Source organism: Atopobium fossor DSM 15642 (assembly GCF_000483125.1).
Taxonomy (GTDB): domain Bacteria; phylum Actinomycetota; class Coriobacteriia; order Coriobacteriales; family Atopobiaceae; genus Atopobium; species Atopobium fossor.
Genome location: NZ_AXXR01000004.1, coordinates 57,672 through 115,342, shown reverse-complemented (window position 1 = coordinate 115,342; position 57,671 = coordinate 57,672). Strand labels below are relative to the sequence as shown.

The following is a 57,671-nucleotide window of genomic DNA, read 5'->3' as shown; positions in this document are numbered from 1 at the left end:
ACGGCATCCTGACCATCCACCATAAGCGTACCTGCCTCAGATGCAGGACGACGGAGTGCTGTATGAAGTACGGCGCGATCCTCAGTAGTATTAATATGCTTGCCAGCAAACATATCATCACGACGCTCCTCCAGACCCACCTCACGGCCTAGCTGGCACAACAGCTCTATTGTTTTGGGAGTAAGTAAGTTTTTGGACAAGTCAAAGTACAAATCATATACGGTAAAACTGAGTTTTTCCACACGCTTGGGGTCATGGGCAAACCAGGTTTTAAGCAAATCAGGCTGCATAAAGTCAGTAGCAAAATGCTCTTGCAGAGAAGCCCAAGCGGCTGTTTGCGTTGCATCTACAGGTTTTTTGATTGATGCGGTGGTATCTGACATATGATTACCTTTCTCATAAAGGGTTCTTGCGTTCAAAACGCTTTACATTAAAACGGTTCTCCCAAAGCGGGAAGCTGTTTAAGAGCATGCCACATCTTGAGCTTTGATGTTTTATCCAACAGTGCAGCTTCAAAACCTCCTAGGTTAAGAACACGCATGCCAAGCAGCATGGTCACAACTCCCCTATCCAACATTGCATGCGAAATATCTGGAAGAGCTGCAAGTTCATCTGCATACGCTTCACGTAAAACTTGGGCCGCCGCCTCATCACATGCAATGATAGTATCTGGATCAAACGCACAAAGAGCTTCTCGTAAAAGTTTAGGGCAAAGAGGAGTACCTTCTACCGTGCAGCTTGCAAGACCACCCCATGCTTGAGGTGCATACCCCAACTGTTCAAGTGCGGCACGTAAGGCCGCCCCATCGGGACCAGAAAGCAATAAGGTTGTATCTGCAGCCGTAAGTTCTCCTTTGAGTAGTACAACGGATGCCGCAGCATTTCCCGACATGTATACGCCACGCTGAGCAAGGCTTACAAACTGGGTCTGTGCGTTTAAGACATAGGCTGCTCTACGAGCTTCTCGGCCACTTGCCATAAGAACCATCACATTCCAATCATAAATTGACTACAACAAATTGTACCGCGCGTCATAATTCTTGCGAGCTGGGTACAAAAACCTCAGTTAAGTAATTTACGGGCAGTCCCGCCCGTATCGAATGGGAGGAACCATGGCTTCTGAGAAAGTAACCAGCGCTACCTTTGACTCTTTGGTAGCTCATAGTGATAAACCCGTACTCGTAGACTTCTGGGCAACTTGGTGTGGTCCTTGTCGCGCTTTGGGTCCCATTGTTGAGGAAGTCTCTGACGAGATGGCAGACAAAATTAACGTTTTGAAGTGCAATGTTGATGACGAGGCCGATCTTGCAACCAAGTTCCACATTGTTTCTATTCCAACTTTGATTCTTTTTAAAGATGGCCAGCCTGTTCATACTATGGTAGGCAACATGCCCAAGGCTGCCCTTATCAAGGAGATTAGCGAGAATATCTAAGTCTTGTAGGTAATTACCTACCTTTTATTGACATGGCTTGAATGCAAACGGTCCCCTGCTAAGGCAGGAGGCCGTTTTTCTTATGCACGTAATTTAATCGAGAAGAACTATCTCTGCAGAAATAATTTTTCCATCTGCAACAACAATCTTTCCACAGGTGGGACCCATCATAGTGCGAGGATATGTAGGACTTCCGGGATTCATTACCAGCACGCCGGGTTTCTCGTCCTCCACAAAAGGCTTGTGCGTATGGCCGCAAATAGCAATATCACAGGTTGTAAGATCCAACATCTCGCGATAATGACAAACTTGCCAACGCAAACCACCCAGTACAAATCGAGTAACTTTCCCGACATTTGGACCGTACAAGTAACTTCCATCGTTGTTGCCCAGACAGGCATAGAGAGGTGCTGTGTTACGTAGGATATCAAAGTTACTGGTAGAGCAAATATCTCCTGCGTGGACAAGATAATCATTTGTGGCAAGTTCTGCCATAAGTGAATCGGACAGCATGCCATGAGTGTCGCTAACAATACCTACAGAAATCTCATTTTTTACCATGGTATGCCTCTGATGGTGTGCCTTTAGGAAATACTACTACCTGTTTATATGCCTAGCGTACGCTTAAGCTGAACCACACGACGGCGGGAAACAGAAATCTTTTTATCGGTAATACCACTAAGACCCAACTGCAAATTACCGCTGGAAACACCAGCTACATCTTCAATATATTCCAAGTTAACTATATAGCCGCGATGCACGCGGAAAAAGCCATGTGAAGATAGCTTATTCTCCAGCTGGGCTAAAGAAGTTGTAGACAAATACCTGTCAGTATCTGTATAGATACAGGAGTAATCATCCTTAGCTTCAATATAGCGAATAGTATCTACGGGCACCAGTACCTTACGGCCAGCTTTTTCAACCGGAATACGCTCGATGGCAGTATGTCCTTCGGGTGCAGGAGCCAAGCGTTTTTGTACCTTATTAAGAGCCTGCAACAAACGATCATTTTCTACCGGCTTCATTAGGTAGTCCACTGCATCCACGTTAAAAGCATTGAGCGCATACTCACTGTGAGCAGTTACAAACACAATTGCAGGAGGATTTTTGATTTTTTGCATTGCCTCTGCAAGCTGCATACCTGTAGTTTTTGGCATAGAAATATCCATAAAGAGAACGTCTACGCGTCCCTCCATGAGCTTCTCTACAGCCTGACGAGCATTAGAGGCCTCCACGATGTGATCTACACGGCCTGTTTCTTTAAGAAGGTAATTGAGCTCAGAACGTGCTGGGGCTTCATCGTCAATTATCATCGCAGAAAGCATGTACTCACTCCATCCTAGCGATCTCAGTTAAGAGACTATCTATTGCTTAACTGGCGCAATTATTAATAATAGCAAAACTCATAAAACCTATAGTTTGCTAGCCTGTGCATTGGCAAGGCGAATAGAGATACTTGTTCCTTCGTTGGGACGTGACATTATCTCTATACCCGAATCTGCACCAAAAATATGCTCAATACGTTCCTGCACGTTGCGCATGGCAATTCCTGTACCCTTCTCGCTTGTAGCGTCTGGGCCAATAGGCTCACCTGCCAATCGAGCAGCAGCTTCTTCATTCATACCTAAACCGTCATCGGTCACAGAAATCAAAATGTCATCGCCTTCGGTAGCAATATGAATGTCTATGTGCAGAGGTCCATCATCGCGCATGCCATGACGCACTGCATTTTCTACAATTGGTTGGATGATAAAAGCGGGAACCTGAATTTGCTCACAACCGGGCTCGACATATTCATGCTCTATAATGCGATCTTCACCAAAGCGCGCATGCTCAAAGCCCAAATAACGACGTGTCTGTTCGAGTTCCTTCTCGATAGAAATAAGTGCCTCAGAGTTTTCCAATGTTTGGCGATAAAACGTTGCAAACTCACGCAGCAAGGTACGTGCGCGCATAGGATCAGTGCGCGTAAGTGCGGCCATTGTGTTAAGGGTATTAAAAAGAAAATGGGGATTAATCTGAGCTTGGAGCGCCTTGACCTCTGCCTTAGCTGTAAGTTCTGCTTGGCGTTCTAGCTCTCCTGCGGATAACTGAATGGAAAGTAGATTTGATAAGCCTTTAACCAGCGCAAACTGCGTACGATTTGCTTTACGAGCGTTGTGATAATAAAACTTTACAACGCCTATGACCTCATCCCTTACCTTGAGCGGGCCCACAATTCCTGCAGGAATAATATGAGTTCCCGAAGCTCCTGTCGTGGAGATTTGCCTAAATAGTGTGGTAATGCCTGTTTGTAAAACCTCTTTAGTGGCAGAAGTATGGATGGGTGTGCCGAGCGGATACTCGGAAGCCATGTAGCCTTCATATCCCAAAACAGTATCCGTATTGGTAATAGCAACGGCATCCGCATCGGCATATTTGAGCAAAATCTTGCAAACAGCATTTGCATTATTGTAATTAAGTCCATCCTGCAACACTTCAGATAGATGATACGCAGCATGCAATACTTGACGAGTGGTGTTGGTTCTAATTTCTTGCGGATAGAATATCCCACCTAGCACCAAAATAAGAATTGAACTGACAGCAATAGGCACAATAAGAGCCAGTTCAAGAGCCATATCCTGGACGAGTGCGTACGACAAAAACAAAATGGTAATAGCACCTAAAGTGCTTCCAATTATAAAAAGAATTTGGTACCCGTGCTCGTCAACTCGACGCATTTACTCTTCTTCCGTCATCTTTTTGATAAAAGAAGTCTTTTTCAGAGCTGCTGCTAAAGGAAGACCTAACATATACAACACCACAGCTTCACCTATGCCCGTAGTAATAAAGCCAAAGGCATACATGAACATATAAGTACCCTCAAGAGAAATAGAGGTAAAGGGAATAGTATAAAAACCTAAGCCACTCAAAATAATGGGCAAATATGCCGAAACAATAAGGGCGTTTGCAAAGACTGGCCCAAGCAACGCCACCTTAGGATTCTCGCGAAAACGCCAAGTAACCCAAGCTCCTAACAGAGTAGCCAAAGAACCAAAAACCACATCAAAGAGTCCTAAGGCACCCGAACCGCTCAATACAACGTTAACCACATTTGCAATAACACAACCAAGTGCAAGACCAGGAACAGCATCTACCGTAAAAAGCGCAAGTACAACAAGCGCCTCAGAAACCCTAAACTGTATGGGGCCCCATGCTAGACCACCTAGAAACAACAGAGTAATAATGGTCGCGGCTGCATAGGCTGCGGCAATCATGCCAATCCGTGCAATACGCGTAGTCTTATTTACGCTTGACAAGTTAAACTCCTTTAATAGGCAACTCGTTCAGTTTAACGCATCAAGCAGCTTTTTCCTAAACAAATACCCGCATATAATGCCCTGACCTACATTAATGGGTGCGCTTCTTTTTTCGTTCTTTTTCCAAAAGAGTTTGGTAGCTACCCACAAATTTATGTGCCATACCTGTGTCATAGCCATCTGCAGCCACAATACCGTGTTCATCTGAACATAAAAATACCTGGTCAAATGCTATTTGTTTATGACTGAGCTTCTCTACTAAATCTGAGTCATATACCATAGGAATACCCAAGGTGCGTGCAAGATCTGCAACAAGACTAGCAACGCCAGACATAAAGGTTCCCTGTTCTACGCTCGCATAAAGTACATCGTTTTTAACAATCCATAGGGTTTCTGGAGCCACACAGGTTTTATGCGCTTCAATCCCAGAAATACTTGCTCGATCGATAAGAGCGGCAAGACTTGTGGACTGAAGAGGCTCATAGGGTCCAACAGTCATTACAGCTTGACCGTTCTTATCAATAACTACCATGAGAGTACCTTCTGGATAGTCAGATGAGCCACTGCGTAAAGTCCACTCAAGATGCTGCTTTGCCCAGGCAAGTAGTTTGCGAGATACCGGTACGCCATCTATCTGACGCTTACCCAATGCACGAAGGAGCCTATTTTCCAGAGGAAGCATAGACTCGCACAAACGCCAGCGACAGACAATGGCTGGCGTACCCAGCTCAAAAGCTTGTACATTTGTCTGCTCCATAGTTCTCCTTTAACAAAACTTAAATACTTGTTGTATATGTGCATGAGTGCAATACCCGTATTGTAACCAGCAAGCACAGAAAAATATCTAACAACGCTCAGCGGTTTTTTCTAACAAAAAACCGAGCCAGAAACATGAGGTCTCTGACTCGGTTTAACGTGCATTAGCCTTAAAAGCGTTATAAGAAGTTAGTCAGATTGACTTAGTTCTTCTCATTCTTCTTCTTGAGATAGTAAGCACCGGCTACAGCTGCAGCTGCGCCAACCAGTACAAAGGGTACTGCTGCAGTTGCATAATCACCAGTCCTGGGGAGGAGCTTACCAGAAGGCTTGGAAGCACCAGGCTTCTTGTTGTTGCTACCAGGCTTATTGGAATCGGTATTAGGCTTGTTGGTATCGTCGTTGGAGGCATTAGAATCTGCTGCCTTTACAACATTAAACCTGCCGCTTACCTGACCATCGTTAGAAACAATAGTGATGGTGTGCATGCCCAGAGCAAGCGTCTTGGTAAAGTCACCACTCAGAGTAATCTCGGTGGAACCCTCGGCGGCAGTGTAGAACTTAGGATCTACAACGGCATTATCTACCTGTACTTCCTTAAACTTGTTAAAGGGAGCATCGGAAGCAAACAACGCGGTGTCGCCCTGCTTGACCTCGGGGGTCTCCTTAATCAACGTATAGCTGGGGCAGGTTCCCTCAACTACAAAGTCCTCACCCAAAAGCTTGGAATATACAGCAGCGGTTAAATAACGATAATCGTCCTGCTGATGTGCTTTGTTTACCAAAGTGTTAGCAAAGACGGCAATGTTAAGGCCATCCTTCTGGTAATCAATAGCCTGAATAGAACCCTTATACTGCGCAATGGCAGACTTGGTCATAAAGGCCTCAAGAGGCTCATCCTGGGTGGTCTTGATAAGAGTCTTAGCACCATCCGGAACACTGGTGATATAGCCACCACCATAGCCATACATCTTGAAGTCACCTTCATTTTTGTACGTAGCTGTGATGATGTCATCCTCGGGGAACTCTACCATGCTCAAAGCATCATAGCCCCACCAGTCATTGTCAGGAACACCTGCAAAGCCTGGCATAAGATTCTGTGCCTTAAGGAAGCCCATAGCGTCCGCGGTATACGCAACGTAAGGGGTGCCGGCCTTAATCTTAGCTGCTACTTCATCTTCGTTGATAGGATACTGAGAACCAACAATAACGTTAGCTTCATCTAAATTGGTGGTAATCTCAAAGCCCATTTGGGTTTGAAGAGCAAAGATATCCCAACCGCGATCGGTATTAAGGCGATTCTTGTAACCCTTCATACCAACCTCGTGGCCATCGGCATCAGCTACGTAGTCAGAATTTCCAAGAGGAATGTATACCTTGATACCATTGTTGAGCTTCTTGGCCTTAGGAGCATCCTCGACGTTTACCACGTCCAAAGTCCACTTATCCTGAACCGTATTAAGATCAGAGGCGGCTACAACATAGCTACCAGCATGCTCACCTTCGGTGATAAGACCAACGCTCTTGCCATCTTTAAGTAGAGCATTTACTGCATTAATTGCATCAAGACCATTGTTCTTAACAATGGAAATACAACCCTGACCCTCATAAACGGTAGCGGTCTTGGGAGCCTCGGTAATCTGGTCCATTGCATCTGCGGCAAAGACGCCGACCTTGCGAATGGTATCCATATCAAAGCCACGGAAATCAGCAAAGTTGGTTACAGGCTCAGAATAAAGCGTGTACTGTGCCCAATCAGAAATTACCAGGTTAGGATACAGAACACAGTTAGCCATGTTGCGCTTTGCTTGATGCATATCAACGATAACGGTACCAGCAGCATAGGTCTTATCGCCAACCGTAACATCCTTATTGAGCTGGTTAATCTTTACACCATTGTGAAGAAGTAAAGCAACGGTCTTGCTTGCTGCAGCACGATCCTGCTGATTTTGAGCGTCCATTGGAATGACATAGTACTCAGGGAAGAAGTTATGGTTCTCATTGTTCTGAGGACGGAAGATGTCAGCTTCAGCACCAGCAACGTCATTCTGGTTTACATAGTAAGGACGAATGGTGTCTGCATCGATATTCTCGATACCACGACGGAAGCGCTCAAGCTGGTTGATGAACATACGGTCTTTGTTGGCAGCAATAAAGTCTGCATTGCCAATAAAACCGTACTCCAAAGCATATAGGGCATCGACATTTGCAGAAGGAGCCTCAACCGTATAGGCATTGGTGCCGTGCATCATGGCGTACTGAGGAGTGTAGCTCGTTGACATGTCGTCAAAGGGCTCTGCCCAATACTTGGAGCCATCGTCTTGTATCTTGAGGTAGTCACGCATGGGCATCTGAACCGAGTTAATGGTCTCATTGTTAGAGATAGAAGCGCCCATGAAGGCTTCACCCTGTGCAAGAGCAGTGTCGATGAACAGGTCATACTCGTTGTTGGGGTCATGCGTAGGCGAGCAAGGCTCTACCTGATACTGCTCGTAATAACCGTGAAGCTCATGCAAAGACAGGGGATCCCACTCTGTAATGAAACCAGACATAGCCTGAGTCTCGGGCTGAGTTTGATAGGTATTGTCACGGTTAAGGTCAAACGCGTTGGCGTTAGTACGAACATTTACCTCACGAGCATCTGCATTCTCGGAAGGGATAAGAATGAAGAACATATCATCGAGCAGCTTGGAAGGATCAAAGGTCCTTGTCTCCCTGTTGTAGTACAGGTCAAGCTGGTCTTCAGTAAGGTCTGCTGCAGCAACGCTACCGCCGCCACCATCACCACGAAGATAGCCAATACCCGTTACCTGATCCTTGATGAGATCAGACCAAACCTTTTTGTCTGCTGTCATCTCGGTAGCAAGCTCCTGCTTACCAGCCTCAGTCAAACCTGTTACGGTCTTGTACTCAAGGGGCTTGCCAGTGGACAAGTCGCGCATGAATTCCATAATTGCGTCTACAGCTACAATCTCATCTGCGTGGACGTTGCTGTATACAACGGGGACCTTATATTTAAGAGAGCCCGACCTAACTTCCTCCTGAACCTTTGCAGGCTCAGACTCCATGCGCTGCTTAAGAGCCTGATAGTTGTCCAGGTCTGCCTTGGACTTAGCTACAAAGACGGCCTGAATAGGACGACCCTGTACGGTCTTGCCTATCTCGCGAATCTCTGCATACATTCCATTAGCATTGGCCTGTGCTACCAACTCAGGAAGCTCCTGATAAATCTCTTCCTGGGTGCGGTACTCGTCATAGGGACGAACATCAACATCAGTGGAGTAAGCCTCAGTGCCATCGATTGAGCAAGCAAGCTTAAAGGTGCCTGTGTAGTCATACATGGCAGAACGCACCGTAGCGCGGGCGCGTACGTCAATACCATCAAGACCAAAAAGCAGCTTGTTGTTAAAGGTAAGAACGATGCTGGGCGTACCATCAACATCCTCTGCCCTCATGGTAATGTCGCTAAACATGGGCTGAGAAGGAATCTTGGGGCTTCCGCTCACCTTAACAGCAACGGTCTTCCACTCATCCAGCTTGCCACCCATATACTGCTTGGGATAGATTTCTGGATCCATGATGCCTTTATCGCGGGACAGAGTCCACGTAACCTTACCGGCATCAATTTGCTGCTGGAGCTCCTCTACACTAGCAGCCTTTGTAGGTACGGTTGCTTTATAGGAACGCTCCTCCGTCATGGAGATGCCTACCTTTTGTCCAGCAACTGCCTTTGCGTCAGTACGTTCAAACTTCCCGACTGTCTCGGCCTGAGCAACCGTTGCAAGCAAAGCACGCTGATTCACAAAGTTTGCCAGCGGGGGAGCTGCTACAGTTCCAAGACCCAAACTAAGAACGAGAGCTGCAATAACAGCCTTCTTCCTGTTTTGTTGGGATGCCATGTACTCACCTTCTTTCTTCGCTTCCTTTACGAAAAAACTAAAACGCATACGTATAAAATCTACCGTAACTGAAAGAAAAATACAGTATCCAAGGCATGTTGTTCGACAGGCGATAAGTTATATCGGGCGAGTGGTTAGTGTCTTGAATTTGCAGCATTTTGCTGTTAAACGCACAAAAAATGAGCCCAACAAGCTGCCGCTGGGCTCATGAGCAGTGTAGGTTATAGAAACCTATAACAACTATGCATATGCAATTTGCTTAAAATTAAAACTTACTGGAAGTCCTTCTCGTAAAGCACTTGACCATTGTGAACAGTAAGCTCTACTTCTGTAGTGAGATACTCCGCCGGTTCCACATCAAACAAGTTCTTGGAGAGAACAATTACATCTGCAAATTTTTAGTTGTAAGAATCCACACCATAAGTGATGTGGCACAGGCAATAACCGCTGCCAGCATAATTACGAGCGTATAGACAAACCATGCTATGTCCACAACAACCCCCATACTACAATGGATTTAAAAACGTTCTTACAACTCTTTACGCACTTCTATGCGCACAACCTATACCTGCAAAGGAGTAATCATGGGTGAAAAGACCAAAGACCTCAACATTACCTACCGCCTTTTTACAGAAAATGACTTCACAGACGTTGCCACCCTATACACTCACATCTGGACCAACAATGTGGAGCTTCCCGACGATAAGCTCCTGTGTGGTTCTCTTAGCCTAGCAGGGTCTCTACTCCGCTCTCCCCTTGCTTATGTTGCCGAGAAAGACGGCGTAGTTGTAGGTGTTTGCCTTGGTGGCTTGAGCCCCCATGGTAAGCAAACCCTGGTAGAAAGCTGGCGTCCACGTTTGGATAAACTCATTGAACGTGGTAACAAGCGTGTAGAAGAGACGGGTAATCGCACTCTTGAAGGCGCATTATTTGGCGATTTGCGCGAACATAAAACAGCCGATGATTTTATCGCTAACAACCCCAATAACCCCTATGCACAAGCGGAACTTAACTTGATTATGCTTGAGCCTGCTTTACATGGTAAAGGCATTGGTGGCAAGTTGGTAGACGGTATGATTAAGCTTTTTAAAGAAGCTGGCGCTCCTGGCTTTTTCCTTACCACAGACAGTGCCTCTAACTGGCGTTTTTATGAACACCGCGGCATGCAACGTATTCAAGAAAACCCAGATCCTAACGACCCTAACTGGGCAAGCTACTTATACGGAGCTGTCTTAGTGTAGTCAGCAATACATCAAACATCAAACAGAGGTTCTTGCAAAAAGGGTCCAACGCTTATGTGCGAAGGACCCTTGCCATTGCTCGTTGTGCCAGCCGTGCTGAATGCTTGGCATACAGTTTAAGCGCTGGGCTCCTGCTGAGTAATGCAGTGGATGTTGCCACCACCATATACAACTTGCTCGGACTGTACGCCTACTACCTTGTACTCGCCCTCACCCCAGGTTTCGTCATAAATCTTCTGGAGGGTCTCAATAGCAAGTGCATCATTCTCGTCACCATACTGAGGAGTAATAACACCCTTGTTTGTTACCAGGTAGTTCATGTAAGAGGCAATGAGAGGCTCATCGGGAACGCGAGGCTCTGCATTCTCGTCGATGTCAATAGAATCGCACGCTTCCTGAGTCATAAACAGTGGATTAACAGGCATGGGAAGCTTGTATACCTTGAGCTTGCGACCCTTTGCATCGGTTGCATTAGAAAGGGTCTCATAGGCTGCATGGCACTGACTATAAAAAGGATATTCAGGATCGTCAGTCCAGATAACTGCAACAACACCAGGAGCAACAAAGGTGGCAACGTCGTCAATGTGACCGTTGGTCTCTTCGGGATCAATGCCTTCCTTAACCCAAATGACCTTCTCAACACCCAAATACTCCTTAAGGTGCTCGGTCATGTATTCACGAAGTTCCTCGCTCCAAGGCTGATACTTAAGAGCAAAGGTAGGCCAAATACCTGCATCGGGCTCGTCCACACGTACTGCAGAAGCAGTGCGGCCAGGAGACAACAAGCACTGATCGGTAACAATAACGGTGCCCTCGCCGTCAACGGTAATGGAGCCACCCTCCAAAATCATGTCATCGGGACGATAACGACGTACACCAGAAAACTCAGCCATCTTCAAAGCGATTTGCTCGTCCTTATCCCAAGGGAAGTACAATCCATCAACCATACCGCCATAAGCGTTAAAGTGCCAGTGGTTAGCGCGCTTCTCGCCCTTGCCGTTGATGACATACGTTGCACCAGTGTCACGGAACCATGCGTCGTCGGTGGTCATCTCAAGAACGGTTACGTTCTCGTCATTCTCGAACACAGCCTTACAGTTTGCATAGTCAACCTGATTGACACACATAACAACAGGAGTGAACTCTGCAATTGCACGAGCTACATTTGCATACTGCTCCTGAGCAGGTTTAGCACCGTTTGCCCATGTATCGGTACGATGAGGCCAGCCCATCCAAACGCGATCTTGGGGAGCAAACTCTGCAGGCATGAAAAAGCCGTCGGCCTTAGGAGTGGACTCAGATTCGGTAATAGTACGCATGTGGAACCTCCTTGATAATTTGATTCCAAAACATGCCGGAAGCCCCTTGCTCCCGGCACTTTAATAAGCATTAACCAGCAATTTATGCCTGGAGCTCGTTGATCTTATCAAGAGCAGCGTGAAGCTCTGCCTTAGCGGAGTACTCAACATCCTCATCATTAAGAGGAGTACGTTTGCCAAGCGCAGCAAGCAGAGCACGAATGGAGTGCTTGCGATTCTCCGCCTCATCCCAGCACAAAGAGCGCTCAGGATTGTCCATAACCTCGTCGGTTACTTCCTCGTTACGAGTAGCGGGCAGGCAGTGCATGAACTTGGAGTTAGGACCAGCAAAGTTCATCATGTCCATGGTTACCTGGTATTTAGGATAGAAGACGTCCATGTAGTTCTCGCCGGACTCCTCCTCGTCATACAGGCCATACCATACATCGGTGTAAATAAAGTCTGCACCCTTGATGCACTCAATGTCATCAGAGATAACAATGGTACCGCCGGACTCTTTGCAGTTCTTCTCGCCAATCTCCATAAGCTGACGACCAAACTCTGCACGCTCTTCCTTGGTGCCTACATGCAAGCCACCATCGCATACCTGGTGACCCTTAGGTCCAAACTGTACAAAGTGCATACCAATTTTGGATGCAATAAACATCAGAGAAACGCAGACCTGAGTTGCATCGCCAATGAATGCCAAGGTGCAATCCTGGATGGACTTACCCTCGGGAAGGTTCTCGAGCATGGTAAGAAGGTCACCCATTTCCTGGGTGGGGTGATTGAACTCAGACATGCCATTGATTACGGGAACCGCAGAGCCCTCTGCCAAACCTACAACATCCTTATGACGATTTACACGAGCCATCATGATGTCGAGCAGAGAACCCATTACACGAGCGGTGTCGCCCAAAGACTCATGGCCACCAAGCTGAATGGTGCCAGGGCCATAGAACTGAGCATGTCCACCAAGGTCGGTCATAGCGGTCTCGAAGGAAAGGCGGGTGCGGGTAGATACCTGCTGGAAGATCATGCCAAGAGACTGGTTGCGAAGAAGGTGAGGATAGTAACCGTCAACCTTGATGGCCTTCTTCATTGCAATAGCAAGATCCTCAATAGCAAGAATCTGCTCCTTGGTAAAATCATTAGAATCGATGAAGTCCTTGGGCATAGCCATGAGACATTCTCCTTTACTTTGGCGCTTAACCAATTGACGACACGTACAAAGGTATGTGGGTGTCGCGCTCCTACACCTTCCACATTACCTACTTGCAACAAAAACGCGAGTTTATACTGGATGTTTAAATGTAGACGGCCTCTATACCTACCCTAAACCTTATAATCACCGCAGATAAATTGGGATAAATTACCCTAGCGCAGAAGAGGTCAGTGGCTCAAATCCCAGTAACGAGTAGCTATCTTCACTGCATACTTCACCGCATACTTGCTTACAACAACACTCTTTGCTTTTTTAAGATCTGTCTACCTATTAGCGTGACTTTTTTCTTTTTTAGAGCCGTCTATCCATTATTAAAATTAATAATGGATAGACAACGGTCAAACCATTAAATAGCACGGGAGCAAAAAGTACGGGGGCGAAATGGCGCAGAAGCGCTGAGGGGAAGTTACTTACTCCTCGGTATTCTCAGCAGGCTGGGCAGACTCTTCTGCAAGACGCTGAGCAGCAAGTTCGGCAGTAAGGCCCGTGTACTCGACCTCACGACCACGAGCGGACCATACGCGGACTACTTCGCCAAGCACGATGAATACCAGCGTACCAATGAGGAAGCTCCAGTCACCCTCAAGGCCAGGGAATACAACTGTTGCAATGATGCAGAGTACCAGTTCAATTGCCGGAACTGCTAAAGCAATCATTTGCATAGCGCCCTGGAAGGGGAACTTGAAAACACGCTTGCGGTTAGGATCAACCTTACGAAGCTTCAGGAATGCGGGGAACATAGGAATATAGCTAATGAGCAAGAACACTACGTTCATCGAGAAAAGCATCCAGAAGATGTTATTAGCAATGGTCTCGTTAGGAATGAGCTGCAGGCACAAAGCCAAGGAGGCTACAATACCGTCGACAATAGCCGCGCCATTGGGCATCTCGGTCTTAGCGCTCTCACGAGCAAAAATCTTGGGCATGTTGCCATGCTTTGCAGCATAATCAGCAACAAAGTTAACACCAAAGGACCAAGAAGCCATATTGGCAAACAGGGTTAGCAAAAATGCAATAGAAATAATGCCAAAGATGGGTGAGCTGCCAACCATGGTCTGAACCGCAACAATCATGCCAAAGTCCGGATCGATTGCATCGGCAGAAATAGCTGCGCCAATACCAAAGGAAGCAAACAGGTAAATGGCTGCAATAGCAAGACCGCCAAGAATAATTGCCTTGGGGATGTCTTTCTCGGGATGCTCCATGTCAGATGCAAAGGTGCAAACAACCTCAAAGCCCATGAAATTAAACAAGATGATGGACAAGTTGGTCAGAGCTGTGCCATCAAAACTTGGCAAGAACGTTTGAGCTGACATATCGGATGCAAAGCCATTTTGAGTTGCATACCAAATACCAAGTGCGCCAACTGCAACAGCAATTGCCACCTTAATAACTGCACCACCATTGAGAATCCACTCAGAGTCAGATACCTTAGAGAAGGACATGACTACAACAACCCACACAAAAGCCAGCTCAATAGCCATCTTGGCAACTAGAGAAAACTCAATGCCAAATACCATGCCCAAAATATCAGGGAATAGGGTTGCGCAGGATGCAATCCACAACGGGTAATTAATCCAGTAGTACCACGCTACGCGAGAGCCCCACTTGTCACCAAATGCCTCACGAATCCAGTCGTACAGACCACCATCGGAGTCGTAGGTAGTACCCAACTCAGCAACAACCATGCCATAAGGAAGCAAGAAGGTGATGATGAGGAAGATCCACCAGAAAAACTGTGCGTTGCCAATGGCTGCTGCGGGTGCTGCAGCTTCTGCTACAAACACGACGCAAATAACGGAAAGAATTACGCTCAGGAAGCTAAATTTTTTCTTCTCCATTGTGCAACCTCCTTTCAAAAGGCTCGAGCCCATATTTAGAATGCGCTTTCTATTGCACGCAATTTCACTTATAACAATGGGACTCGAGCAGCATTTGGTCTAGCTCATTTAAGTTTATGAACGTTCGCAGTTTTTAAACTTCGATAAACTATCAGTTCAGGCTGGGTATACCTAAGCTAGACATATTGATTACTTTAAGGGTTTATATTTTTAGAAATGAGAAGAGCAGTATGAGTTTATTCTTCTTCGTGTATACGATTGCGCTGCTTTTTATCTGTATTGCAACCGCAAGTATCTGCGGAGCTGCTTGGGCAGTATCCCATCGTAATCGTTATATTCCGCAAGCCTTGTTTTTTATCTTTTACTTTGCGGAACTTGCTAGCATCTTTGGCTCTGAGTGGATGGTACAAAATATCTCAAACATTAATCCATCCAATTACTACGATATTGACCTCCCGGCATTCCGTATTCTTATTGGTGCAGCAATTCTTTCTTGTTTTTGGTACGTTGTCCTCGATATTGTTGATGTACATCGCTTACGTGCTGTAGTTATTCCAGCAGTTATCTTTATTGTGGTTTGTACCGGCATCGTAGTAGTAATGCCATACGGTCCTTTTAGGCAATGGTTGTTTTACACCATGCGACAAATATCACTTATTTTCTGTCTTGTATATGCACGATATCGATACCAAAAGAGCGATGACGAGATTATGCATCAGCGCATTACTAAACGAACTCGCATGATGGTGATATTAAGCATTCTCATTGCCGGCATCCTCATTGAAGATACCCTTGTTATTCTCAACCTACCCATTCCTGGTCAAGACAGCATCTTTGCAGCACTATTCCTCTCATCTCGTAATTTTTCAGAGAACATCATGATGCTGTACCTCACCTATACCGTAGCGCGCCCCGCTCTTGAAATTCTGAGCCTGCACTTTAATGAACCTCCCGAAGCAAAGACTGATGAGGGCGAAGCTCATCGCCTAAACGAGCACATAGAAGATCGTCTTCCTGCCTATGCAGCCGCCCATGGTCTCTCCAAGCGCGAGCGTGAAATTTTGGGTCTTGCTATGCAAGGGAAAAACAACCGAGAAATTGCAAGTGAACTCATCTTGGCTGAGGGCACCATTAAGACACACCTGCATAACATCATGAAAAAATGCGAGCAAGCCAACCGAGAAGATCTCCGTAAGGATTTCTGGGCAAGCTAGTGGGGCGCCATAAGCTACGCAAGCAAAACGCTGGAACAAAAACTGTTCCAGCGTTTTTTACTTAAGAACGTACGCTTGCTAAGTGCAAGTAACGTTTAGTGACGGAAATGACGATTACCCGTAAAGACCATGGCAATGCCATATTCATTGCAAGCAGCAATAGACTCATCATCGCGCATGCTGCCACCTGGCTGAATAATAGCTGTGACACCATGTTTGGCCAACACATCCACGTTGTCGCGGAAGGGGAAGAAAGCATCGGATGCTGCAACCAACCCAGCTGCCTCTACGCCCATGCGTTCGCAAGCCTTTTCTGCACGCTCACACGCCAACAGTGCAGCATCCACGCGATTGGGCTGGCCGGGTCCCATGCCTAAACCAGCCTTGTCTTTAGCAACTAAAATTGCATTGGACTTAACCGTTTTGCAAACCTTCCACGCAAATAAAAGATCGTCCATCTCGGCCTGTGTAGGTTGACGCTTGGTGGGGACTGTAAAGCTTGTAACATCCTCGTCTACGTGATCAATATCCTGGACTAAAATGCCACCATCCACCGTTCGAATTTCATGACCAATGGTGCGGTCTACACCACCAGTTGCCAAAACGCGCATATTAGTACGTTTAGATAGACGCTCAAGTGCCTCAGCTGTATAACTCGGAGCAATCATAACCTCAACAAACTGCTTATGTACGTCTGCAAAATGCTCAACTAAAGAGAGGGGTACTTCACGATTGACTGCAATAATGCCACCAAAAGCAGAAACGGGATCGCAGGCAAAGGCGCGATCATATGCCTCGGTTACATTTTCTGCAGTGGCAGAACCACAGGGATTTTGATGCTTAAGAATGATTACTGCAGGTTCATCAAACTCACGAACAGCACTCCAAGCGGCATCGGTATCCAACAAATTGTTGTAGGATAAGGGCTTACCTTGGAGTTGTTGAGCACGAGCAAGTGAATGCTCTGGCGCATCAGGAGCTACGTAAAATGCTGCAGATTGACGGGGGTTCTCACCATACCGTAGGTCTTGTTCTTTAGTTGCACTAACAATCAGTTGCTCGGGAAAATTAGAAGTAGGCTGATTGACGGTAGCGTCACTACCTGCTGTAAGGTTAGATGCAAGCCACATGGAAATTGCCTTGTCATACGCAGCTGTAGTGGAGTACACCTTAAGCGCTAGCTTACGGCGGGTATCCAATGTAGTAGCACCACCATGAGCACGCATCTCGGACAAAATGGCCTTGTAGTCTGTTGGATCGCTTACCACCGTAACAGAATCGTTGTTCTTGGCTGCAGAGCGAAGCATTGATGGACCACCAATATCAATATGCTCAATAGCATCTGCAAACGTTACGTCTGGATTGGCCACCGTTTTCTCAAACTCGTATAGATTAACGCATACCAAATCAATCATGCCAATATCATGAGCAGCTGCGTCTGCCAGATGACCTTCGTCATCACGACGGCACAGCAAACCACCATGAACCTTAGGATGAAGCGTCTTAACACGACCGTCCATCATTTCGGGGAAGCCCGTATATTCCTCTATAGGAATCACGCGCACTCCAGCATCTGCCAACACACGTGCAGTACCACCGGTAGATATCACCTCAACACCAAATTCACTTTCCAGTGTCTTTACAAAATCAATGACGCCGGTTTTGTCGGTTACCGAAACAAGAGCGCGCTTAATGGGCTTCTCGGCCATATATACTCCTTGAACACGGTGCTGCCAGAATATGCAAATTGTACGATGAGCATATCATCGATTGCGATAGTAAAACACCGCAATTTGTTACAAAGATGCCGTAATATACATCTTCGATACCACAAAAAGAGCCTGCCAGAAAATTCTGACAGGCTCTTGCCATACATGATTGCGTTATACAAACACGACTTAGGCATGAATGCGGGTACCAGAAAGACCAGCCATGGCCTCGGCGGCCTTGTCCAAAGAACCAATGATGCAAGTACGGCCGGGACGGCTCTCTGCAAACTTAACAGCAGCGCGAACCTTAGGCTCCATGGAACCCTTACCAAACTGACCCTGCTCGAGGTACTGACGTGCCTCCTCAGTGGTGATGTCCTCAAGATCCTTCTGATCAGGCTTACCAAAGTTAATGGCAACATGATCAACAGCAGTGAGAAGAACTAGGGTGTCTGCAGCGCAGTCCTCAGCAAGAAGCTCGCCACCCATGTCCTTATCGATAACTGCAGCCTGACCCTTGTAAGCACCCTTATCAGAGTAGTCACGAACTACAGGGATGCCGCCACCGCCACAAGCAATAACGATAAACTCATTATCAAGAAGGTTGAGGATGGACTCGTTCTCAACAATCTTCTTGGGCTCAGGAGAAGCAACTACGCGGCGATAACCACGGCCGGAATCCTCTACAAAAATCATGTCGGGGTGTGCTGCCATCTCGGCGTCTGCCTGCTCCTTGGTAAGGAATGCACCAATGGGCTTGGTGGGATTTTGGAATGCAGGATCGTCGGGGTCTACCTCAATCTGAGTAACAACAGAAGCAACGTGCCAACGCTTGTAGGACTTGTGCATAGCTGCACCAATAGCCTGCTGCAAGTGATAGCCAATGTAGCCCTGGCTCATAGCACCACACTCAGGAAGATCCATGGTAGGGATGGACTCGTCGGTCTGGTTTGCGTAGGTAAATGCCTTCTGGATCATGCCAACCTGAGGGCCATTGCCGTGGGTGATGATGATCTCATTGCCCTGCTCAATAACCTTAAGCAGGATAGGAGCAGCGTTACGAACGCGCTCAATTTGCTCTTCGGGGGTGTTGCCAAGAGCGTTGCCACCAAGGGCGATGACGACGCGGCTTGCGCCAGACTTAGCCATTGTGTCTCCTCTAGATCGACGGGTTGTCCACTCGCACTGCGCGAATGGGCGCGAAACAAAACGCGCTATTAACGAAATCATAGCGCGTAGCTACTGTAAAACAATCCGGTATATTTTGCACGCCTGTGAGCGGTATTTTTTTCAAAAATATAGGGGGATACCTGCTTTTGTAAACCAGATACCCCCTTATGATATATCATGCATAAAATCGCAAAAATGACTTGATTTAAGACATATTTACCAAAGAGCTTGTCACGGGCAAACGGTGATGGATTCACTAAAAGTGCTTAAAATGCTCCGCCACCGCCTCCGCCGCCAAAGCCACCGCCTCCGCCGCCAGAAAATCCACTTCCTCCACCATCAAAGCCGCCAAAGTCTCCAGAACCAGAAGAATCAAAGGTGCTGGCAATAGTGCTTGCTGCATAACTAGTTGCAACGCTGTGATCCAAGCTTGTAAGAGGAGAATCCCTCCAACCATAGCTGTTAATCCACATATACGTAGGAATAGCATCTACATTATCCACGTACTGAGGAAGAGCAATTCTAATCTGCTCAAGTACCCTCTTAGAAACACCAAGAGCAACAGCAATGACCAGCAATTTATTCCACAAAATAACATCATTGGGTACTGCCTCGTTTAACCGCGTGAAATCTTTAAACCAACGCGTAAGCGCGTCGAGCTTGGCGCTGAGTTCAACACCATCAACAGAAAGTTTTTGCATCTTGGTGAGACGATTCCCAATCCACATCGCCGTAGCAATTTGCAAGATTAAATACACAGGCCAAAGAAATGCAACTGAACCATACAAGTTGCCAAAGTCTGACAAAATCGAAGGTAATGCTACTACCATAGGCGCAGCAGAAAGTAAAAACACTGCTACGCAAAGAACAACCATGAGCCAGACACGATTGTTATTTTTATCTTTAAAATAATGTTTCTTAAAAGCCGCAGATTCAGCAGATGTAATCCATGATTTCATCCACTCGCCATACTTTTCAGGTTGACTTTCTGCAACATCTTTAAGGTCACTCATAAGAATTGATTGATGTTCGGCATCCTGTATATAGCCAGTAGTTTTTTTAGCAACCTTTTGAAACAAGAATTTATGCGTTGCCTGATCGATAGGGTCTGTTAGTTCGCTGTAATACTTCAGCTCAGTTAGCCTCCAAGAGCTATCATCGTCCGAGATTTTATCAATATGAATAGCTTTGGTGGCACTCAACTGCATGATTGCAGCTGTTAAGAACTTACTCTTGGCATTGCCTCTATTCTTTAAAATGGAATACACCACGGGATTATCGCTCGAAGGGACATCACGAAAATAACTGCCCTTAAACTGAGGTTCGTGTAGACGACGATAACGACCATAATTCATTTCTGCAAACAACACCATGAGTGCACAAATAAGAGGCACGCTCACCACAAAGAAAGGCTTAGTTTGATTTGCAAAATTAATGGCATGTTCTTTTCTTAAGGCCTCATACTTTCGTGCGGCCGCACGTCTTTCATTTGCACTATTTGCCCAAGCAGTCTCTTCAGCAATAATGCTCTTAAGCCTCGCCTCTGAAGACGGAGTTACTCCACTCACCCAATCCTGAGGAAAGGTAATACGTGACTCAGCATAATCAGCAGAATCAACCTTATCCACCGAAAAAACTACGCCGTTTTTATCGTTAGATTGGGTAACGGTACCCGTCAAAGCGCCGTGACCCCATCCGCGAACGTTATCTCCGGGAGTTACAGTTTGACCTGCAGGAACTGGTAGATGAATGGTGCAAGTTACGTTATTGGAAGAAACATCCCAGCCATCAGAGACAAACTTCCAATAGAGCTCAGCACAATCCGACCAAACCGAAACTGCATTGTCTATGTGATAACTAATCAGATATGACTGTCCTTCATTGCTAGCGCGATGAAAGATTTTAATGCGCTTACTACCACCCTCATCAAGAATTTGGAAAGTATCGTTGTCCTCAGAATAGCTTTGCTCAAGTTGCTGAGTGGGAGTTAAGCTACCCTTATCGGCAAGGCCTGTTTGTATATCTGTGATGGTGAGTGTACGACCTTCGTATTCACCCTCGACAAGCTTCCAGTACACGCCATTAAATTTGCCAGAAAAATCAAAGTGGCGGTTTTCTATAACGTCCAATGAGCCATCTGGATTGACTGTTGCATCAATCGTTACTTGGTCGATTGAATAAGATTTTGCAAGCGCTTGGCTTGGTAGCCCAAACAAAGCTATTGCCATCACTAAAAAACAGCATATAGCTGTTGTGATTGACAAAAAATTAAACCCAAAACGCGTTTTCATACGGCCCCCGCTTCATAAAGCGAACGGTATTTTATTGATAATCTAACTTTATACGATGTTACTCGCGGTTTCATTGAGCTTTGCCGCTGCGCTACTATAACTATCATGCTGTCACAGACGTTTACATATCCTAAAAACAACACGGTGGTTGGCAGGTTTGCGCCCTCTCCCTCTGGACGCATGCATCTGGGAAACGTATTTTCCTTACTCCTGGCCTGGCTGGGCGCTAAAAGCGCTGGTGGCAGCATTATTCTGCGTATAGAAGATATTGACCCTCGTGCCGCAAACCACCAGTACGCACAGATTCTTATGGAGGACCTTAGATGGCTTGGGCTTGCTTGGGATGAAGGCCCTTACTTTCAAAGTAATCGTGTTGATTTGTATGACCAGGCCATAGCTCAGCTTACAGACGCAGGCTATACCTACCCATGCTTTTGCACACGTGCAGAGCTTCATACTGGATCTGCTCCACATGCAAGTGATGGAAGTTATATTTATCCAGGTACCTGCCGAAATCTTACTTCAGACCTTCGCCATGAAAAAGCTACCGAGAAGGTCCCATCTATTCGCTTGCGCGTTCCTCACAGCAATAATGCGTCAGCTCTCTATAGCGTTACCGACCTCCTACAAGGTACATATCGACAAAACCTCGCAAACGATTGTGGGGACTTCATTATTAGGCGCGGTGATGGTGTATACGCATATCAACTTGCTGTTGTTCTTGACGATGCACTTATGGGTGTTAACCAAATTGTTCGAGGTAAAGACTTGCTTAGCTCTGTCCCTCGACAGCTTTATTTACAAGATTTGCTTGGGGCGCCACACCCTTCTTACACTCATATACCTCTACTAATTGCTCCAGACGGTCATCGCCTTTCCAAACGCAATAAAGATCTTGACCTTGGCACTCTTAAAAAGCGCGGCGTTACATCGCAACAAATTATTGGTTTTTTGGCTCATATGATAGGGCTCGTACCAAAGCATGCCGCACTTACTCCACAAGAATTACTTCCCATCTTTAGCTGGGATAAGCTCTCGAACTTCCATCAAGACATAGTTATAACGTCTGAAATTTTTGATACAAACTTATAGTTGCTCTAACAAAAATTGGTATAGTAGGGTATTATTCGTATGCACCACTATTTGGAGAGTTGACCGAGAGGCTGAAGGTGCTCGCCTGCTAAGCGAGTATAGGACCAAATCCTATCTGGGGTTCGAATCCCCAACTCTCCGCCAGAACAGTATGAGCGTCTATCAGTATTTTTGCTGGTAGACGCTTTATTTTAGCTTGCTGAGAAATATCTAATCTGGCAGACCGTAACCATATTGATTGAAGTGGAGTAATCACCCTGAACAGAAGAGGTCTTAGGGTCATCAGCGGTGATAATTTATAAGTTTTGCAATGCGCGAAAGATAAAAATCTGGATTAAGCATCCCACCCGTTCTTACGGACATCAGCTCAGAAAGACTAATCGCAATATTCTGCAACTCATATCCTTTTTTCTCACCACTTAACTTATGAATTTCAGACAGATTGCATTCCCTGCAAAAGGCAATGATGTCTTTATCGAATATATCCTCATCACAACTCATTGGAACGCCATTTGGCATAATGCGAAAAGATGCATTTTCTTTTACAAACTCTTGCCACTGCTTTGCGCATGTTTTTTGTTCCAGCCTACAGCCTGCATCCATAAGTTCACTTAAAGGTGCGGTATTAACATGCGCATCATCAAGCCATAGTACTGATGGATTGATGCGCTCTATGCCTTTAATGCTCTGTATCCTTGTCTGTAAATCTACCAGTGAACTTATGTATAACAAGCCAAGTGATGCATGAGGATAGGGAAGCATCCAGATTCTTAGTGCTTTTGCCTGTGTAATGGTATTGAGAAAAGCTTTGTAGCGTTGCTCAAAGTCTTGATCAACGCTATACCCCCGTCGTACTAACTCTGACTTTCTATTTTTGGGTGTCATCGTAGTGATAGAGCCTATTGTTACATCATCTGGAAAAACTGCTGTTTCCTCTATGAAAAAACCTGCTTGCGCAGCAAGCTTAAGTATGCTCTCACTTGTGCTATCAAAAAAAACGTCTACGAGCATGTCTATCCTTCGTTAAAGAGAAACAACCCTAGACCCACTAGGAACTAATATACTCCCAGAAAATGCCTGTCCATGGGTAGAGCCTGTGCTCCTATCCTTGCATCTATAACTTCCTCTAACACCTTTAGTATGGGCAAGACTATTAGTTTTGTGCCATAGTTATATTTATCTTCCTCTTTTTAAAAGACATTGGTAACCTGAACAATCCCCATAATAAAGAGAAAGGTATTTTGTTACAGAGCAAAAGGTATTTTTCACCCGCATAGCGGGTGATTTTTGTTTCGCACGCTCATGCGCGCTCAACAGACTAAAATCGTTAATAAAAAAGACAGTAAACTGATTTGATTTACTGTCTTAGTTTACCAATAGTTTTAAACAACTTAATTGTTTTCTATATTGAGGTAGATATCATTTGCTTCTAATAATTTTTCATAATACTTGTTATAACTTTTACTGAATTTTCTAATAAGAGGAATTGCTATCTCATAATACTTGTTGTCTTTCATAAATTTTTGTAGCTTATCTTGAATTTGCTTCATTAGGCTATTTTGATATTCTTCACTAGTTTTATATTCCTCATATTGTGAAATACTTTTACCATTTGCATTTAGCCATTCTTCAATGTTTTTAATCGCATTTATCTTATCTTCATTAACTTTATTTAGTGTCTGCATATCAAAAGCTGAACTAATGTCATCAATATATTCTTGCTCATCTTTACTCAATTCAAATGATGGCAGATTGTCTAAATAATCAACGAACTTTTTATAGGCTTCTTCTCCATCTTTATCCAACAACTCATTCAAAAATGGTTGGTATGCCGCAAACAACATTTGCCCAAAATATCCGGGAAAAGATCTCTCTAATTTTTCATAGATTGTTTCTTCTGCTTCAATCAATTTAATTTTTTCATTTATACGTTCTTGGCTTTCTCCTTTTACTATTAGTTCAAGAACTGCTTTTCTTTTTCCTTCAGCATACAACTGATGTTGTTTTCTTCTTAGGACTGAAGACAATGATCCTTTGTTGGAAGAGAGATACTTTTCTATATCGGTTAGATTCATTCCAACCTTTCTAAATAAAGCAATCTTAGTTAAAATCTCTAAATCTTTATCACTATAATTTCTATAACCATTATCTGTTTTTTGAGGATTGATTAATCTTTTTTTCTCGTAATATTCAATTGCTTTTCTTGTTAAACCTGTTCTACTTTGAATTTCGTTTCTTAACATGATTGCCACCTCCCTAATTAAAAGATGACATTGTTCCCAATGGACAGGTCAATACATTTTTTTGTTTCTTTGAAAAAGATATATTGATGGTCATTTAGTCGTTATTAGCTATCAGCGTTTAAGCTGATAAACGCTTTGTTTTTAACTCGCAAAGAAATATCTAATCTGGCATAAAGTGTCATAAGATTACATAAAATCTCATAGTTCCTATAGGTTTTAAAAAGTGTCACAAAACTGTGACAAAACTTTGACAGTTTGAAGGGAGATTTACCCCCTTAGCTTCTCATATGCTCTTTTTGTCCAACACCTACTAGGAACAAAGGAGATTAAAGATGGACAAGAAGACATCCACCCAGCGCATGATTGGCGCAACACTGTGTGCAATGAGCCTTATGGGAGCACTCACCCTACCTGCGGTAGCGTTTGCTGCACCTAATTCGGCTCAGGACCATACAGCCAGCAATCAGGACATTCAAATTGAAGTAATAGATGACACGCACTTCGATTGCGAAGATCAGCTAGATCCAAGCGCCGACATCAAAGAAGCCGAACAAGATAGGCTGCCCACCCAAGAAGAAATTGAACAAGACGTTTTGACAATGAGCGCGTTAACGGATCAGGAGAAGGCAGAACTTAAGTCCTTGTACATGAAAGAATACTCTGAGGAGGGCATAGACGCGCAAGGATTTGAGCGTATAGAAGAGCTCGAACAAAAAGCATATGCAAACAGCGCGAATGCTACAGACGTTGTAGGTTCAACTGGTACGTGCGAGAATGGCATGTGCGCAAGCTAGATAGCGCCTACTCTCCCAGAGAAACGGTCCGCAACCCACAAAAAGATGGGCTGCGGACCGTCTGTACTAACTTCACCTAAAATGCCATACAATAAATCAATCCAAATACTTAATACCTTGTACATGAGCCTAAATGAGTTTGCTTATCGTACATAGCCCCCGCTCTCTATGGTATCTGAACAGAAAGGCAACCCATGAATCCAGACACTCATCAGCTCATTTATATAGCCGATGATGACTGCAATCTTTTGAGCGTTGAGAAAACCTTTCTTGAGGGAGCTGGGTATCTCACGAGGTGCTTTACTACAGGAGACGATCTCCTTGCACAGTTCAAAAAAGAACCATGTGACCTTATTATTCTTGATGTAATGATGCCAGGTACCGACGGCCTTAGTGTTTGTAAAGAGCTGCGCACAATTTCTGAAGTTCCTATCATTATTCTTACTGCAAAAGAATCTGAAGAAGACTACATAGTTGGACTTGCTCTTGGCGGAGATGACTACCTCTTTAAGCCATTCTCTCCCTCCATGCTTGTTATGCGCGTGCGTGCACTTCTTAGACGCGTTGAGATGACAACACAGGCTAGCTTACAAACTGTAGGAAGTTACCGCGCTTGTGATCTTAGGCTTACAGAGCAAGATCATAGTGTTTATGCTAAGAATACTGCGGTTTCTTTGAGCCTTACAGAATTTGCTCTTCTGCGTGCACTTATGGCAGCATTTCCACAGGCTGTATCACGCACACAACTCTTACATGATGTTTGGGGCATTGATGCGCAGGTGGAAACACGTGTATGCGATGAAACAATACGACGGGTACGTATTAAACTTCAGCAAGCACAAAGCACAAGCTCAATCAAGGCAATTTGGGGATTTGGGTACCGTCTTGAAGCGGGAGATGACGCGTGAGCCATAAAATTCTCTCTCATATTTTCACACAAATCAAACGTCCTAGCTGGAGATTCGCTCTAGTCAGCACTCTATGTATGCTTCTTGTTTTAGGAACTATGACAACAATTTACAATGCTGTTGTTTATCAGCGCATACATTCAGAAGCTCAGCGTGCTATTCAGGAAGCTCTTCGCATAGATGATGATCAGGATGATTTTTCAACTGAACGTGTTGCCGTGCTGTTGCATCTTACACACGATTTTAAACTTCCTCAAGAACCGGAAGCACTCTATACAGCCGCAGATAAAGCCATTGCACATTGGTACGCACAAAATCCCGCAAGCGCACAGCTCACGTATATTGATACATCAAAACTTAACTTTTATGCGCAGTATATTCCGGATGCACACAGTAGCGATGTAGTTGTCGCCTACGTAGATATAACAGGTGAGCAAGAACTTATCTCATCCATAAATAGCCTGTTCATGCTTATCATACTGGTTGGTACCAGTGCAGCGGGAGCCGCAGCATTCTATACGGGACGCCAAATCGAACAGCGTGAACTCGCAGTAAAAAGCTTTTATGAGAATATGTCTCACGAACTTAAGACACCTCTTGCCTCTATTGCTGGATACGGTGAAGGCCTCCAGTTAGGGCTCATGGACAATCCCACTCGAATAGGAGGTCTTATTGTCCAGCAGACCCAAAAAATATCGCAGGAAATAACTCAGATTCTTAATATAAGTCGGTTAGAAAGTGGAGCTATACAGCTCAAAAAAGAGCGAGTGTATCTTGATGAACTTATACAGGATTGCCTTTTGCCACAAGAAGGTAGTATTAAAGCACATCAGCTTTCCCTTCATTTAGAACTTGCTCATATTGAGGTTTTGGGAGACAAACACCAGCTTGAACATGCGCTTTCTAATCTCATGCGCAATGCTATTGATCACAGCAGCTCACAAATTGTTATACAGCTCACAAATCACAAGCTACGCATTTCCAATGACTGTATGCCCCTGTCACAAGATGAACTCGCTCATATGTTTGATCGTTTTTATTCAAGCAAGACACCTGGCGGAACAGGGATAGGTCTTGCGCTTGCACGACAAATTATAGAAATGCATGGTTGGCATCTTACCGCAGCAAATAATAAAAACGGCATAGTATGCAGCATAACTTTTGAGGCATAGCAATGCTTAACACGGATAGTGCTATTTATACGGCTCTCTTTTTATTCTGGTTTCTCTCATGCGTATTTAGTAATCATGTTCTCAATATTTTTCAAAAATCTCGCTTGACACTCCTTAGGGCTGGTGGCAATATAGTTAAGCACACGGACGCGGCGTTACCTCAGCTGGATAGAGGGCCTGACTACGAATCAGGACGTCACAGGTTCGAATCCTGTACGCCGCACCAGTTGTAATTTCAAGCCGGGGGTTCCCCGGTTTTTTATTAGCTCTTCAAGTTGTATGTTACTGAAACACAAGTTATGCAGCCTTGCCCATGCCCTTGCAATCAAGGCCTAAAGTGTACAACGCCATCTACTTGGGCGGTATAAGCATAAGCAATAAGCTTGCTATCCAATAGATCCATAAGATCCGCAAGGTAGTAATCCTCGTCCCTCAGCTTGTTAAATACCACTTCTGTAATATCATCTTTTTGGTTTCCTAACACTGCAGCTACCAAGGGTACTTTATTCCTTTTAACCAGAATGCTGTGTACATAGTATTCGCACTCGTACACTTCCATAACCCCTGGTCCAGAAAGCTCTTCTCGAACTTCCAAATCTCCTGTTTTATTTACCGATACACTTTCTAATTTCTGATCCATATATAGCCTTCTCTCCCTCTCTTTAATAAGTAGAGCATATCATATACAGAACATATGTTCTAGTTTTTCTTCAAAAATAAATCCTCTCCACTGCGCGTACAGTGAAGAGGATTGTTAGTACATATCTATCGCATTTTATGCATAGAGATAAAAGATACAGTCAAAGACTTAGACCTCTGGCAGGATTTTCTCAATACCACCCATGTAAGGACGAAGTGCTTCAGGAATAGTAATGGAACCGTCAGCATTCTGATAATTTTCCATAATAGCAGCCATGCAACGACCTACCGCCAAACCAGAACCATTAAGTGTATGTACCAGACGCGTTCCCTTAAACTCAGAAGGATCTTTATAGCGGATATTAGCGCGACGAGCCTGGAAGTCCCAGCAGTTAGAGCAAGAAGAAATCTCCTTGTAGGCATGGTAACTAGGCAACCAAACCTCAATGTCGTAGCACTTACGTGCCGAGAAACCAATATCACCGGTACACAGCGTAACCACATGGTACGGAAGACCCAATGCCTGCAAGATTGCCTCTGCTTCACTCACCATGGACTCAAGTTGATTCATAGAGTCTTCGGGCTTGGCAAACTTGACCATCTCTACCTTGTCAAACTGATGCACACGAATAATACCACGGGTATCACGACCAGCAGAACCAGCCTCTTCACGGAAGCATGGAGTAAAGGCGGTATACATTAAGGGCAGCTCAGAGGCATCCAAGATTTCATCACGATGAATGTTAGTAAGCTGAACCTCTGCTGTAGGAATTAAATACAGGTTAGGCTCTACATGATAAAGATCCTCATCAAACTTAGGAAGTTGACCTGTTCCAAATAAAGAATCGTGATTAGTAATAACAGGAGTCCACCATTCTTTAAAGCCAGCCTTAACATGCATATCAATAAAGAAATTGATAAGTGCACGCTCCATACGAGCACCCATGCCACCCAGCAGATAAAAACGAGTACCAGCAAGCTTAACACCACGATCAAAGTCAATCATGCCGGTAGAAGGACCAAGATCCCAATGTGCTTGAGGCTCAAAATCAAACTCACGAGGAGTTCCCCACTTTCGGACCTCAGGATTGTCGGAATCATCTTTGCCATAGGGAACGGATTCATCAGGAATGTTGGGAATAGCGGCTACCAGAGCAAACAACTCTTCCTCAACTACGCTGCGCTTCTCATCAAGCTGGGCAATACGATCTTTATTAGCAGAAACCTGAGATTTTGCTGCCTGGGCTTCGTCTTTTTTGCCCTCACGCATGAGTTGACCAATTTGCTTGGAAATTGTATTGCGCTCGGCTTGCAGTTGCTCTACCTCTGCAATAGTTGCACGGCGTTGCTCGTCCAACTCAAAAAAGCGCTCACGATCCCAGTGCGCATTTTGCCTAGACGCACAGGCTTTATCTACAGCATCGGGATTCTCTCGTACAAATTTAATGTCGAGCATCGACAAGCCTCTCTCGTTTAAAATCAGTGAATCATAGATAGGTAAAGTATATACTTGTATGTCATCTTACAGAACGAGGCTTCCAAAGCATCGAAGGGCATTTTCATATGGCTTCCATTGGCGAGATCTTAAATTGGCTTTTTCACACACGTCCTGGCGTAGCATGCCTGCTTGCTGGAGGCGTTGTTATCTTTGCAATAGTGGCGTTTGTTTCCGAGAAGCGCGGTCAAAAGCGCTATTACAACCATGAACCAACGGAGGATGATGGCGGTTGGAGCCTTTTTGGAGACCTTTCCTCCCATGATGAAGCTAACGAGAAGAAAAACAAGTAAGTACTTTTACGCTACAAGCAAGAAAAATGGCGCCGATCATACAGACCAGCGCCATTTTATACATAGCAACCTACGGTCACCTTACGCTACTGTAGCCTTACTCCTCTGCCAAAGCAGCGCGGCCATAGGCGTCTGCAGCTAACATAGCTGCAGCGACCTTCTCGGGAGTAACCGTAAAGGGCATGTTGCCCAAGGTATCATTCTCTGCACAAGCAAGCTGAGCAACTTCAAGTACACGCTCATAAGAAGCATCAGATACACCAAGCTGTGCAAAGGTTACGGGCAAACCAACTTCAACACAGAAGTCCAAAACCTCATACAGCTCGTCTGCATTCTCCAAAACAAGCTGAGTAAGGGTGCCAAAAGCGACCTTCTCACCGTGGTACATGGAGTGAGTCTCGGGCATAGCAGTTAGGCCATTGTGAATTGCATGGGCACCAGCCAAGCCAGCAGACTCAAAGCCAAGACCAGAGAGCAAGGTATTAGCCTCAATGATCTTCTCAACAGACTCGGTGCAAACACCAGCCTCAAGAGCAAGCTTTGCCTTTACGCCCTCGTCCATAAGCGTGTTGTAGCAAAGCTCTGCCAAGGCATTAGCTGCCTGAGTGGAGGTACCACCTGCACAAGTACCAGCCTCAGAGCGTGTACACGCACGACCCTCAAAGAAGGTTGCCAGGGCATCTCCCATGCCAGCAACAGAGAGGCGAACAGGGCTTTTAGAGATAACCTCGGTATCCATAAGAACGAGGTTGGGGTTAGACTTAAAGAACTGATACTCCTTAAATTGACCTTCGGGCGTATAGATAACCGAAAGTGCAGAGCAAGGTGCGTCAGTTGCAGCAATAGTTGGAACAATCACCACAGGAGCATCAACATTACTAGCAACTGCCTTGGCGGTATCAAAAATCTTGCCACCACCCACGCCAACTACAACGTCCGTACCATTTGCCTTATATACAGCTACCAAGCGGTCAATCTCATCCTGAGAGCACTCACCATTAAAATTGTCATAGGTAAAAGAAAGGTTTGCAGCCTCAAAGCTATTTTCCAGCGTTTTGCCAAAACGCTTAATACCACCAGAAGAGATAATCACCAAAGCATGCTTACCATAAGCGGAAACATATTCTCCCAGTTTATTGAGCTCTCCAGGACCCTGAACATACTTACTTGGGCTAATAAAAATACGTGCCATGAAACCCTCCTTGTTATAGCTGTGCTCAAATGCACAAGTCTTACGCACATTGTACCATTTACTTTCGTTCGAAAGTTATAGATGAGACTATACGATTCGTATATATGTATAAAATTATCTGAAAACTCTAAATAATTAATAAAAAACCTCCGGCTATCCAGAGGTTACTTTGATACCTGGTGCGGGCGAAAGGACTTGAACCTTCACGAGATTGCTCCCATACGCACCTGAAGCGTACGCGTCTGCCAATTCCGCCACGCCCGCATGCAGAGGTGATTTTACACCGAAGTTTTGTCACATAGCAAGCTATAAGGGTAAAATACTTTAGAAAACACGGCACAATTGCAGCTTAAACAAACAAGGAGGCGCCGTGCACGATCAGCCGTATACACATACTATCTTGCGCCGCGCAGCGCTTGAGCCTGAGGATAGTGCCTCAGAGCTGTTACTTGGTCGCTATCGCATCTTGGAAACACGTGCTCATGGCGGTTTTGGCAAGGTAGAAATTTGCTGGGACACACGTCTTCAGCGTCGCGTAGCCATTAAATGTTTGCCTCTTTCTACCGTAGATGGTCTACAGGCTTCTACGTCAACTATGCAAGAAGCCCTTATGGAGGCGCGTACAGCAAGCATGCTTGCACATCCCAATATTGTGACCATGTATGACTTTGAATGGGACGGCAGCTATGCCTACCTAGTTATGGAATACATAGATGGCGTTAACCTCGCCGAGCTTCTCGCCCGTGTAGAAGGTGGCACACTCACAGCAGACGAATGCGCACATATGTTGGATGGCGTGGCATCAGCTTTAGCCTTTGCTCATGAAAATGGCGTGTTACACCTAGACATCAAACCAGCAAACATCATGTTTGATCACACGGGCACGCCTAAACTTACGGACTTTGGTATGGCAACCCTTGCTTCTGCTGCCGGATTTGCAGATGCGCGTGGTGGAACCATTGGTTATATGCCACCTGAACAAATTGATGGCGAACTCGTGGATGAACGCTGCGACCTCTTTGCGCTGGTTGTATGCCTTATGCAGGCTCTTACGGGCACCAATCCCTATCTGGCTCCCACAGCACAAGCTTCTGCAAAACTTATATATAAAGGTGCAGATGACTATTTGACGCAACTACGCCTTGATTATGGTCCCCAGGTTTACGACGAATTTGTACGCGCACTGGCTCCAGATGCAATCAACCGCACTTCGTCTATCGAGAAATTCGTTACCGTCGTAACAGACTTACTTGGAGACAGCGTGCAAGGTAAGGCTTCACTTGCAGAGCTTTTGGAACAGGTCACCAATGATGAAATGCCTGGGGCCGTCATGCATGGTAGACCTCTTACCCTAACAGAACGCGCTCCCTGGCTTGCGCCTGTACTATCCCGCACTATAGCTGCAGTGTTTAGTTTCCAAATAGCACGTTTTGCAGCGCCTTCTTTGGGACTTGCAAATAGCGGTATTGAACTGGCCATTGTATGCGTAATAACCGGCTTGAGTGCTGCCCTCCCCAACTTTGGATCCGCTCTTTTACTAACACTTTGTTTTATTGCTATGTGTGCAGCAAGCAGTGCTATGAGCTACTCGCTCTTTGGTCTTGCGCTTGTAGCGTTGTTCATACCTGTTGTGTGGTGGATCTTTATTGGACGCAAACAAGGCATTGCAAGCATTACCCTACTGCTTCCCACCCTTATTTCCACCGCATTTGCCGGCGTTAACCTTAGCGCTACTTATCTGACTCCAACATATGCTGCTCTCACTACAGCCGTAGGCTGGATCTTCTCGCAATACGCCGACGTTGCTCGGATAAGCGGTTTATCTTTAGATAGTGTGGGTCTTTTGTTCCAGCGCTGGATGTGGCATCCCGCAACATTATTGGAATTAGTAGGTTTTAGCATTGCTGCTTTTGTAGCATCACTGCTGGTAAACCGCGGCGGAAAACTATTTGGCATTCTCGGGCACACTATTGGTTTTGCTCTTATTCTAGCTACACTATTTGTTCGCATACGGGTGGAGAATGGCGGTATATGGGCCTCACCCCCTATGTTAAGCATGTTTGTTGCGGTAATCTTGTTTGGATTATCGTGCCTGATTACTGTAATTTTCCAAACGCCCGGCACACCGCTGGAGGTTGAGTAATGAACTTTCTAAATACCTTTGAATCGCGTATCGCAAGTATTTTTGGCGCATCCGCAGAGGGACAGGTTGCCCCATTTTCTTTTAAGAAGCTTGCTAAAAAGACCTTGCGTGAACTTAAAAATGAAACCTTGATAATTGACGATGTAGACACCGCTCCCGCCCTGTTTACCATCTTAGTTGCTGCAGATGATGACCTACAAATGCGTCCGTTTTATAGCTCTATTGCAACCGAACTATCTCAGCTACTAGAAGCTCATGCCATCCAAAAAAACCTTAGCTTGGTGGGTACTCCTGTAGTTCGCTTCATGGTTGATCCTAGTTTGCGTCGTGGCAAATACGCCATTTTTGCAGAGAATGTAGAAGCTCATGTTTTGGAGCGTCTACGCATGGAGGAAGACCAGTTCCTTGGCGATAAGTTCATAGAAGACGCTCTTAACAACATTGCTGATCAGGGTACAAACCATCCTTCTCGCATCCACAACCACAGTCGTCGCCAAAAACCTTCGGCAGACCCTCTGCCCAAGCCCAGGCCCGCAGTGCCCTTGGACGACTCCGAGGCTGGTCTGAATGTACTTCCTGCAAGCGAAACAAACAATCCTGTTGTACTTAACGCAGGTTTTCCCTCTGTTCCTATGCCCACCCCAACACCCATCATTCCTCAGGCATCTGCTGCGGCAGCTCATGCTGCCTCTGCAGACGTAGCTGCTAACGTTGCTGCAGGTGTTGCTGCTGCAAATGCTGCCAGCGTTGCTGCTTCTGCTGTTAGCACGGCTTCTGCGGCTGCTCCAGCGTCTACGGACATACCTAAGACCCTACGTCGTAACGTCCCTCTGGTAAACTCACGCAATCACCGCAGCGCAGCCGCATCAACTCGCACCGTTCAGGCCCTTCTCATCAACCGTATTTCCGGTAAAACGTACACCGTACATACCAGTGGAGCCATTGTGGGTCGTGAGCGTGCAAGTGCAAATATTGTCCTGCATGATCCCAATGTTTCGCGCAGCCATGCACAAATAAGCTTTGATGGTATTTCTTGGCACGTACGTGACCTCAATTCCACCAATGGAACGCAGGTCAATGATGTAGATATTGACGAGTGTATCCTACGCTCTGGCGATATGATTACCTTTGGTCTTACTACACTTGAGTTCAGGGAGGACTAATGATTGATTTAGTCCTTTTTGCTGGACGCATTCTTCTTGTTGTTCTTCTTTATATCTTTTTGTCCTTCGTAGCTCGTACGGGTATTGGTCTTGTACGTGGCCAACGTCGTGATGCATCTATTTGGTGTATTGATGTAGAGAAAGGACCTAAACAGCTACGTGGCCTGCATATAGATGTGCTTGGTCCTGTAGTAGTTGGTCGCTCGCAATCGTCCGATATCACCATTGCCGAACCTTATGTTTCTTCTACACACGCGCGTTTTACCATACAAGGTCCTGCGCTGGTCGTGGAAGATTTGGGCTCCACCAACGGTACCTATGTAAATGGACATCCCATTACACAGCCTGTCACCCTACGAGATAGTGATGAAGTTCAAATTGGTGACACAATCATGAGGGTTAGTCGTCGATGAGCGACGAGCTTAAGCCCGACATAACAGCTTCGTTTTCTCCTATCGATTCTTCAATCGCAGAGAAAAACCCGCAGCCTGAAGTAGCTTTTAGCGAGTCTACACAGAATGCGGATACTATCATGCCGTCCGAGTCTATTGAGGATGCGCCCGTCAATGCACCTGGCGTACAAGTCATCAATGTCGAGAAACGCGTTAACTCGGACACCGATACGGGCAAAACCCTACAACTTTCTTGGGGCGCTCGTTCTGATGTTGGCCTCATTCGTGAGCATAACGAAGATTCATTTCTTGTCCATGCTCCTTTGTTTTGTGTATGTGATGGCATGGGCGGACACGCAGCAGGTGAGGTTGCAAGCGCAATTGCTGTTCGCAGTATTGCTGAACATGCGCCTGCCGTTGCAGATGACATCTTGCTTGGCGCATCAATCGAGTTGGCAAACACTGCCATCATCGATGGAGCAACGCAAGGTGTGGGTAGACCCGGCATGGGTTGCACCGCCACCGCCACCATCATAGAAAATAATCGGTTAGCCATTGCGCACGTAGGTGATTCTCGCTTATATATTTTGCATGAGGGTACCCTCGTACGCGTCACACACGATCATTCCTTTGTAGAAGAGCTGGTAGATGCAGGAGAAATCACAGCGGATGAGGCGCGCACGCATCCCTCTCGTTCTGTCATTACTCGTGCTCTAGGTTCAGATCCAAACATGTATGCAGATCACTTCACCCTAGATATCGAGAAGGGCGACCGTATCATTATTTGTTCGGACGGTCTCTCTTCCATGGTGACCGATAGCACCATCGAAGACCTTGCCGTCTCTAGTGCAACACCACAGCAAGCAGCAGACAATCTTGTAGCAGAAGCTTTGGCAGAAGGCGGTCATGACAACGTAACTGTCATCGTTGTGGATGTAACCAATGATGGAAGCGACATCTTTCATCGCCGCGTACGCCGGCGCGCAATAGTTACCTGGCTTGTTGCTATTCTCGTTCCCATCATGCTGCTTACTGCAAGCGCGTGGCTTGTAGTACAAAACTCCTGGTACATTGGTACAAACGGTACCACCGTTGCCATCTATCAGGGTGTAAACTCTGCGCCCTTTGGCTATAAGCTCAGCACGCTATCCGAAACTACTTCTATTAAGGTTACCGATTTGCCGGAAACCACGCAGCGTCTGCTCGAAGAAGGTATTAGCGTATCTGGCCCAGAGGCAGCACGCAAAACCGTAGAAGATTATCGCGATCAGATCACTAAAGAAAAGGACGAAGCAGCCTCTAAGCTGGACTCTATGAAAACGCAAGATGCACTAACAACCTCGAAAGAGGGTGACTAATATGCCAACAACTTCTGGAACTTCACGGCGTACAACCGAGCTCTTATTGCTTGCTCTTGCCGCCGTTCCTGTAATTTTGCTTTATGCCCTCTATATCCTTAACGCAAGTCTATCGCTCAGTCTTTCAACACTTGCGGTACCTCTTGCTCTATTTGTGGCGTTTACTATTGCACATGTAGCCATTCGTATATATGCACCCGAAGCAGACCCTGCACTATTACCCATTGTCTTTTTATTATCGGGTACTGGTATCACCTTTGTTACACGTCTAGCGCCCAATCTAGCTACCAATCAGCTTATCTGGCTATTTGTCTCCATCGTGGCTATGATTGCCGTGCTCATAGCAGTCCCCAGTCTTGAAGGCTTGAGCAAATATAAATTCACCATTGGCCTTGTAGGCATTGTTCTGTTGCTGCTCCCTATGATTATTGGTACCGAGAAAGGCGGCTCTAAGCTGTGGCTTTCTCTTGGACCTTTTTCATTCCAACCAGGCGAAATTGCCAAGGTTCTTATAGTTGTATTCTTAGCAAGCTATTTTGCCGAGAACCGCGAACTACTAAGTGCCTCTACCAGGCAGATTGGTCCTTTGGCCATCCCACGCCTGCGCATGCTTGCACCCGTATTTATTATGTGGGGCATTAGTCTTTTGGTTGTTGTCTTTGAGCGCGACCTTGGTAGTGCACTGCTCTTTTTCACTATTTTTGTAGTCATGCTCTATGTCACAACAGGACGCATGTCATATGTTCTGGTATCCATACTCTTGCTATCCATTGGTGCCTTTGCTTGTTATCATCTTTTCTCGCACGTACGAATACGTGTAGATATTTGGCTTGACCCCTGGCAAGATCCTTCTGGCAAGGGCCTGCAAATCGTACAGTCTTTATATTCACTGGCAGACGGCGGCATGATTGGTGCGGGTGTTGGTCGTGGCATGCCTGGCCTTATCCCTGTTGTAGAATCCGATTTTATTTTCTCAGCAATTGGTGAGGAAATGGGTCTTTTAGGTGGCTCAGCAATTCTTTTGCTCTATATTCTTTTTGCAGTCCGCGCCTGTGCAACCGCTGCACGTGCAAAATCAGATATGGCAGCCTTTACTACGGTTGGCCTTATTACTTCTTTATCATTCCAGGCATTTTTAATTGTTGCAGGCGTCACTCGTCTTATGCCACTAACGGGAGTGACTCTGCCCTTTATTAGCCAGGGCGGCAGCTCTTTATTATCGAGCTTTATTATTATTGCCCTTATTTTGCGCGCTGGTGATGAAGCCACTGGTCGCAATGAAGAGCTCCAAGGCAGTGGCACCATTAAACAAGCTGGTAAGCGATTTGCTTCCGTAGCTCATGGTAGCCATGTGCGTGGCACGTTTGGTTTACAAACGCCCGAATCTGGCATATTGGGCCGAGTTGCTTTGGGTAACCGCCTTACCCTACTTATTCGTGCCTTTACGCTACTCTTTGCGTTACTTATTGCAAATCTTACATACGTGCAGGTTATTCAGGCATCCAATTACCAAAATAAGCCTGGCAACAACCATACTATTGCTAAAAGCGCCTATGTCCAACGTGGTGCCATTCTTACATCAGACGGTAAAACTCTTGCGGAAAGCGTCAAACAAGATGATGGCACCTATCAGCGCAGCTACCCTGCAGGGACCATGGCAGCTCATACCGTGGGCTATTTATCCACACGCTATGGTGCCACAGGCGTAGAGGCTTCTCTCAACGAAACTCTTACGGGTCATGCAGATTATTCCGATTGGCTGAGCGCTCTTAATTCTTTGTCTGGCGCGCGCGTACCTGGCAATACTGCCGTACTCACCATAGACTCTCGTATCCAGCAAGCGGCAGAAGACGCCTTGTCTGGACGCATTGGCTCCATTGTTATCCTTGATCCCAATACCGGCGCTGTTTTAGCAAGTGCTAGCTCCCCTACCTTTACCTACGAGCAGATTGGTGAACTTATTGCCAACGACAATGGCTCGGGCGCATTACTTAACCGTGCAACCCAAGTACGTTATGCTCCAGGTTCTACCTTTAAGGTAGTCTCACTTGCAGCTGCTTTGGACTCGGGCTATGCTACGCTGGATACCACTATCGAGGCTCCCGCTTCTATGGATATTGGCAATGCTCAGGTTACAAATGACCATGATGTAGACTATGGCACCATTGATTTGCAAAAGGCGCTTACAGTTTCTTCCAACACAGCATTTGGACAGCTGGGAACCAAAATTGGTCCCGATCGCCTTGTTTCTTATGCACAAAGCTTTGGCTTTGAAACCAACTTGGGACAGGACTTCTCGTCTGTCTCGTCCGTTATGCCTGTTCCAGGTGAAATGACACAATGGGAAACGGCCTGGGCAGCCTGTGGACAACCAGTTGGCGAGCATAACAGTCCTGCTGGTCCTCAGTCTACGGTTATGCAAAATGCTGTTATTGCAGCAGCTATTGCACATGACGGTATTGTCGAGAACCCCTACGTAGTCTCCAAGATTTTATCGCCAGAAGGAGCTACTGTTACCAGCACCAGCACGAAGTCCTTGGGCCAGGCTATTTCTTCTGGGACTGCCCAATCTCTTAAGCAAGCTATGTTGGAAGTTGTAACTAGCGGTACTGGTACTGCTGCTCAGGTATCAGGTGTAAAGGTTGCTGGTAAGACCGGCACCGCACAAGTAGGCAATAACAAGATGAACTCTTTGTTTATTGGATTTGCACCATACGACAAGCCCACCATCGCAATCTCCATTTGTGTCGAGGGTGCCAGCAATGAAGACATCGAAGGTCTTGCGGCGCAACTTGCAGGAAAAGTTTTGACGCATGCCCTTCAGGCTCAATCGGAGGGTGCATAACCGTTACACTAGGGGTATATCCCCGCACATGGATTTTGGAATGATACTTTAAACGCACTTAAGCGGGACGGGAGAGAAAATGCCATCAACTGTTCTTGGTGGCCGTTACACGGTCCAAGACAAAATTGGTACGGGCGGCATGGCGATTGTATATCGCGGCCTCGATAACGTACTTGGTAGAACTGTAGCAATCAAGACTATGCTTCCCCAGTATGCAGCAGATCACTCCTTTGCTGCACGTTTTAAGCAGGAGGCACAGGCTGCAGCAGCCTTACAGTCCCCCTATATTGTTGGGGTTTATGACTGGGGCAAAGATGGCGATACCTACTACATCATCATGGAGTACCTACATGGTACTGACCTCAAGAGTGGTATTCGCAAGCATGGCGCTCTGGATTGTCGTAAGGTGGCTCAGATTGGCTCACAGATCTCGCAGGCTTTATCGGTAGCCCACCGTCACGACATTATTCACCGTGATATTAAGCCACAAAACATCATGGTTCAGCCTGATGGCAATATTAAGGTCATGGACTTTGGTATTGCACGCGCTAAGAATAGCCACCTTACTACCGATAATAACGTGCTGGGTACTGCACATTACGTCTCCCCTGAGCAGACACAAGGTAAGATTCTTGGTCCTACCTCTGATATTTACTCACTGGGCATTGTAATGTACGAAGCAGCTACTGGTCGTGTACCTTTTGAGGGCGATGACGCCATTTCCGTTGCGCTCAAGCAGGTTAACGAGCAACCTGTAGCACCAAGCCAGATTAACCCTCGTGTAGATCAGCAGCTTGAAAGCATTATTCTTAAATGCATGCAAAAAGATCCTGCAGCTCGCTTCCAATCTGCAGACGAACTCTCCCGCGTACTGCGTGATTATCTAGCTGGCCGTATGTCTGCTGTTGCAGATGCAACCTCTGTTATGGGCGTTTCGGGCAACACTGGTGATACAACACAAACCATGCACATGGCTACTCCCCTCATTCCTGCTGCCAACCGCCCCAGTGCCAATGGCTCTGGTCGCAACTCCTCTTCTGCCATAGAATCTGCAACCGACCAGGCAGCTAAACGTGCTAAAAAACAACGCAACATTATGCTTATTACCATGGGCGTTATTGTTGCTGCTGCCATTGCTATCTTTGCCGCCTGGCAATTATTTGGCAACCAAGCCTCTCAAATGCAAAAGGTACCCAACCTCCTTAATCTGACTCAGGAGCAGGCAGTACAACAAATCACCAACACTAAGTTTTTTGAAGTTGGTAGCATCAAGGAAGAATACTCAAATAGCGTTGAGCAAGGCAAGGTTATTGACCAAGACCCCAACTCAAGTAAAACTGCTCCTCAGGGCACTAAAATTAACTTAGTAATTTCTAAAGGCGCAGAACCAGCATCTAAGGTTACTGTCCCAGATTTGTCAAACATGACACCCGCAGAAGCAGAAGCTGCTCTAAGTGCAGTTGGCCTCAAAGCTCAAGCAGGAGAATCTGTCCATTCTAACGACATTCAAAATGGACATATTGCTGCACAAACACCTGCTGCTGGTTCCACTGCAAAAGAAGGCGATACGGTAACATACCAAATCTCTCTTGGTGCAGATGAAGTTCCTGTTCCCGCATTACAAGGTGCTACTTTAGAAAATGCTAAGAGTTCTCTTGCAACACTTGGTCTGACTGTTGGAGATGTAAGCTACGACTATAGCAGTTCTGTTCCTTCTGGTTGTATAATTTCTGCCTCTCCAACAGGAAGCGTTCCTAAGGGCACTGCCATTGATCTTAAGGTCTCTAATGGTCCCAAACCCCCCGCTAACACCAACAACAAACCCAATACCTCAAATTCAGACACTACTACTCCTCCGGATACTAAAAAGCCAGGATCTGACTCTAGCAGTCCAAATCCCGATGGCAATTAACGAGTAATTAGTATCTTTTGTTATGCAAAAGGCCGGGCACAAAACCCGGCCTTTTTATTGTAATTGGTGCCCCCGGACGGATTCGAACCGCCGACACCAGGTTTAGGAAACCTGTGCTCTATCCCCTGAGCTACGAGGGCATAATGCAACGCATAAGGTGCATGCACATTCTACATCATGAACACCTGAGATGAGGACTACTTTTTCTTACGACCCTTTGCTTCCTGTTCTGCGATATCTTCCTTAATGATGGAATCAATCTTCTTAGTACTCATCCCACGAACGCGGGAATCTGCTAAATCACGCAGAGGGCGAATACGAATATGGTCATAGACAAACGCAGTAATAATGCCAGCATAGGCAATGACAAGGGTTGCTAAAGAGCCTTTGCCCCAAAGAGTACTAAAATCTGCAGATGCTCCCTTTGGTGACAGATACATTAATGCAAAAGAGATTGCAGTGCTTACTAAACCAACAATAATTAGTGCCCACCACAACTTGCGCTTGCTGCGATATTCTTCATTCTTATTAAGCACAATGTTGGCAGCAGCCACCATACGATCGCGAGCATCATTTTCCTGGCGACGTATCTCTTTACGCTGCTCCTTGCTCAGATTGGCTGTTGAGCTTGATTTCTTATAGGCCTTACCATTGCCTGCGGCAACAACGCGTACGCCAGAAGCAGCTTCACGTGCAGGTTTTGCACGTGCAACAGAACGCTTCATAACGCCACCAGAGCTTTGCTCTTCAGCCTCAGCTGGCTTCTCGGTCTTTACAGAAGCAGCACGGGATTTCTCGAACTCTTCACGAGCACCTTGCAATGTATCACGCCAAGACATGTGACTCCTTCATGGGAACAAACTTTTGACCCGTAATAATTTCGTAAGCTTCCTGATAACGGGTTGATGTACCCTCAAGCACCTCGGCTGGCAGATGGGGAGCATTGCCAGTCATATCCCAGTTTGCCTTAAGCCAGTCGCGAACATACTGCTTGTCATAGCTGGGCTGAACCTTACCAGGTTCATAGCCATCCGCAGGCCAGAAACGACTGGAATCCGGAGTAAGAGCTTCATCAATAAGTGTGAGCTTACCATCAATGATGCCAAACTCAAACTTAGTATCTGCAATTATAATGCCACGAGTTGCCGCATACTCCGCTGCAGCCTTATAAATTGCCAAAGAAGCATCGCGGATTTGTGCTGCCAAGTCCTCACCAATGATTTCGCAGCAGCGCTCAAACGAGATATTCTCATCATGATCACCCAGCTCTGCCTTGGTTGAAGGCGTAAAAAGAGGCTCGGGCAACTGAGATGCTTCAGTTAAACCATCTGGCAACTTAATACCGCAAACGGTACCATCCTCATCATAGGTTTTCTTACCAGAGCCAGTAAGATACCCTCGTACAATACACTCAACAGGAATGGTTGTTGCCTTGCGCACCAGCATGGCACGACCATTAAGGTATTCCGCATATTGACCGTATTCTGCTGGAAACTCTGTAGTATCCATTGTTACTAAATGGTTGGGAATAAGCTTGGCAAACTTGTTAAACCAAAAAGCAGATATACGCGTAAGAATTTCTCCTTTAAAGGGAATCTCATCGGGAAGAATAAAGTCAAAAGCACTAATACGGTCACTTGCCACCATAAGCAAAGTATCGCCACAATCATAAATGTCGCGAACCTTACCGTGAGAGTCGGGACGCATGTCCATAGTTGACATTTGCCATCTCCTTACGCGCTATACGCATTGATTATTGATAAGCCCGGTCGAGCCTACTCGTCTATTGTAGCGGACGAAAGTTCAGAAGGACGATACTCTCGCGGAAGATGTAACGTAAATGTAGTACCCTTACCCAGTTCTGACTCCACCGAGATATAACCATGGTGCCTATCTGCAATTTCCTTAGTAACTGCCATGCCAACACCAAGCCCGCCCGAGACACGCTCACGACTTGCATCAGAACGCCAAAAACGACTAAAGACACGAGATAAATCTTCTTTTGCAATGCCAATACCAGTATCAGAAACAGCAATCCATACATCGTTGCGATCTTGACCAACTTCCACCACAACCCATCCACCCTCGGGTGTATAGCGCATAGCATTGGACATAAAGTTAATAACCGCTTGATTTATCATGTCTCGGTCAATCTCGGCATACACTTCTTCCTTAGGTGCGTCTGTTACAAAGCGCAGTCGCAATTCCTTATCGGCAAAAAGCTGCTCCTGACTCGAAACAATACCGCGTACCAAACCAACCAACTCGGTTTTAGTGGGATTCATCTTTGCGGTACCATTTTCCATACGCGATAGAGTAAGCATGGCACTAACTAGACGAGAAAGACGTCGAGTTTCAGATGCTAGGGTTTCAAGACGCTCATCATCACGAGGTAAAACACCATCCTGCATAGCCTCTACCGTTGCCAGCATAGCCATAAGAGGAGTGCGCAGCTCATGAGCAACGTCGTTGGTAAGACGGCGCTCCAACTGCAGGTCTTTCTCGAGGGAGGTAGCCATATCATCAAAGGTCTCTCCCAGTTGACCAATCTCATCTTTACCAGTAAGACCACTGCGTGCAGAAAGCTCCCCATTCCGAATCAAGCGCGCGGTAGAAGTAATCCTGCGAATAGGCTCTGCAAAGCCACGAGAAATAATGTAGCCAATAACGCTCGCGATAAGCACCGCAATGATGGCAGCCAGGCCAATTGCCATATATGAGTGCGTCCGGAAGTCTGCGTCATTTTTGGTAAGGAAGGTATCCGAGCCATTAACCCAAATGCGAACCTCGCCCACCATGACCTTATCGGAGGTAATAATATCGGCCGAAACTATACTGTTGCCATCTTTTGAATTAAGTGCGGGTACAGCAGAACCTTTGCGACCAACCTTGTCACTCAAATAGATAATCAGGCCGTCCTTGTTAAGAACCTGCACACCCACGTCAGTAGAATAACCAACGGTAGTTCCTACCGATGATAAAACATCATGTGTCCAAATACCGCCCGCAGCTTCATACTCTTGCGCCAATACGTGAGCAGTAGAAGCAGCAACGCGCTCCATATTGGCACGCGCATAGCGTTGAAACTGTGCTTCCCACACAATGCCCAACACAACGAGCAGCACCAAAACGCTCATGATTGCAGTTGCCGAGAAGCCCAAGGTCAAACGCGTACCAAAGGTATCACGTGTATTTTGGCCGTGGCGGGTTGTTTTCCAAGCAGCCTTGTTAGAGTCAGAAAAGGACTCGCCCATATTTTGTTGGCGAGTCCTTTTACCTATTACAAAATTAGCCATGCACTACTTCTCGTCTGTGGTTTCGGCTTCCTTGTTGCCACCTTCAAAACGGTAACCTACACCGTGAACAGTGTATAGCCAGCGAGGAGAACGAGGATCATCGCCCAGCTTGGCGCGAAGGTTCTTTACGTGAGAGTCAATCGTGCGCTCATAACCCTCAAAGTCGTATCCCAAGACCTTCTCGACAAGCTCCATACGGGTGTATACACGTCCTGGATAACGCGCTAAGGTGGTGAGCAGCTTAAACTCAGAAGCAGTCAAATCAATCTCGACAGCCTCTACGGTTACCTTGTGACCAGAAATATCAATTACCAAGCTGCCGAAATCTAGTACCTCTACCTGAGGCTCTGCTTCCGCATGCGCACGACGTAGCAACGCACGAACGCGAGCTACCAGCTCACGAGGAGAGAAAGGCTTAATCAGATAGTCATCTGCACCAAGCTCAAGACCAACAATACGGTCCTCTACCTCACCCTTTGCTGTAAGCATAATAATGGGCACATCCGAAGTATCACGAATGGCGTGGCACACGCGCTCACCCGACAGCTTAGGAAGCATAAGATCCAGGATAATAAGATCAAAACTATGCTTCTCGAACTCTTCCATGGCGGACTGTCCATCGCCTACACCACGAACCCAGTAGCCCTCACGCTCAAGGTAAGCTGCAACAGCGTCACGAATTGGCTTCTCATCTTCTACAAGCAAAATCTTTTTTACATCCGAAGACATGTTGGTCTCCTCTTATATTTCGTTTAGGTACATAAAGTCCACTATAGAGTTACATTCTAACGCAGGTTTAATAGTTTTTCACCTACTACAGCGCAAAAGACCTAACCAAAACGGCAGATGGATAGCCTGTACCCTTATCTTTTACCGTAGAATAGGTCACAAATTCCTTAGTGACACCATCGCGAGCGGGATATTCTCCGTAGTCAAGCGCACGATCATTCGCACCTAGAATCGCATACGTTTTTGCTGTGATATCTACTACGAAATATGAAGATTTGCTCTTTATGATGTATACACCTGCTTCCGTACCACATACTACAGCAGCCGGCTCACGCATGAGAGCAATAAACCCATCGGAGCTATTCCCAATATAGGTGCCCATCTTACCCAGCAAGCCACCAGAGTTATAGTTTGCCTCAATAGAAATAACAAATTTGTCACCAATGCGAGTGGCATAAAACGGCTTTACTCCCACAGGCAAAACAAGTTGATCCACCTGGGAAGATAGGTCGTTGTTCAAATCATACGTGGTTACACCATAAAGCGTGCCCTGCTTGGAGCTTACACGCGGAGCTAATGTAATGGTAGAACCGGAAACAGAAGGAGCCATACCAAAACGACCTGGACTTTCCACCACAGCCGTTGCCTGCGAATCATCCAACTTCCACAAGTAGCCATTAGAGTTTTCTGTACGGTGCTTACCATTTGCAGAGGGCATAACCTGCCAAAATACTTTTGAACCAGACACCGCCATTTGGGGTGGATCATAGGAGTCGTCCGCTTCCCACAACTTAGATGCGTTGCCAGAAAGCACCCCACCCTCAAACTTTGATGCATATAGCACCCAGGCACGCGTAATGAGATTGAGTTCAACCCAAGCGTACGCACTGTCCGAGCAGGCCACATCATATACAACCCAACCAGAACCCTCACTTGTGATGCATTTAGAAACTACATCGCTCATCATTCCAGAAGCTGTCGAGAAAACCGACCCCTTAATAGGATGCATCGCTGTGTCGCCGGTTGCCAGCACAGGAAGATAGCTTCCCTCACCTGTATGGAGTACGGTTCCTAGTGGTAAAGACCACATACCCATCTGCTCATATGGCAAGTCAACCTGTTTATACTCGTCCAAGATGCTGGTTGCCGCATTATCATCCAACACGGTAGGTGTCTTGTTTTTATTATTTGCTGGATTTTTACAGCCAGCCAACGCATTAAGGGTAACAGCCACCACTCCCGTAGCAGCCGTTCCCTTCAAGAAACTACGACGAGAAACTCCGGAATACTTTTTGGTCATGCTAATCCTCAAAGCTTAGATGCTCAAGGCGATCAAACACCACATCCACCCGGGTGAGGAAGGACTTAGGATCAAAAATGCTATCTAATTCCTCACGGCTAAGGCTACAACGTTCATCTGCCTCGAGTTTCTCGCGAAATGTAGTGCCAAGCTCACATTGCTGAATCTCACGCCACGTAGACATCGCATTTTCCTGGACAATTTTGTAAGCATCTTCACGCGTAATACCCGTATCTACCAGATGCAACAAAACCTTAGACGAGAAAATCAAACCACGCGTTTTGTTGAGATTAGCCATCATCTGAGCAGGATACAGTACCAATCCATCAACAATGCGGATAAGGCAGCTAAACATATGATCCAACGCAATAAAGCTATCTGCTTGAGCCACGCGCTCCGCAGAACTATGAGAAATGTCGCGCTCGTGCCACAACGCTACGTTGTCAAAAGCTACCTGAGCATTTGATTTTACAATGCGAGAAAGTCCACAGACCTTCTCGACCGTAATGGGATTACGTTTATGAGGCATGGCGGAAGATCCTTTTTGCCCTTTACGGAAAGGTTCCTCCGCTTCAAGTGTATCTGTTTTTTGAAGGTTGCGAATTTCTGTTGCAATGCGCTCACAGGTAGCAGCTACCGTTGCTAAAACACCAGCTAAATAGGCATGATGATCACGCGAGATAACCTGCGTAGACAAAGGATCATACGAAAGACCCAGATGCTCACACACATACTCCTCTACACGAGGATCAATGCTTGAATATGTTCCTACCGCACCAGAAATTGCACCAAAAGCAACATTTTTACGAGCATCAATCAGGCGGTTAAGATCGCGATACAACTCCCACGCCCACGAGCCAAACTTCATACCAAACGTCATAGGTTCGGCGTGAATGCCATGCGTGCGGCCCACACATAACGTTTCGCGTTCCTCAAATGCGCGGCGTTTGCAAATAGCGCCTAACTTACGACAATCCTTAATGAGAATGTCGGTTGCTTGTACCAATTGATAGCACAAAGCAGTATCACCCAAATCTGAACTGGTCATACCATAATGAATCCAACGACTTGGTTTTGGATGCTCTTCGGGAACTTCCGCATCAATGTAGGAGCCCATATTGGTAAGAAACGCAATAACGTCGTGATTGGTTACTGCTTCAATATCGTCTACCTCGTCCTTATTAAATTTTGCATGATTACGAATCCATGCCGCTTCTTCGCACGTGATACCAGACTCGCCCAGTTGTGCATGAGCCTCACAAGCCAGCACCTCGATTTCTTGCCAAATAGCATATTTATTTTCGAGCGTAAAAACATATCCCATTTGAGGGCGAGTATAGCGATCAATCATGCGTTGTCCTTTCAAGGCGAACTGCAAGGTAGAATGCATTTTGATTTTACCCCGAGCTGAGAATGCCTTAAAACCTCATTGCAGGACTACATCGAATTCATGGTGTATACGAATATCAATTTTAAGATTACCTTACCATTCAGCCATAACAAATTACCTTATAACCGAACTACATTACATTTTTTTGACAAGGGAATACTTTTTATTTACTGTCGGTTATAGGATTAGTTTTGTTCTTATTGATACATCAGTAGCAGTAAAGATATGAATGCTCTTTGATTGTAATAAAGATAAAATGAGGTGATGGTATGGAGCACCGCACGCATGAGGGCGCTTTCACGGGCCACGTAAAGACCATCTATGCTATAGGAACGTGTATTGCTCTATTTACTTCCACGCTGTATCTCTTTCTCACGCCCTCATTTATAGGAAATATTATTACGTATTCAATTCTTAGTTGTGACTGTCTCCTTGATATTTATCTTTGGAGAAAATACTTACCCGAACAAAAGGGCACCTTGATGCTTCACATTGCTGGTTTTCTTCTCTTTTTCCTTTTTATGGTTACCAGCCGCCCATAGAGACATTTATGTATATTCATATCTAATCATTGGGATGTCGAAATACTAAAATGAAAGGCAAAGTTATCCACACAGGCGCCAGAGTTGCATCGATACTCACGGCTCTCTTGGTACTTATTTTCTTTACGCGCATAGTACCAGTTTCCGATGGTGTGCGTGGTTTTATCTGGAACTGTCATGAAATAAACCCCAGGAACCATAGATTCCTGGGGTTTCTCATCAAAAAGTGGTGGGCCGTGTGGGGGTCGAACCCACGACCTTGGGATTAAAAGTCCCCTGCTCTACCAACTGAGCTAACGGCCCAATACATTGTGCTCGCCTATTTTAACACGCTTAGCCGTTCCATGCCCAGGTTCCATTAATAAATACAGGAACTTCCTCACCTTTGGCGGTAATGCCTGTAATAGTTAAGTCATCAGAACCAATCATAAAGTCAACGTGAGTATGAGATTTATTGACGCCTACCTCTAATAACTCTTCAGAAGTCATTTCTAGACCACCTTCATAACACTCGGGAAATCCAGTGCCAATAGCAAGGTGACAAGAAGCATTTTCGTCATAAAGGGTGTTGTAAAAAAGTACGCCGCTCTGGCGAATAGGAGTAAATTTAGAAATCAAAGCGCACTCGCCCAGGTATTTGGCACCGTCATCGGTATCCAAAATACTCTTCAGAACATCTGCTCCTTCTGCAGCACCAAAATCTACAACACGACCTTCTTTAAACTCAAACCAAAAATCGCGAATGGTTACGCCATTCCGCACCAATGGCAATGCCGAGAAAACCTTGCCATTGGTACGCATGCGATCGGGTGTGGTAAAGACTTCCTCAGTAGGAATGTTAGGGAAGAAATGTATTCCAGAAGTGGTAATAGCTGCGCCACCTTCCCAGATATGCTTCTTGGTAAGGCCAAGAGTAAAGTTGGTGCCATTGGAAGAACTGTAACGCAACTGATCAAACTTGTACTTGTTGAGCAATTCAAGATTCTTGTTAAAGTTAGCGTTGTGCTCTTCCCAATTCTTATGAGGATCTCCTTCATAAGAGCGAGATACCGATAAAATAACCTCCCACATCTTAACCATAGCCTCGTCTTCAGAAACACCAGGAAATACAGTAGTGGCCCAAGCTTTTACAGGAACACCGCCAATACACCAAACATTACGACCAAAATCCATACCATCGCGGAAAGATTTACACTGAGAGTTGCGAGCTAAAGATGCTGCGGCTGGTTTTGCTGGATCAATGCCGGCAAGAGCCATAGGATCTGCACCATCAATAAACAAAAAAGATGCGCCCTTCTCGGCAAGTGAATTAAGCTGCTCGCGCTTCCAAGAAGGCACTGTCTCAAAATAAGAAACGGGACAGTTGAGATACTCCAAGCGGGCGGTAGGCTCATCTCCCCAAATCATAGTTACATGACCAGCACCTGCAGCATATGCCTGCTCTACAACCAAACGACCAAACTCATAAGCTTCTACGGGACACTGAATCACAAGCTCTTGACCATGCTGAATTGCAGCACCATCTTCTACCAGCAGCTTTGCGTATGCAACAATTGCCTCATGTAATTCAGCCATGCGGCTTGCACATGCTTGTTTTGTCATAGCCATAGGGATATTCCTCTCGTATTGGAAATATAGGCACATATTACACGGCGAACAAGCTTGCGTCATCATCGCTTGTTTGTTCACTCAAGCAAAACGTCAACGCGTCGCGGATATAACAAGCAAGTCTGTTTACATCAGTAACTTCATTTGCCTCAAAAACAAGTAATCGGCGCCAAAATGGCAAGTTGCGAGCCATAAAACAGGAATACAACCAAAGATGTGTAACTGTCATGATAGGCAAGCCACGCTTAAGGTACCAGCCTGTAGTAGTTGCAACACCATGCTCTGCTAAAAACCCTTTAACTTCAGAATTTGAGTCCAGCGGAAAGTCTGGAACAACGTAACCCTCATGGCGAGCAACCGCCCACACTACCTCATCTGCCTTGGAATAAAACGAGAGATCTTCACCACCAATTTCTAGTGCAAGATTCATAAGTGCCTCAACAGAAACGGTGCTGGGCAATTCGTATGTTCCATCTGAAGTGCAATACGAGTCTAGTAGGGTTATGAGGTGCTTGGCCATGGGTGTCATCACACGAGCCATACAACCTCCCAACAACAAAAACAAAGCCCCAAAAAACGGGGCTCATTAAGCTCTCTTGGAGCGGGCAACGGGATTCGAACCCGCGCATGACGGCTTGGGAAGCCGTTGCCTTACCACTTGGCGATGCCCGCACATAGAGCGATTCTATCACACGACATATTTTTGGGAAGAGGAAGGTTGTTTGTAGTTGTTGGATTCGTGTTAGAAGCATTCTCTAGCATTTGGCTTCCATCAATTTTGTAGAGGAGAAGCCTATGTGTACCACGCCTCACCATATCAAAATTCCTAAGAGAAGGACATTTTCTGGCATTACTCAAAGAGCTATGTCCCTTTGCTTATGTCTACTTTTAACAGGCGGTATGGTTGTTCCACTCTCGCCTACTCGGTGTAGCACACTCGCGCTGGCAAAGGAATCTTCTGTGAACAAAGAAGTTTCTGTAACCCAAAAGCCAATTTATCCACAAACAGAAGAGTATCTTGCCCATCATATAGACAAAGCTTTGTTGCAGAACGCTGCTACTGATCACAGTTCCAAAGACGAGTCAAACCATCAGTCTGATCAGAACGCTAATCACTTAGCTCCCCTTGCTGGGCTACACAAACTTTTCTTGCGCGGAGTGGAACGTATGCGTTTTACTGGCACAACGCTAAACAGACCTCCTCTCAAAGACTCTGGTCATACCATGACAATTAAGTACACCTTGGCTGATGCCTCTGTTTTAGCTAAGGATGCCACCTTGGACACCATATGGTCCAATGCTCAAACGGCACGTGACACCATTGTTGGTCAATACGAATCTATTGCGCATCTATTTGATGCTTCCAATGATTACTACGTCGCATTTATTGATGCTACCAAACTTACACGCAGCGGCGTTGTCAAAGACGCAACATTTGCTACAGACGATACATCAGGCACGCTTATTCACGGTGTAGTTTTTGATAAGTCAGCTGGCATTGCCTATATTCCAAAATCACTTTTTACCAATAAAAAGGGCCAGGAGATTGCCTTTGGCATACAAGCACAACTTTTGGTGGGCATAGAACTCAATAGTGACTTGCAAACACGATTTCAAGCACGTGTAACTAGCAAGCGTGTGGGTATTGAGCCCTTAAAAGAAACTCAAATCATTACAGTAGACTCCCTAGAAAACACCGTAACTATTCCGCTTGTTTCCAAACATCAAGCCGAAAAAATTTCTCTTGCAGACTTAGTTGTTTATACAGACAGCAATTCATCACCATATAAGCTCAGTACTCAGGAGGGTGCATTTTATGACAAGAACACCGGTAAACTTACGCTAGCACTCTCCCCCTTTGCTCAACCATCTATTACCGTCCAAATTACTAGTAAAAGTGCCATCAACACCTTAGTTGATACCTTTATGCCCGCAACGCCCGCATATGGCTTTGCTCGTATTTCTCATCCAGATGAGATGGCCATGTGGCCTTGGGGAAAATTTGACTCCATTGACCTTTCCAAGATACAAGTTGGTGATAAATACGAGTTTCAAACCTCTATTTCCTATGATGATGCCTACTTCCGCGCGTTTGCAACCCAATGTGCACCCTATATTTACGCATGGACTAACAATACCGTAGGTTATAAGGGAGAAGAATCTACCGAAGTCCTTATCGATAAACTCCTTTCTGGAGCAACCTGGGATGATATGGATTCGCATCTTGCTAAGCTCTCCGACGCCGATGGGCATGCCATTAAGTTGGTTGATGATGTTGCTTTTGCTCTGGGTCTTCCTTGGGGACATTCTAAATATTCTGCTTGGGATTTTAATGGTCTTCGCGCCAACGATCCTCACACCGATCAGGCAAGGGGCTCTGGTGTGATACCCATGCTCTGTGGACATGTAAAACAACCAAAAAATGTTGTAAAACCAGGCACTTACTCAGAATGTACAGCCATGCTACGCGTACTTGCTAAAAAGGAAACCGGTGACACACCTTATGTTGTGCTTGGATTTGTAAGTCCGCAGGTAACAACCCAATCTGGTGTTGCAGTTGTAAAGTTTGGCGTACTCCAACCCAAAATAAAAACTGAGCTTACTGAAGACACTACTCACAGTCACACTATTGCCCAACTAGATATGCAAGAAACTTCCGAATCAATCTCACTAACAGATCATGTTTCTTATTCTGGTTTAGTTAAAGACGCACAATATACACTCAAGGCATCGTTAGTTGATAAAACTACTGGACATGAACTTAACAACTCACTTGGAGTTGTTACCTGTACAGAAAAATTTACTCCAAAAGAATCGTCTGGTGGACTTGATCTACATTTCTCTATCGATAAGCTCGATGAACTACCTAACCAGCTTGTTTCTTATGTCTCCCTCTTTGACTCCAGTGGAAAAGAAGTTGTAAAACATCATGACCTTAATAACCAACAACAAACGCTCTGGCATCCAATCATCACTACTCATTTGGAATGTGATACAACACAAGAACAAATATTGGGCTTAGAAACGACACAAAAACTTACTGATAAAACAAGTATTACTGGTTTGGTTCCAAATACAAAGTATGTACTCAAGAGCGAACTCGTTGATATTTTTGAAGAAACCCCCGCCATACTTGCTGAACAAAGCTATGAATTCACGGCACAAGACACAAACCTTGAGCATGTTGTTGCTTTTGAGATAGACAGACAGTCCGTTAAGGGAAATAGACTTGTTGCTCAAACCCGGCTTTATGAAGGCGATAGATGTGTTGTTGAGCATACAAGTCTAAACAATAGTCAGCAGACGGTTTTAGCACCAACCATCAAAACAGAACTCGCCAATAAACAAACCTCAGACAAAACAGTAGCTGCATTTCCATTAGAACTGATTGACACCGTATCGTATGCAGGACTTATACCTGGCAAACAATACAAGATGGTGGGCACACTCATGGACAAACAGACTCAGGAGCCTTTGACGTTAGATAGTCAGAACCCTCTAGTGACAGAGGTGGAATTTACCCCAGAAGCGCCTGATGGTGTAGTAGAAGTTCCCTTCACAATACACCAGCAACCCAATACAGATTTACATATCGTTGCATTTGAGAAACTCTATCTGGGCGAGGTTGAGCTTGCTAATCATGAAGACTTTGATGATGAGGGCCAAAGCTTCTTAATTCCAAAGCCGCCAACACCTCCACAACCAGAAACACCTCCAAAAAAGTTTTGGGGTAAGAAAATTAAGCTTCCTAAAACAGGAGACCTATTGAGTGTTGGATTTATCGTTAGTCTTGCTGTTGGTGGCTGGCTGACCTTAGGTGGTTCAAGGGCTTTTAAGCACCATAAAAATCTATAGGTAGCCATATAAAACGTCAAAGCCCCAGATAGCAAACCGCTATCTGGGGCTAGAACAAGCAGGTTCTAACTATAGTATTTCTAGAATGCCTATGAACGACGAATAAGTTCACAAATCAAAGTAGAAACATCCTTAATCTGCCTTGGATCCACTTCTTCAATTACGTCATCTGCGGTATGAGACAAAGCAGGCAAACCTTTTTCATCCACACCCGCAAGGGTGACGGAGCGCATGGAAGAGCGCATAGCCTTAGTGGCATCTGTATCGCCCCAACGATGCGTTGTCTTAGCTAAATCAATGTGCAAATCATTAGCTGTTGTAGTAAGTAGACGTGCCAAACGACGGTCTGCACGGCGATTATTGTAAGCCCCTTCATTGGTATACATAGTTAATTGGCCAGCACCAATACTATCCAGATTAATAACAAAGGAACCACGACATGACCTGCGATAATCCTGTAAGAAAGCAGTCATTCCTGCATGATCAAGCGCAGAAGAACCTAAGGCAACAAGCCAAATATCATGACTAAGCAGTTCGTCATCAGACATAGACAAAACAGCATCGCGAAGTTCCTCGTCCGTAGGAACGCTCTTTTCTTCGTGTTGCTCCTCGGACTCAGCAGAGTTCTCGTTAGCATCTCCCTCAATTACCTGGAATAAAGAGTTGCGCGTTGCTCCACCCTTCCAAGGTGTTTCGGGATTGTCTGAGTCAGTGGACTTAGATTCTTCATCAGTAGTATCAAAGTTGTCCCAAGAACCAATCTTGTTACCATCCGTCTTGGCATTGAAGTCTTCGTTGACTCCCAAAAAATCCGACAAGGAATCATCGTTTTGCCTCTTTTTGCCAAAAAGACGTAGTTTTTTGCGGGTAGAAATCTTGCTCGCAGGATGCATTACATCAGCACTAAGCTTAGATACCGCAGGAATAACGGGATTTGGCGCCGATACGTCCTCTACCAAAGACAGCGCAGGAGCCTCATTGCTGGTCTTTACTGTTGTATCCACCACCACTTCATCATCCTGAACCATAATATGTTCATTGATTACGCCTTCAGGACTAAGAGGATCAACCTCCGCATGGGAAGGATCGGGAAGATCAAATAGAGAAACTCGACGAGCAAGGTTAACTTGTTCATCTGCACTCAAATCAGGAAGTTCAGTTGTCCGAGAAGGAGAGGTTGTATTTTGAGCGATGGTCTCTTGATCAAGCGCAGGAGCCAAAATGGTGTCCTCAGCAGTAGTGTCTACCACAGAGTTTTCTTCTGTTAGTACTTCTTCTGCCTGATGAGAATTATCTTCAACAGCTTCCACCATAGGAACGTCTGATGGTGCAGGATGGTGCATTTTGCTGGAGGCAAAATCCTTAACACGAGAGAAGAAATCTGTTATTGCAACAGGAATCTCTAAACGAGTAGTTTTACCCGCATCTTGATTAGGCTGCTCATAGCCATCTGCAATTCCATCATCAGACAAAAGTTCTTCATTACCCCCTGCACTCTTCGCCATAGCATCTGTCACAAAGGCGGCAGAGGTGGAATTAGCCTCGGGAGTTACATACTCAATAATCTTGGGTTCAACATACTCTACTTCACAAGAAGCAGGAACTATGCCTAGTTTACGAAGCACTTCTTCCCCATGACGAGCGCCTATTACTTCTTCATAGCGAGGCTGAGGCTCTGGTACAGAAGTATTTTCATCAACAGAAAGATTCGTTTCTGCTTCATCTAAAGAAGTATCCTCTGCCTTTTGGAAGGCATTGGACTTCTCTTCTTCGGTAGGGTGAATGGTTGCAGCAATATCAAAAAGAGCAGCAATGGAAGACTTGTTGTCGTTTGCGCCAGTTGTGCAACCCAGATGATGTTCGGCCAATTTTGCCACGCCCACACAGCAGGGAGCAATACCAGCAAGAATACCAACAACCCAAAGTAAAGCACGGAAACTTCCGAGCATTGCAAAGGGTTGGAAGATTACGCAAAAAGCAACAATAGGTACACTCCATACTGCCGCAATACGAATGTAAGGTTGTGCCTTTGCAATAGCAGGATTAAACAGGAAATTTTCGTAAGGCGTATCGTAATGAGCAACAATCACAATAGGTCGATTCCCCTTAGAGACCAAGGGACCAGATGCACGGTGTACACCAACAACGTTTTGACTCTTTGCAGGAGGAGTACGACGTGTAAAGATATCCTTGCCCATAGTATCCATAATGAGCAACGCAGCTGCTGCCAGAGTCATAAACATTGCAATAACGGATAGAAGCGTATTGCCAATATGTGAAAGCAGAATACCCACAAGCAAAATTACCTGCATGATTGCCCTAATGTTAGGAGCTGCTGCAGAAGCATCAAACTCTTGAACCGTAGTTTCTAAACCACGAGACAAAAAGAAGGCTTCAATATTCTTTGCCTCTTGCAATTCCTCCTGGCTGTTGGCAGGAGCGATGGGCGTCTGCTGATCGAGATACTCGAGATACCTATTAGTTCTGGTCGGCATAAAAGTTTTCCTTTGGACCTACTCATTGCATTTTGATAGTCACGCTAAGAGTATACGTCCTAAATTAATCCACCGCATTTGAAGAATGGTTTATTGGCCAATTTAAGCCGTTATAAGGAAAATTTTCCTTAATCTCTACGCCTTTTTTGAGCCTCCGGCTGCCAAACCTTGATAATTACGAACTTTTTCATCGGTTACAGCAAGCTTCTCGGCAATCTCTTTATAGGCATCGAGCGACTTCTTAAGTGCACTGTCATAAGGCTCACTCAAGAATGCATCAGGCGTTTCTGGTAGTTGTTTTGCCAAATCTGCTACGGCTGCTTCACGCTTGTTATAGTCCTCAATGCTTGCCTGCGCCTTATCAAATTCACCAAATGCAATATGCGTATCTGCATCCAGTAGCGCTTGAATGGCATCCTTGCGAGCTGTTAGATAGTTGGTATATACAGAATAATCGGTTTGAGAAAATGCCTGTTCAGCATTATTTTCAAAACCTTGAGCTGCAGTGATATCCTCCATGGCAGACTTATCAAAACCAATGGGAATATTGGCATCATCTACAGAAGACTCTTCTTTTGCTAAAGATTTTGCATACTCCGCTGCAGCTTCTACGGATTTCTCAACATGAGAGTCTGCAGAAACGGCTTTTTCCATTGCCTGAGTAAGGAAAGTTTTAGCATCAAGAACGCCAATATCCACCGTAAGAACTTCGCTACCCGCATCAATAAGCTTGCGGCGCTGATCAATAGAGTCCTGTAAAGCCTGAACAACGGTGCGTTCATCATCAGTCATAAACTCATTTAGGGATTTAGCATTATTTACATGAGCTTGAGCTTCATCCAAAGAAGAAGTGCTTTTTTTGGCATCATCTCTAATTTTAGTAAGTTCTTCGCTTGTCTTAACTCCCAAATCAGAACTGATAGTGTTGTTGAGTGGAACAATAGCAGCGTCACTCTTAGAAACAGAACTAATAGCTGCAGCAATCTGCTCTTTAGCCTGAGCAGCTCCCGTTAGATGACGCCAAATCAAATAACCTGCACTGCCAAGAATTACCAAGGCAATAAGGCTTGCACCAATCTTAATGGCAAGGGGGATTTTTTTCTGATCGCGACGAGGCGTAGGAGATTTAGAAGTAGAGCCATCCACAAAAGAATCTTGAGCTTTTGAGTTTTTAGACGACGAGTCACTAGCAGTTGCCATATGACGCGATGTTTGACTACTCATGCAACAAGCTCCGCTCTTCTCTATGTTGAATTGTGACAGTAATACCATGAATTATCTAATACTATCAGGGATATACCTGTATCGGAAATCGATAAATTTGTTGGGAGGGTTTGTGAGTAATCAAATAGATTTGTTTGCAGATGATGACTTTGGTGCTCCTTTGACCAAGCGAGAGCAAATGGCTGAGCGGATAACCTCACTTGCAGTGCTGTTTA

At 45.5% G+C, this 57,671-nt stretch carries 45 protein-coding genes and 6 tRNA genes (2 of these 51 cut by a window edge); 18 read left to right on the top strand and 33 right to left on the bottom strand.

Annotated elements, in window-relative coordinates; translation table 11 throughout:
* Window positions 1-383 carry the start of a glucose-6-phosphate isomerase gene (gene pgi, locus G469_RS0102225; RefSeq protein WP_028263656.1) on the bottom strand. 1,324 nt of this gene lie to the left of the window's left edge, so the window shows 383 of its 1,707 coding nt (coding positions 1-383); the start codon lies at window positions 381-383; its stop codon lies beyond the left edge, outside the window.
* A gap of 47 nt (window positions 384-430) precedes the next feature.
* Window positions 431-988, bottom strand: coding sequence for a hypothetical protein (locus tag G469_RS0102220; RefSeq protein WP_245579107.1), 558 nt, complete (start codon window positions 986-988; stop codon window positions 431-433).
* A 124-nt stretch (window positions 989-1,112) separates the two neighbouring features.
* On the opposite strand from G469_RS0102220, the gene trxA reads away from it, so the two are divergent.
* A complete protein-coding gene (gene trxA, locus G469_RS0102215) occupies window positions 1,113-1,433 on the top strand; it encodes a thioredoxin (RefSeq protein WP_028263654.1) in 321 nt (106 codons plus the stop codon).
* A 93-nt stretch (window positions 1,434-1,526) separates the two neighbouring features.
* Here the strand turns inward: trxA and G469_RS0102210 are convergent, their stop codons facing one another.
* The 6 genes from G469_RS0102210 to G469_RS0102185 all read right to left on the bottom strand — a co-directional run bounded on the left by G469_RS0102210 (window position 1,527) and on the right by G469_RS0102185 (window position 9,387).
* Window positions 1,527-1,994: a metallophosphoesterase family protein gene (locus tag G469_RS0102210; RefSeq protein WP_035425308.1), complete on the bottom strand. Its 468-nt coding sequence runs from the start codon at window positions 1,992-1,994 to the stop codon at window positions 1,527-1,529.
* Window positions 1,995-2,038: 44 nt separating this feature from the next.
* Complete coding sequence (locus tag G469_RS0102205; protein ID WP_028263652.1) at window positions 2,039-2,758, bottom strand: LytR/AlgR family response regulator transcription factor; 720 nt, start codon at window positions 2,756-2,758, stop codon at window positions 2,039-2,041.
* An 87-nt stretch (window positions 2,759-2,845) separates the two neighbouring features.
* The gene (locus G469_RS0102200) at window positions 2,846-4,153 is read right to left on the bottom strand and encodes a sensor histidine kinase (protein WP_035425306.1); all 1,308 of its coding nucleotides are present in this window, start codon (window positions 4,151-4,153) and stop codon (window positions 2,846-2,848) included.
* Window positions 4,154-4,732, bottom strand: coding sequence for a QueT transporter family protein (locus G469_RS0102195; RefSeq protein WP_028263650.1), 579 nt, complete (start codon window positions 4,730-4,732; stop codon window positions 4,154-4,156).
* Window positions 4,733-4,823: 91 nt separating this feature from the next.
* Entirely contained in the window at window positions 4,824-5,489 is a 666-nt protein-coding gene (locus G469_RS0102190) for a hypothetical protein (RefSeq protein WP_028263649.1), read from the bottom strand.
* A gap of 202 nt (window positions 5,490-5,691) precedes the next feature.
* Window positions 5,692-9,387: a M14 family metallopeptidase gene (locus tag G469_RS0102185; protein WP_028263648.1), complete on the bottom strand. Its 3,696-nt coding sequence runs from the start codon at window positions 9,385-9,387 to the stop codon at window positions 5,692-5,694.
* Between the two features lie 584 nt (window positions 9,388-9,971).
* On the opposite strand from G469_RS0102185, the gene G469_RS0102175 reads away from it, so the two are divergent.
* Window positions 9,972-10,628 (top strand): GNAT family N-acetyltransferase, encoded by a 657-nt coding sequence (locus tag G469_RS0102175; RefSeq protein WP_028263647.1) that lies wholly within the window; start codon window positions 9,972-9,974, stop codon window positions 10,626-10,628.
* 116 nt (window positions 10,629-10,744) lie between these two features.
* Here the strand turns inward: G469_RS0102175 and G469_RS0102170 are convergent, their stop codons facing one another.
* The 3 genes from G469_RS0102170 to G469_RS08065 form a co-directional block, all read right to left on the bottom strand.
* The gene (locus G469_RS0102170) at window positions 10,745-11,947 is read right to left on the bottom strand and encodes an agmatine deiminase family protein (RefSeq protein WP_028263646.1); all 1,203 of its coding nucleotides are present in this window, start codon (window positions 11,945-11,947) and stop codon (window positions 10,745-10,747) included.
* A gap of 82 nt (window positions 11,948-12,029) precedes the next feature.
* The gene (ptcA, locus tag G469_RS0102165) at window positions 12,030-13,109 is read right to left on the bottom strand and encodes a putrescine carbamoyltransferase (RefSeq protein ID WP_028263645.1); all 1,080 of its coding nucleotides are present in this window, start codon (window positions 13,107-13,109) and stop codon (window positions 12,030-12,032) included.
* Window positions 13,110-13,561: 452 nt separating this feature from the next.
* Complete coding sequence (locus tag G469_RS08065; protein ID WP_035425304.1) at window positions 13,562-14,992, bottom strand: APC family permease; 1,431 nt, start codon at window positions 14,990-14,992, stop codon at window positions 13,562-13,564.
* Between the two features lie 230 nt (window positions 14,993-15,222).
* On the opposite strand from G469_RS08065, the gene G469_RS0102155 reads away from it, so the two are divergent.
* On the top strand, window positions 15,223-16,206 hold the full coding sequence (locus tag G469_RS0102155) for a helix-turn-helix transcriptional regulator (protein WP_028263644.1): 984 nt from the start codon (window positions 15,223-15,225) through the stop codon (window positions 16,204-16,206).
* A gap of 95 nt (window positions 16,207-16,301) precedes the next feature.
* On the opposite strand, the gene purH is transcribed toward G469_RS0102155, so the two are convergent.
* The 3 genes from purH to G469_RS0102140 form a co-directional block, all read right to left on the bottom strand.
* Window positions 16,302-17,915, bottom strand: a complete 1,614-nt coding sequence (gene purH, locus G469_RS0102150) for a bifunctional phosphoribosylaminoimidazolecarboxamide formyltransferase/IMP cyclohydrolase (protein ID WP_028263643.1) — start codon at window positions 17,913-17,915, stop codon at window positions 16,302-16,304.
* Between the two features lie 189 nt (window positions 17,916-18,104).
* Window positions 18,105-19,064 carry a carbamate kinase gene (gene arcC, locus G469_RS0102145; protein WP_028263642.1) on the bottom strand — a complete coding sequence of 320 codons (960 nt, stop codon included), beginning with the start codon at window positions 19,062-19,064 and terminating at the stop codon, window positions 18,105-18,107.
* Between the two features lie 287 nt (window positions 19,065-19,351).
* Window positions 19,352-21,376 (bottom strand): DUF2207 domain-containing protein, encoded by a 2,025-nt coding sequence (locus G469_RS0102140; RefSeq protein ID WP_028263641.1) that lies wholly within the window; start codon window positions 21,374-21,376, stop codon window positions 19,352-19,354.
* A gap of 105 nt (window positions 21,377-21,481) precedes the next feature.
* Between G469_RS0102140 and gluQRS the strand changes: the two genes are divergently transcribed.
* Window positions 21,482-22,468 (top strand): tRNA glutamyl-Q(34) synthetase GluQRS, encoded by a 987-nt coding sequence (gene gluQRS / locus G469_RS0102135; RefSeq protein WP_028263640.1) that lies wholly within the window; start codon window positions 21,482-21,484, stop codon window positions 22,466-22,468.
* A gap of 53 nt (window positions 22,469-22,521) precedes the next feature.
* Window positions 22,522-22,612: transfer RNA gene (locus G469_RS0102130), tRNA-Ser, on the top strand.
* Between the two features lie 138 nt (window positions 22,613-22,750).
* On the opposite strand, the gene G469_RS0102125 is transcribed toward G469_RS0102130, so the two are convergent.
* Complete coding sequence (locus tag G469_RS0102125; RefSeq protein WP_028263639.1) at window positions 22,751-23,479, bottom strand: DUF3658 domain-containing protein; 729 nt, start codon at window positions 23,477-23,479, stop codon at window positions 22,751-22,753.
* Window positions 23,480-23,859: 380 nt separating this feature from the next.
* A complete protein-coding gene (locus tag G469_RS0102120; protein ID WP_028263638.1) occupies window positions 23,860-24,711 on the bottom strand; it encodes a MerR family transcriptional regulator in 852 nt (283 codons plus the stop codon).
* Window positions 24,712-25,043: 332 nt separating this feature from the next.
* On the opposite strand from G469_RS0102120, the gene G469_RS0102115 reads away from it, so the two are divergent.
* The 4 genes from G469_RS0102115 to G469_RS0102100 all read left to right on the top strand — a co-directional run bounded on the left by G469_RS0102115 (window position 25,044) and on the right by G469_RS0102100 (window position 27,811).
* The gene (locus G469_RS0102115; protein WP_028263637.1) at window positions 25,044-25,505 is read left to right on the top strand and encodes a hypothetical protein; all 462 of its coding nucleotides are present in this window, start codon (window positions 25,044-25,046) and stop codon (window positions 25,503-25,505) included.
* Between the two features lie 194 nt (window positions 25,506-25,699).
* A complete protein-coding gene (locus G469_RS0102110; RefSeq protein ID WP_028263636.1) occupies window positions 25,700-26,413 on the top strand; it encodes a response regulator transcription factor in 714 nt (237 codons plus the stop codon).
* Between the two features lie 98 nt (window positions 26,414-26,511).
* Entirely contained in the window at window positions 26,512-27,585 is a 1,074-nt protein-coding gene (locus G469_RS0102105) for an ATP-binding protein (protein ID WP_028263635.1), read from the top strand.
* A 149-nt stretch (window positions 27,586-27,734) separates the two neighbouring features.
* A tRNA-Arg gene (locus G469_RS0102100) sits at window positions 27,735-27,811 on the top strand.
* 99 nt (window positions 27,812-27,910) lie between these two features.
* On the opposite strand, the gene G469_RS0102095 is transcribed toward G469_RS0102100, so the two are convergent.
* Window positions 27,911-28,225, bottom strand: coding sequence for a hypothetical protein (locus G469_RS0102095; RefSeq protein WP_028263634.1), 315 nt, complete (start codon window positions 28,223-28,225; stop codon window positions 27,911-27,913).
* Window positions 28,226-28,393: 168 nt separating this feature from the next.
* The gene (gene serS / locus G469_RS0102090) at window positions 28,394-29,680 is read right to left on the bottom strand and encodes a serine--tRNA ligase (protein ID WP_028263633.1); all 1,287 of its coding nucleotides are present in this window, start codon (window positions 29,678-29,680) and stop codon (window positions 28,394-28,396) included.
* A gap of 107 nt (window positions 29,681-29,787) precedes the next feature.
* Here serS and G469_RS0102085 point away from each other — a divergent pair, with 107 nt between their 5' ends.
* On the top strand, window positions 29,788-30,012 hold the full coding sequence (locus tag G469_RS0102085; RefSeq protein ID WP_028263632.1) for a DUF6724 family protein: 225 nt from the start codon (window positions 29,788-29,790) through the stop codon (window positions 30,010-30,012).
* Window positions 30,013-30,109: 97 nt separating this feature from the next.
* Here the strand turns inward: G469_RS0102085 and G469_RS0102080 are convergent, their stop codons facing one another.
* Both G469_RS0102080 and G469_RS0102075 read right to left on the bottom strand, forming a co-directional pair.
* On the bottom strand, window positions 30,110-31,204 hold the full coding sequence (locus G469_RS0102080; RefSeq protein WP_028263631.1) for a glycerol dehydrogenase: 1,095 nt from the start codon (window positions 31,202-31,204) through the stop codon (window positions 30,110-30,112).
* 177 nt (window positions 31,205-31,381) lie between these two features.
* Window positions 31,382-31,468: transfer RNA gene (locus tag G469_RS0102075), tRNA-Leu, on the bottom strand.
* A 106-nt stretch (window positions 31,469-31,574) separates the two neighbouring features.
* On the opposite strand from G469_RS0102075, the gene G469_RS08060 reads away from it, so the two are divergent.
* The 6 genes from G469_RS08060 to pknB all read left to right on the top strand — a co-directional run bounded on the left by G469_RS08060 (window position 31,575) and on the right by pknB (window position 41,017).
* Window positions 31,575-33,347 (top strand): serine/threonine-protein kinase, encoded by a 1,773-nt coding sequence (locus G469_RS08060; RefSeq protein WP_051353708.1) that lies wholly within the window; start codon window positions 31,575-31,577, stop codon window positions 33,345-33,347.
* The gene (locus G469_RS0102065) at window positions 33,347-34,510 is read left to right on the top strand and encodes an FhaA domain-containing protein (RefSeq protein ID WP_028263630.1); all 1,164 of its coding nucleotides are present in this window, start codon (window positions 33,347-33,349) and stop codon (window positions 34,508-34,510) included. The genes G469_RS08060 and G469_RS0102065 overlap by 1 nt, the downstream gene beginning before the upstream one ends.
* Window positions 34,510-34,923 carry an FHA domain-containing protein gene (locus G469_RS0102060; protein ID WP_028263629.1) on the top strand — a complete coding sequence of 138 codons (414 nt, stop codon included), beginning with the start codon at window positions 34,510-34,512 and terminating at the stop codon, window positions 34,921-34,923. Before G469_RS0102065 ends, G469_RS0102060 begins: the two co-directional genes overlap by 1 nt.
* Window positions 34,920-36,260 (top strand): Stp1/IreP family PP2C-type Ser/Thr phosphatase, encoded by a 1,341-nt coding sequence (locus tag G469_RS0102055; RefSeq protein ID WP_028263628.1) that lies wholly within the window; start codon window positions 34,920-34,922, stop codon window positions 36,258-36,260. The genes G469_RS0102060 and G469_RS0102055 overlap by 4 nt, the downstream gene beginning before the upstream one ends.
* A 1-nt stretch (window position 36,261) precedes the next feature.
* The gene (locus G469_RS0102050; protein WP_028263627.1) at window positions 36,262-39,105 is read left to right on the top strand and encodes an FtsW/RodA/SpoVE family cell cycle protein; all 2,844 of its coding nucleotides are present in this window, start codon (window positions 36,262-36,264) and stop codon (window positions 39,103-39,105) included.
* 79 nt (window positions 39,106-39,184) lie between these two features.
* A complete protein-coding gene (pknB, locus tag G469_RS0102045) occupies window positions 39,185-41,017 on the top strand; it encodes a Stk1 family PASTA domain-containing Ser/Thr kinase (RefSeq protein ID WP_028263626.1) in 1,833 nt (610 codons plus the stop codon).
* A gap of 64 nt (window positions 41,018-41,081) precedes the next feature.
* Here pknB and G469_RS0102040 read toward each other — a convergent pair.
* The 11 genes from G469_RS0102040 to G469_RS0101985 form a co-directional block, all read right to left on the bottom strand.
* Window positions 41,082-41,157 (bottom strand) — tRNA-Arg (locus tag G469_RS0102040).
* A 57-nt stretch (window positions 41,158-41,214) separates the two neighbouring features.
* Window positions 41,215-41,856, bottom strand: a complete 642-nt coding sequence (locus G469_RS0102035) for a hypothetical protein (RefSeq protein ID WP_028263625.1) — start codon at window positions 41,854-41,856, stop codon at window positions 41,215-41,217.
* Window positions 41,843-42,739: a phosphoribosylaminoimidazolesuccinocarboxamide synthase gene (locus G469_RS0102030; RefSeq protein ID WP_028263624.1), complete on the bottom strand. Its 897-nt coding sequence runs from the start codon at window positions 42,737-42,739 to the stop codon at window positions 41,843-41,845. Before G469_RS0102030 ends, G469_RS0102035 begins: the two co-directional genes overlap by 14 nt.
* Before the next feature lie 53 nt (window positions 42,740-42,792).
* A complete protein-coding gene (locus G469_RS0102025; RefSeq protein ID WP_028263623.1) occupies window positions 42,793-44,313 on the bottom strand; it encodes a sensor histidine kinase in 1,521 nt (506 codons plus the stop codon).
* A 3-nt stretch (window positions 44,314-44,316) separates the two neighbouring features.
* Complete coding sequence (locus G469_RS0102020) at window positions 44,317-45,042, bottom strand: response regulator transcription factor (RefSeq protein WP_028263622.1); 726 nt, start codon at window positions 45,040-45,042, stop codon at window positions 44,317-44,319.
* Between the two features lie 85 nt (window positions 45,043-45,127).
* On the bottom strand, window positions 45,128-46,342 hold the full coding sequence (locus tag G469_RS0102015) for a twin-arginine translocation signal domain-containing protein (protein ID WP_028263621.1): 1,215 nt from the start codon (window positions 46,340-46,342) through the stop codon (window positions 45,128-45,130).
* A 1-nt stretch (window position 46,343) separates the two neighbouring features.
* The gene (gene purB, locus G469_RS0102010) at window positions 46,344-47,693 is read right to left on the bottom strand and encodes an adenylosuccinate lyase (RefSeq protein ID WP_028263620.1); all 1,350 of its coding nucleotides are present in this window, start codon (window positions 47,691-47,693) and stop codon (window positions 46,344-46,346) included.
* 808 nt (window positions 47,694-48,501) lie between these two features.
* Window positions 48,502-48,577, bottom strand: a tRNA-Lys gene (locus G469_RS0102000).
* A 30-nt stretch (window positions 48,578-48,607) separates the two neighbouring features.
* The gene (locus tag G469_RS0101995; protein ID WP_028263618.1) at window positions 48,608-49,882 is read right to left on the bottom strand and encodes an aminopeptidase; all 1,275 of its coding nucleotides are present in this window, start codon (window positions 49,880-49,882) and stop codon (window positions 48,608-48,610) included.
* Between the two features lie 37 nt (window positions 49,883-49,919).
* Complete coding sequence (locus G469_RS0101990; protein ID WP_028263617.1) at window positions 49,920-50,423, bottom strand: hypothetical protein; 504 nt, start codon at window positions 50,421-50,423, stop codon at window positions 49,920-49,922.
* Window positions 50,424-50,479: 56 nt separating this feature from the next.
* Window positions 50,480-50,554 (bottom strand) — tRNA-Gly (locus G469_RS0101985).
* A gap of 288 nt (window positions 50,555-50,842) precedes the next feature.
* Here G469_RS0101985 and G469_RS0101980 point away from each other — a divergent pair.
* On the top strand, window positions 50,843-53,737 hold the full coding sequence (locus tag G469_RS0101980) for a VaFE repeat-containing surface-anchored protein (protein WP_028263616.1): 2,895 nt from the start codon (window positions 50,843-50,845) through the stop codon (window positions 53,735-53,737).
* An 89-nt stretch (window positions 53,738-53,826) separates the two neighbouring features.
* Here G469_RS0101980 and G469_RS0101975 read toward each other — a convergent pair whose 3' ends face one another.
* Together G469_RS0101975 and G469_RS0101970 are read right to left on the bottom strand one after the other, a co-directional pair.
* The gene (locus G469_RS0101975; RefSeq protein WP_028263615.1) at window positions 53,827-56,232 is read right to left on the bottom strand and encodes a M28 family peptidase; all 2,406 of its coding nucleotides are present in this window, start codon (window positions 56,230-56,232) and stop codon (window positions 53,827-53,829) included.
* Between the two features lie 135 nt (window positions 56,233-56,367).
* Window positions 56,368-57,456: a hypothetical protein gene (locus G469_RS0101970; RefSeq protein WP_028263614.1), complete on the bottom strand. Its 1,089-nt coding sequence runs from the start codon at window positions 57,454-57,456 to the stop codon at window positions 56,368-56,370.
* 112 nt (window positions 57,457-57,568) lie between these two features.
* Between G469_RS0101970 and G469_RS0101965 the strand changes: the two genes are divergently transcribed.
* Window positions 57,569-57,671 carry the start of a helix-turn-helix transcriptional regulator gene (locus G469_RS0101965; RefSeq protein WP_028263613.1) on the top strand. Its footprint extends 929 nt past the window's final position, so 103 of the gene's 1,032 nt are visible here — the first part of the coding sequence; the start codon lies at window positions 57,569-57,571; its stop codon lies off the right edge, out of view.

What these genes read in the sequence shown, in the direction of transcription:
- G469_RS0102020 (WP_028263622.1), bottom strand. Translation starts at nt 45,042, where the DNA reads ATGTCTTCGGATGTAAAAAAGATTTTGCTTGTAGAAGATGAGAAGCCA.
- G469_RS0102105 (WP_028263635.1), top strand. Translation starts at nt 26,512, where the DNA reads ATGACAACAATTTACAATGCTGTTGTTTATCAGCGCATACATTCAGAA.
- G469_RS0102190 (WP_028263649.1), bottom strand. Translation starts at nt 5,489, where the DNA reads ATGGAGCAGACAAATGTACAAGCTTTTGAGCTGGGTACGCCAGCCATT.
- G469_RS0102170 (WP_028263646.1), bottom strand. Translation starts at nt 11,947, where the DNA reads ATGCGTACTATTACCGAATCTGAGTCCACTCCTAAGGCCGACGGCTTT.
- G469_RS0102025 (WP_028263623.1), bottom strand. Translation starts at nt 44,313, where the DNA reads ATGGCTAATTTTGTAATAGGTAAAAGGACTCGCCAACAAAATATGGGC.
- G469_RS0102120 (WP_028263638.1), bottom strand. Translation starts at nt 24,711, where the DNA reads ATGTTAAGAAACGAAATTCAAAGTAGAACAGGTTTAACAAGAAAAGCA.
- G469_RS0102205 (WP_028263652.1), bottom strand. Translation starts at nt 2,758, where the DNA reads ATGCTTTCTGCGATGATAATTGACGATGAAGCCCCAGCACGTTCTGAG.
- purH (WP_028263643.1), bottom strand. Translation starts at nt 17,915, where the DNA reads ATGGCCGAGAAGCCCATTAAGCGCGCTCTTGTTTCGGTAACCGACAAA.
- G469_RS0102220 (WP_245579107.1), bottom strand. Translation starts at nt 988, where the DNA reads ATGGTTCTTATGGCAAGTGGCCGAGAAGCTCGTAGAGCAGCCTATGTC.
- G469_RS0102050 (WP_028263627.1), top strand. Translation starts at nt 36,262, where the DNA reads ATGCCAACAACTTCTGGAACTTCACGGCGTACAACCGAGCTCTTATTG.
- gluQRS (WP_028263640.1), top strand. Translation starts at nt 21,482, where the DNA reads ATGCTGTCACAGACGTTTACATATCCTAAAAACAACACGGTGGTTGGC.
- G469_RS0102060 (WP_028263629.1), top strand. Translation starts at nt 34,510, where the DNA reads ATGATTGATTTAGTCCTTTTTGCTGGACGCATTCTTCTTGTTGTTCTT.
- G469_RS0101970 (WP_028263614.1), bottom strand. Translation starts at nt 57,456, where the DNA reads ATGAGTAGTCAAACATCGCGTCATATGGCAACTGCTAGTGACTCGTCG.
- G469_RS0102185 (WP_028263648.1), bottom strand. Translation starts at nt 9,387, where the DNA reads ATGGCATCCCAACAAAACAGGAAGAAGGCTGTTATTGCAGCTCTCGTT.
- G469_RS0102210 (WP_035425308.1), bottom strand. Translation starts at nt 1,994, where the DNA reads ATGGTAAAAAATGAGATTTCTGTAGGTATTGTTAGCGACACTCATGGC.
- G469_RS0102035 (WP_028263625.1), bottom strand. Translation starts at nt 41,856, where the DNA reads ATGTCTTGGCGTGATACATTGCAAGGTGCTCGTGAAGAGTTCGAGAAA.
- G469_RS08065 (WP_035425304.1), bottom strand. Translation starts at nt 14,992, where the DNA reads ATGGAGAAGAAAAAATTTAGCTTCCTGAGCGTAATTCTTTCCGTTATT.
- G469_RS0102125 (WP_028263639.1), bottom strand. Translation starts at nt 23,479, where the DNA reads ATGCTCGTAGACGTTTTTTTTGATAGCACAAGTGAGAGCATACTTAAG.
- purB (WP_028263620.1), bottom strand. Translation starts at nt 47,693, where the DNA reads ATGATTGATCGCTATACTCGCCCTCAAATGGGATATGTTTTTACGCTC.
- G469_RS0101975 (WP_028263615.1), bottom strand. Translation starts at nt 56,232, where the DNA reads ATGCCGACCAGAACTAATAGGTATCTCGAGTATCTCGATCAGCAGACG.
- G469_RS0102155 (WP_028263644.1), top strand. Translation starts at nt 15,223, where the DNA reads ATGAGTTTATTCTTCTTCGTGTATACGATTGCGCTGCTTTTTATCTGT.
- G469_RS0102110 (WP_028263636.1), top strand. Translation starts at nt 25,700, where the DNA reads ATGAATCCAGACACTCATCAGCTCATTTATATAGCCGATGATGACTGC.
- G469_RS0102065 (WP_028263630.1), top strand. Translation starts at nt 33,347, where the DNA reads ATGAACTTTCTAAATACCTTTGAATCGCGTATCGCAAGTATTTTTGGC.
- G469_RS0102140 (WP_028263641.1), bottom strand. Translation starts at nt 21,376, where the DNA reads ATGAAAACGCGTTTTGGGTTTAATTTTTTGTCAATCACAACAGCTATA.
- G469_RS0102080 (WP_028263631.1), bottom strand. Translation starts at nt 31,204, where the DNA reads ATGGCACGTATTTTTATTAGCCCAAGTAAGTATGTTCAGGGTCCTGGA.
- G469_RS0102030 (WP_028263624.1), bottom strand. Translation starts at nt 42,739, where the DNA reads ATGTCAACTATGGACATGCGTCCCGACTCTCACGGTAAGGTTCGCGAC.
- G469_RS0102200 (WP_035425306.1), bottom strand. Translation starts at nt 4,153, where the DNA reads ATGCGTCGAGTTGACGAGCACGGGTACCAAATTCTTTTTATAATTGGA.
- serS (WP_028263633.1), bottom strand. Translation starts at nt 29,680, where the DNA reads ATGCTCGACATTAAATTTGTACGAGAGAATCCCGATGCTGTAGATAAA.
- G469_RS0101995 (WP_028263618.1), bottom strand. Translation starts at nt 49,882, where the DNA reads ATGGCTATGACAAAACAAGCATGTGCAAGCCGCATGGCTGAATTACAT.
- G469_RS0102055 (WP_028263628.1), top strand. Translation starts at nt 34,920, where the DNA reads ATGAGCGACGAGCTTAAGCCCGACATAACAGCTTCGTTTTCTCCTATC.
- G469_RS0102115 (WP_028263637.1), top strand. Translation starts at nt 25,044, where the DNA reads ATGGACAAGAAGACATCCACCCAGCGCATGATTGGCGCAACACTGTGT.
- pknB (WP_028263626.1), top strand. Translation starts at nt 39,185, where the DNA reads ATGCCATCAACTGTTCTTGGTGGCCGTTACACGGTCCAAGACAAAATT.
- ptcA (WP_028263645.1), bottom strand. Translation starts at nt 13,109, where the DNA reads ATGGCTATGCCCAAGGACTTCATCGATTCTAATGATTTTACCAAGGAG.
- G469_RS0102095 (WP_028263634.1), bottom strand. Translation starts at nt 28,225, where the DNA reads ATGGATCAGAAATTAGAAAGTGTATCGGTAAATAAAACAGGAGATTTG.
- arcC (WP_028263642.1), bottom strand. Translation starts at nt 19,064, where the DNA reads ATGGCTAAGTCTGGCGCAAGCCGCGTCGTCATCGCCCTTGGTGGCAAC.
- G469_RS0102085 (WP_028263632.1), top strand. Translation starts at nt 29,788, where the DNA reads ATGGCTTCCATTGGCGAGATCTTAAATTGGCTTTTTCACACACGTCCT.
- G469_RS0102175 (WP_028263647.1), top strand. Translation starts at nt 9,972, where the DNA reads ATGGGTGAAAAGACCAAAGACCTCAACATTACCTACCGCCTTTTTACA.
- G469_RS0101990 (WP_028263617.1), bottom strand. Translation starts at nt 50,423, where the DNA reads ATGGCTCGTGTGATGACACCCATGGCCAAGCACCTCATAACCCTACTA.
- trxA (WP_028263654.1), top strand. Translation starts at nt 1,113, where the DNA reads ATGGCTTCTGAGAAAGTAACCAGCGCTACCTTTGACTCTTTGGTAGCT.
- G469_RS0102015 (WP_028263621.1), bottom strand. Translation starts at nt 46,342, where the DNA reads ATGACCAAAAAGTATTCCGGAGTTTCTCGTCGTAGTTTCTTGAAGGGA.